Origin of the sequence: Acinetobacter sp. NS-4 (assembly GCF_037402435.1) — a bacterium.
In the GTDB taxonomy this organism is placed as follows: Bacteria; Pseudomonadota; Gammaproteobacteria; order Pseudomonadales; family Moraxellaceae; genus Acinetobacter.
Genome location: NZ_JBBEUE010000004.1, coordinates 115,343 through 173,013, shown reverse-complemented (window position 1 = coordinate 173,013; position 57,671 = coordinate 115,343). Strand labels below are relative to the sequence as shown.

The 57,671-nt window shown below is 40.6% G+C and carries 52 protein-coding genes and 1 other RNA gene (2 of these 53 running past the window's edge); 16 read left to right on the top strand and 37 right to left on the bottom strand.

Translation table 11 applies throughout. The features are described from left to right. The 3 genes in view from WAE57_RS04945 to pilG are tightly spaced (at most 23 nt apart) and all read right to left on the bottom strand, a layout consistent with a single transcriptional unit that may run on beyond the window. Window positions 1-325 carry the 5' portion of a chemotaxis protein CheW gene (locus WAE57_RS04945; protein ID WP_086174805.1) on the bottom strand. The gene continues 212 nt to the left of window position 1, outside the view, so only the first 325 of its 537 coding nucleotides appear in the window; its start codon is at window positions 323-325; the stop codon falls past the left edge of the window. A gap of 5 nt (window positions 326-330) precedes the next feature. Continuing rightward, window positions 331-699 (bottom strand): response regulator, encoded by a 369-nt coding sequence (locus tag WAE57_RS04940; protein ID WP_086174806.1) that lies wholly within the window; start codon window positions 697-699, stop codon window positions 331-333. A 23-nt stretch (window positions 700-722) separates the two neighbouring features. Continuing rightward, window positions 723-1,106 carry a twitching motility response regulator PilG gene (gene pilG, locus WAE57_RS04935; RefSeq protein WP_086174807.1) on the bottom strand — a complete coding sequence of 128 codons (384 nt, stop codon included), beginning with the start codon at window positions 1,104-1,106 and terminating at the stop codon, window positions 723-725. 280 nt (window positions 1,107-1,386) lie between these two features. Here pilG and WAE57_RS04930 point away from each other — a divergent pair, with 280 nt between their 5' ends. The 4 genes from WAE57_RS04930 to WAE57_RS04915 all read left to right on the top strand — a co-directional run bounded on the left by WAE57_RS04930 (window position 1,387) and on the right by WAE57_RS04915 (window position 8,160). Next, complete coding sequence (locus tag WAE57_RS04930; protein ID WP_337708808.1) at window positions 1,387-2,031, top strand: hypothetical protein; 645 nt, start codon at window positions 1,387-1,389, stop codon at window positions 2,029-2,031. A gap of 79 nt (window positions 2,032-2,110) precedes the next feature. Continuing rightward, a complete protein-coding gene (locus WAE57_RS04925) occupies window positions 2,111-3,220 on the top strand; it encodes an efflux RND transporter periplasmic adaptor subunit (RefSeq protein ID WP_337708806.1) in 1,110 nt (369 codons plus the stop codon). 23 nt (window positions 3,221-3,243) lie between these two features. Continuing rightward, window positions 3,244-6,348, top strand: a complete 3,105-nt coding sequence (locus WAE57_RS04920; protein ID WP_337708804.1) for an efflux RND transporter permease subunit — start codon at window positions 3,244-3,246, stop codon at window positions 6,346-6,348. Between the two features lie 96 nt (window positions 6,349-6,444). Next, window positions 6,445-8,160, top strand: coding sequence for a proline--tRNA ligase (locus WAE57_RS04915; RefSeq protein ID WP_337708802.1), 1,716 nt, complete (start codon window positions 6,445-6,447; stop codon window positions 8,158-8,160). 63 nt (window positions 8,161-8,223) lie between these two features. On the opposite strand, the gene WAE57_RS04910 is transcribed toward WAE57_RS04915, so the two are convergent. The 6 genes from WAE57_RS04910 to WAE57_RS04885 form a co-directional block, all read right to left on the bottom strand. Beyond that, window positions 8,224-9,606 carry a hypothetical protein gene (locus WAE57_RS04910; RefSeq protein ID WP_337708800.1) on the bottom strand — a complete coding sequence of 461 codons (1,383 nt, stop codon included), beginning with the start codon at window positions 9,604-9,606 and terminating at the stop codon, window positions 8,224-8,226. 23 nt (window positions 9,607-9,629) lie between these two features. Then, complete coding sequence (locus WAE57_RS04905; protein WP_337708799.1) at window positions 9,630-11,891, bottom strand: DUF6160 family protein; 2,262 nt, start codon at window positions 11,889-11,891, stop codon at window positions 9,630-9,632. A 32-nt stretch (window positions 11,892-11,923) separates the two neighbouring features. Next, complete coding sequence (locus WAE57_RS04900) at window positions 11,924-12,571, bottom strand: hypothetical protein (protein ID WP_337708797.1); 648 nt, start codon at window positions 12,569-12,571, stop codon at window positions 11,924-11,926. A 13-nt stretch (window positions 12,572-12,584) separates the two neighbouring features. Further along, a complete protein-coding gene (locus tag WAE57_RS04895; protein WP_337708795.1) occupies window positions 12,585-14,054 on the bottom strand; it encodes a hypothetical protein in 1,470 nt (489 codons plus the stop codon). A gap of 246 nt (window positions 14,055-14,300) precedes the next feature. Further along, the gene (gene dcd / locus WAE57_RS04890) at window positions 14,301-14,870 is read right to left on the bottom strand and encodes a dCTP deaminase (protein WP_086174816.1); all 570 of its coding nucleotides are present in this window, start codon (window positions 14,868-14,870) and stop codon (window positions 14,301-14,303) included. A gap of 125 nt (window positions 14,871-14,995) precedes the next feature. Beyond that, complete coding sequence (locus WAE57_RS04885) at window positions 14,996-15,589, bottom strand: LysE family transporter (RefSeq protein ID WP_237786167.1); 594 nt, start codon at window positions 15,587-15,589, stop codon at window positions 14,996-14,998. Between the two features lie 271 nt (window positions 15,590-15,860). Between WAE57_RS04885 and WAE57_RS04880 the strand changes: the two genes are divergently transcribed. Further along, window positions 15,861-16,409, top strand: a complete 549-nt coding sequence (locus tag WAE57_RS04880) for a DUF2062 domain-containing protein (RefSeq protein WP_337708901.1) — start codon at window positions 15,861-15,863, stop codon at window positions 16,407-16,409. A gap of 168 nt (window positions 16,410-16,577) precedes the next feature. Here WAE57_RS04880 and apbC read toward each other — a convergent pair whose 3' ends face one another. Beyond that, the gene (gene apbC / locus WAE57_RS04875; RefSeq protein ID WP_337708791.1) at window positions 16,578-17,855 is read right to left on the bottom strand and encodes an iron-sulfur cluster carrier protein ApbC; all 1,278 of its coding nucleotides are present in this window, start codon (window positions 17,853-17,855) and stop codon (window positions 16,578-16,580) included. Between the two features lie 386 nt (window positions 17,856-18,241). Here apbC and WAE57_RS04870 point away from each other — a divergent pair, with 386 nt between their 5' ends. Continuing rightward, window positions 18,242-18,532: a hypothetical protein gene (locus WAE57_RS04870; protein ID WP_337708789.1), complete on the top strand. Its 291-nt coding sequence runs from the start codon at window positions 18,242-18,244 to the stop codon at window positions 18,530-18,532. 284 nt (window positions 18,533-18,816) lie between these two features. Here the strand turns inward: WAE57_RS04870 and WAE57_RS04865 are convergent, their stop codons facing one another. The 7 genes from WAE57_RS04865 to WAE57_RS04835 form a co-directional block, all read right to left on the bottom strand. Then, a complete protein-coding gene (locus tag WAE57_RS04865) occupies window positions 18,817-19,395 on the bottom strand; it encodes a hypothetical protein (RefSeq protein WP_337708787.1) in 579 nt (192 codons plus the stop codon). 496 nt (window positions 19,396-19,891) lie between these two features. Further along, the gene (locus tag WAE57_RS04860; protein ID WP_337708785.1) at window positions 19,892-20,374 is read right to left on the bottom strand and encodes a VOC family protein; all 483 of its coding nucleotides are present in this window, start codon (window positions 20,372-20,374) and stop codon (window positions 19,892-19,894) included. 435 nt (window positions 20,375-20,809) lie between these two features. After that, window positions 20,810-21,043: a hypothetical protein gene (locus WAE57_RS04855; RefSeq protein WP_237786162.1), complete on the bottom strand. Its 234-nt coding sequence runs from the start codon at window positions 21,041-21,043 to the stop codon at window positions 20,810-20,812. A 580-nt stretch (window positions 21,044-21,623) separates the two neighbouring features. Then, on the bottom strand, window positions 21,624-23,072 hold the full coding sequence (locus tag WAE57_RS04850; RefSeq protein ID WP_337708782.1) for an NAD-dependent succinate-semialdehyde dehydrogenase: 1,449 nt from the start codon (window positions 23,070-23,072) through the stop codon (window positions 21,624-21,626). Window positions 23,073-23,091: 19 nt separating this feature from the next. Beyond that, complete coding sequence (gene gabT / locus WAE57_RS04845; RefSeq protein ID WP_337708780.1) at window positions 23,092-24,351, bottom strand: 4-aminobutyrate--2-oxoglutarate transaminase; 1,260 nt, start codon at window positions 24,349-24,351, stop codon at window positions 23,092-23,094. Between the two features lie 281 nt (window positions 24,352-24,632). After that, entirely contained in the window at window positions 24,633-25,814 is a 1,182-nt protein-coding gene (locus WAE57_RS04840) for a hypothetical protein (RefSeq protein WP_337708778.1), read from the bottom strand. Between the two features lie 145 nt (window positions 25,815-25,959). Continuing rightward, entirely contained in the window at window positions 25,960-27,243 is a 1,284-nt protein-coding gene (locus WAE57_RS04835) for a Glu/Leu/Phe/Val dehydrogenase (RefSeq protein WP_237786158.1), read from the bottom strand. Between the two features lie 308 nt (window positions 27,244-27,551). Here WAE57_RS04835 and WAE57_RS04830 point away from each other — a divergent pair, with 308 nt between their 5' ends. Further along, window positions 27,552-29,054: a PLP-dependent aminotransferase family protein gene (locus tag WAE57_RS04830; RefSeq protein ID WP_337708775.1), complete on the top strand. Its 1,503-nt coding sequence runs from the start codon at window positions 27,552-27,554 to the stop codon at window positions 29,052-29,054. A gap of 417 nt (window positions 29,055-29,471) precedes the next feature. Next, the gene (locus WAE57_RS04825) at window positions 29,472-30,917 is read left to right on the top strand and encodes an amino acid permease (RefSeq protein ID WP_237786156.1); all 1,446 of its coding nucleotides are present in this window, start codon (window positions 29,472-29,474) and stop codon (window positions 30,915-30,917) included. Window positions 30,918-31,381: 464 nt separating this feature from the next. Here the strand turns inward: WAE57_RS04825 and WAE57_RS04820 are convergent, their stop codons facing one another. After that, window positions 31,382-31,555: a hypothetical protein gene (locus WAE57_RS04820; protein WP_337708772.1), complete on the bottom strand. Its 174-nt coding sequence runs from the start codon at window positions 31,553-31,555 to the stop codon at window positions 31,382-31,384. Window positions 31,556-31,635: 80 nt separating this feature from the next. Between WAE57_RS04820 and WAE57_RS04815 the strand changes: the two genes are divergently transcribed. Both WAE57_RS04815 and WAE57_RS04810 read left to right on the top strand, forming a co-directional pair. Next, entirely contained in the window at window positions 31,636-31,890 is a 255-nt protein-coding gene (locus tag WAE57_RS04815; protein WP_337708770.1) for a hypothetical protein, read from the top strand. A 691-nt stretch (window positions 31,891-32,581) separates the two neighbouring features. Next, the gene (locus WAE57_RS04810; protein WP_253146848.1) at window positions 32,582-33,313 is read left to right on the top strand and encodes a Fic family protein; all 732 of its coding nucleotides are present in this window, start codon (window positions 32,582-32,584) and stop codon (window positions 33,311-33,313) included. A gap of 76 nt (window positions 33,314-33,389) precedes the next feature. On the opposite strand, the gene WAE57_RS04805 is transcribed toward WAE57_RS04810, so the two are convergent. The 7 genes from WAE57_RS04805 to ssrA form a co-directional block, all read right to left on the bottom strand. Continuing rightward, a complete protein-coding gene (locus tag WAE57_RS04805; protein ID WP_253146846.1) occupies window positions 33,390-33,671 on the bottom strand; it encodes a YkgJ family cysteine cluster protein in 282 nt (93 codons plus the stop codon). 18 nt (window positions 33,672-33,689) lie between these two features. Beyond that, window positions 33,690-34,694, bottom strand: a complete 1,005-nt coding sequence (locus WAE57_RS04800; RefSeq protein ID WP_337708767.1) for a hypothetical protein — start codon at window positions 34,692-34,694, stop codon at window positions 33,690-33,692. 11 nt (window positions 34,695-34,705) lie between these two features. After that, the gene (locus WAE57_RS04795) at window positions 34,706-35,566 is read right to left on the bottom strand and encodes a hypothetical protein (RefSeq protein WP_313564267.1); all 861 of its coding nucleotides are present in this window, start codon (window positions 35,564-35,566) and stop codon (window positions 34,706-34,708) included. A 7-nt stretch (window positions 35,567-35,573) separates the two neighbouring features. Beyond that, window positions 35,574-37,091 carry a hypothetical protein gene (locus WAE57_RS04790; protein WP_337708760.1) on the bottom strand — a complete coding sequence of 506 codons (1,518 nt, stop codon included), beginning with the start codon at window positions 37,089-37,091 and terminating at the stop codon, window positions 35,574-35,576. A gap of 144 nt (window positions 37,092-37,235) precedes the next feature. Beyond that, window positions 37,236-38,462 (bottom strand): hypothetical protein, encoded by a 1,227-nt coding sequence (locus WAE57_RS04785; protein WP_253146834.1) that lies wholly within the window; start codon window positions 38,460-38,462, stop codon window positions 37,236-37,238. 753 nt (window positions 38,463-39,215) lie between these two features. Beyond that, window positions 39,216-40,262 (bottom strand): Arm DNA-binding domain-containing protein, encoded by a 1,047-nt coding sequence (locus tag WAE57_RS04780; protein ID WP_337708754.1) that lies wholly within the window; start codon window positions 40,260-40,262, stop codon window positions 39,216-39,218. 183 nt (window positions 40,263-40,445) lie between these two features. After that, window positions 40,446-40,804: a transfer-messenger RNA gene (gene ssrA / locus WAE57_RS04775) on the bottom strand. Window positions 40,805-40,935: 131 nt separating this feature from the next. On the opposite strand from ssrA, the gene glpK reads away from it, so the two are divergent. Further along, on the top strand, window positions 40,936-42,420 hold the full coding sequence (glpK, locus tag WAE57_RS04770) for a glycerol kinase GlpK (RefSeq protein WP_337708752.1): 1,485 nt from the start codon (window positions 40,936-40,938) through the stop codon (window positions 42,418-42,420). 58 nt (window positions 42,421-42,478) lie between these two features. Here the strand turns inward: glpK and WAE57_RS04765 are convergent, their stop codons facing one another. From WAE57_RS04765 to WAE57_RS04755, 3 genes are all read right to left on the bottom strand, one after another. Continuing rightward, the gene (locus WAE57_RS04765; RefSeq protein WP_337708749.1) at window positions 42,479-44,011 is read right to left on the bottom strand and encodes a DHA2 family efflux MFS transporter permease subunit; all 1,533 of its coding nucleotides are present in this window, start codon (window positions 44,009-44,011) and stop codon (window positions 42,479-42,481) included. A gap of 6 nt (window positions 44,012-44,017) precedes the next feature. After that, entirely contained in the window at window positions 44,018-45,169 is a 1,152-nt protein-coding gene (locus WAE57_RS04760) for an HlyD family efflux transporter periplasmic adaptor subunit (protein ID WP_337708746.1), read from the bottom strand. Window positions 45,170-45,456: 287 nt separating this feature from the next. Next, a complete protein-coding gene (locus WAE57_RS04755; protein ID WP_337708744.1) occupies window positions 45,457-45,954 on the bottom strand; it encodes a thioesterase family protein in 498 nt (165 codons plus the stop codon). Window positions 45,955-46,062: 108 nt separating this feature from the next. Between WAE57_RS04755 and hemB the strand changes: the two genes are divergently transcribed. Both hemB and thiO read left to right on the top strand, forming a co-directional pair. After that, complete coding sequence (gene hemB / locus WAE57_RS04750; RefSeq protein ID WP_337708742.1) at window positions 46,063-47,076, top strand: porphobilinogen synthase; 1,014 nt, start codon at window positions 46,063-46,065, stop codon at window positions 47,074-47,076. An 18-nt stretch (window positions 47,077-47,094) separates the two neighbouring features. Then, window positions 47,095-48,219 carry a glycine oxidase ThiO gene (thiO, locus tag WAE57_RS04745; RefSeq protein WP_337708899.1) on the top strand — a complete coding sequence of 375 codons (1,125 nt, stop codon included), beginning with the start codon at window positions 47,095-47,097 and terminating at the stop codon, window positions 48,217-48,219. Here the strand turns inward: thiO and WAE57_RS04740 are convergent. The 5 genes from WAE57_RS04740 to WAE57_RS04720 all read right to left on the bottom strand — a co-directional run bounded on the left by WAE57_RS04740 (window position 48,205) and on the right by WAE57_RS04720 (window position 51,522). Beyond that, on the bottom strand, window positions 48,205-49,113 hold the full coding sequence (locus WAE57_RS04740; protein ID WP_337708740.1) for a TIGR01777 family oxidoreductase: 909 nt from the start codon (window positions 49,111-49,113) through the stop codon (window positions 48,205-48,207). The genes thiO and WAE57_RS04740 overlap by 15 nt on opposite strands. An 84-nt stretch (window positions 49,114-49,197) precedes the next feature. Further along, window positions 49,198-49,647 (bottom strand): ABZJ_00895 family protein, encoded by a 450-nt coding sequence (locus WAE57_RS04735; RefSeq protein ID WP_337708897.1) that lies wholly within the window; start codon window positions 49,645-49,647, stop codon window positions 49,198-49,200. Between the two features lie 117 nt (window positions 49,648-49,764). Further along, the gene (locus tag WAE57_RS04730; protein ID WP_269091498.1) at window positions 49,765-49,893 is read right to left on the bottom strand and encodes a hypothetical protein; all 129 of its coding nucleotides are present in this window, start codon (window positions 49,891-49,893) and stop codon (window positions 49,765-49,767) included. 392 nt (window positions 49,894-50,285) lie between these two features. Further along, window positions 50,286-50,909: a LysE family translocator gene (locus WAE57_RS04725; protein ID WP_337708738.1), complete on the bottom strand. Its 624-nt coding sequence runs from the start codon at window positions 50,907-50,909 to the stop codon at window positions 50,286-50,288. Window positions 50,910-51,330: 421 nt separating this feature from the next. Then, entirely contained in the window at window positions 51,331-51,522 is a 192-nt protein-coding gene (locus tag WAE57_RS04720) for an NF038215 family lipoprotein (protein WP_086174864.1), read from the bottom strand. 305 nt (window positions 51,523-51,827) lie between these two features. On the opposite strand from WAE57_RS04720, the gene WAE57_RS04715 reads away from it, so the two are divergent. Both WAE57_RS04715 and WAE57_RS04710 read left to right on the top strand, forming a co-directional pair. Beyond that, window positions 51,828-52,709: a pyridoxal-phosphate dependent enzyme gene (locus WAE57_RS04715; RefSeq protein ID WP_337708895.1), complete on the top strand. Its 882-nt coding sequence runs from the start codon at window positions 51,828-51,830 to the stop codon at window positions 52,707-52,709. Between the two features lie 53 nt (window positions 52,710-52,762). Next, a complete protein-coding gene (locus tag WAE57_RS04710) occupies window positions 52,763-53,962 on the top strand; it encodes an NAD(P)/FAD-dependent oxidoreductase (protein WP_337708736.1) in 1,200 nt (399 codons plus the stop codon). A gap of 15 nt (window positions 53,963-53,977) precedes the next feature. On the opposite strand, the gene WAE57_RS04705 is transcribed toward WAE57_RS04710, so the two are convergent. The 4 genes from WAE57_RS04705 to WAE57_RS04690 form a co-directional block, all read right to left on the bottom strand. Beyond that, the gene (locus WAE57_RS04705; RefSeq protein WP_237786146.1) at window positions 53,978-54,130 is read right to left on the bottom strand and encodes a hypothetical protein; all 153 of its coding nucleotides are present in this window, start codon (window positions 54,128-54,130) and stop codon (window positions 53,978-53,980) included. Between the two features lie 162 nt (window positions 54,131-54,292). Beyond that, entirely contained in the window at window positions 54,293-54,439 is a 147-nt protein-coding gene (locus WAE57_RS04700) for a hypothetical protein (RefSeq protein WP_337708734.1), read from the bottom strand. Window positions 54,440-54,660: 221 nt separating this feature from the next. Beyond that, window positions 54,661-56,373, bottom strand: coding sequence for a mechanosensitive ion channel (locus WAE57_RS04695; protein ID WP_337708732.1), 1,713 nt, complete (start codon window positions 56,371-56,373; stop codon window positions 54,661-54,663). 220 nt (window positions 56,374-56,593) lie between these two features. Next, on the bottom strand, window positions 56,594-56,872 hold the full coding sequence (locus WAE57_RS04690) for a hypothetical protein (RefSeq protein ID WP_086174868.1): 279 nt from the start codon (window positions 56,870-56,872) through the stop codon (window positions 56,594-56,596). A gap of 464 nt (window positions 56,873-57,336) precedes the next feature. Between WAE57_RS04690 and WAE57_RS04685 the strand changes: the two genes are divergently transcribed. Further along, window positions 57,337-57,671 carry the 5' portion of a hypothetical protein gene (locus WAE57_RS04685; protein ID WP_086174960.1) on the top strand. The gene runs 88 nt beyond the window's last position, so 335 of the gene's 423 nt are visible here — the first part of the coding sequence; the start codon lies at window positions 57,337-57,339; its stop codon lies beyond the right edge, outside the window.

Below are 57,671 nucleotides of genomic sequence, written 5' to 3'. Positions count from 1 at the left end.
GGTCATTATGACTAATACACAATACTTTTTGAGTCGGTGAAAACTGACTTCGATGCCCCGAAATATAATGCGCCAAATCAGCTACTGAAAGTAAACGTCCCCGAATATTGGCCAAACCCATTACCCAGGATTGAGTATTGGGAACCGGCGTATATTTAGGTGGATAAATCACTTCAGATACTTCACCTAAAGGGGCAACAAAATATTGCCCCATCATCTCAAAAGCAATGCCTGACCATCGGTTTACTTCATTTTCAGTGGTAACGTAGTTTTTGTTGCCACGTTTCGCCAACCGAAGTAATTCGATAAATCCATTAGCTGCCATAGAGCTTATCCTGCATTGAGGTGGTGTTTAATCACATCAATTAATTGTTTTTCGTCTACAGGTTTAGTCAAATAATCACTCGCCCCCTGACGTTTCCCCCAAACTCGGTCGGTTGCCTGATCTTTGGTACTGACAATCACAATCGGAATGTGTTTTGTTGTCGTACCACGTGCAATTTGACGTGTCGCTTGGAAACCATTTACCCCAGGCATTACCACATCCATTAACACTAGATCTGGCAGTTCTGCTTGTGCCATTGTGACACCATCAGCACCATTTGCCGCTTCAATCACCTCAAAGCCATGCTTGGTTAAAATTTCTTTAAAACGAAATGTCTCTGTAGGTGAATCATCAACGATAAGGATACGTGACATGCTTTTCCCCAATAAAAATAAACTTATGCTGTTACGTGATTGCGGATAGCGTTTAACAATTCATCTTTACTAAAGGGTTTAGTTAAATACTCATCCGAACCAACAACACGACCTTTTGCCTGATCAAATAAACCATCTTTACTTGACAGCATAATGACTGGAATATTTTGATAATTTTGTGAATTCTTGATAAGTGCACAAGTTTGATAACCGTCCAAACGTGGCATCATGATATCTACAAAAACAATATCCGGATTGGCTTCAGCAATTTTTGCCAATGCTTCAAAACCATCTACTGCGGTCACGACTTCACAACCTTCACGTTGTAGTAATGTTTCTGCTGTACGACGAATGGTTTTTGAATCATCAATCACCATCACTTTTAGATTGTGGAATTTATCGTCCATTTAATGACCCTTCCGATTTTTAGAATGTACAAACAATTTTAGTCGAAAATTTTATTACAAGTTAAAAACATTTTTAACATATCTTTACTTGCCTTTTCAATGAACATTTTCCGCACAAAGACTCACTTTCGTTTATTTTCAATAACAGCTTCACATTTTCTACCGACCAATGATTTTTTTTTGACAGACAGAGGTTTTTTATTGCTTATTTTAAGTCTAAGATAGCCTATTTATTACTTTTAAAATAAGTAATTTAGTCAACTTTTATTCGGGGGTTACAATGCAAAGTCAGTTTAAATACAAACTTGCTTTCATTGCACAAAAAAAAATGACCTTAAGATTCATTTTTCTTTCTTTTATCATTTTTCAGGCAGTATCGGCATTTGCTGAAAATCTGCCACCTAAAGCCACCTGGTATCGTTATTATGACAGCAGAGGTGTGGCCAATATTAGTAGTAACGTTACCCCCAACCATATTCGCCATGGCTATGAAGCTTTGGATCAGAACATGCAGGTGATCAAACGTAATCGTGCCTTCAATAGCGAACTGGAGATCAAACAGGCTCCCTTACGTGCAGCACATGCCCAGAAACAGGCAGCAGACTTGAAACTTAAAAAAGCTTATGGTAGCAGTCAAGTTGCAATTACAAAACGTAATGACTTATTAGTCAGTATTAAAAAACAAATTACCTTCCAGCAAGACCAGTTAAAACAATTACAGACTGACCGGATCTACTTTAAACGTCAGCAGCTTGAACACTTGCGTAAAGCTGAAGCCCTGCCAAGTAGCTTAAAAAATAATTTAGAAAACAATCAGAAGAACATTGAAGCAAAAAAAGCAATGATTCAATCATTACAAATTAACTATCGAAATACTCAAGCAGAATACGACAATATTATCGCTCGCTTAAAAGCGCTTGAATAAATTGTATTTAGGCTATGAAGCACTTAATTTAAGTCACAATAAATAAAAAGGATGAAGCTACATGCTATCTGGACAGCATATGAAAAAATCTAAATTAAGTGACCATAAGCAATATTTAACCGGCAGCGTTCTGTGTTTAACTTTACTTCTAACAGCTTGCCAAAAAAATGAGATAGAAAAACCTGTAGAAACAACAACAAAAATTGAGTTAATTGAAAAAGATCTAGTTTCCGTGAAGAATGGCACTTCTGTCGCCAAAAGTGCTTTTACCGGTACGCTTCGTGCAGTCAATCAAAGTAGCATACAGGCTCAGGTCACGGCTACTGCAACCCAGGTCTATGTCCAGGTCGGGCAGTCGGTCGCTAAGGGACAGGTCTTGGTTCGCCTGAATAATCAAGATAATGCTGCACGTTTAGCGCAAGCTCAGGCCAATTTGTCAGCAGCACAAGCTCAGGCCAATCTGGCTAAAAATATGATGCAGCGCAAACAGCGCTTACTGGATCAAGGTTTTATCTCCAAAGTTGAATATGAACAGGCTGCTGTCGACTATCAGGCGCAACTGGAAAATGTGCATGCGCAACAGGCCAGTGTCAATATTGCCCAAAAAGCCGAGCGTGAAGGTACCATTTATAGTCCAATTTCTGGGGTGATTACCCAGCGCCAGGTCGATGCCGGCCAAACCGTTGCTGCTGGCCAGACCCTGTTTGAAATCGTGGATCCGAATCAATTGGAAATTCAGGCCAAATTGCCAAGTGACATGCAGGCTGCATTGAAGGTTGGACAACAAATTGAATACACCATTCAAGGTAATCCAGCGCAACTGACTGCGGTTTTAACTCGAGTCTCCCCTATTGCCGATCCTGCCAGTCGCCAGATTGAATTTTTTGCCAGACCGAATGAAACCATTAACTCACTCAGTATCGGTTCTTTCGTAGAAGGCAACATTCTTGCTTCAACCCAGGTTTCAGGTCAGCTCATTCCACTTGATGTGATTCAGGATGTTAAAGCTAAACCCTACGTATGGGTGATTCGACAGAACAAAATTGAAAAAGTAAATCTGGTGATCTTAGAGCAACGTTATCAGGACAATTTGGCTGTTGTTCAAGGACTGCAAAACTCTGACCAAATTAGCCGTATTAAATTTAATGACCAGGACATTCATCAAGCGGTCATCATCAATAAAGAATAAAAAATAAGTACAGGATTGTTCTTATGTGGTTTACCCGAATTAGCGTTAAATATCCTGTTTTCACCATCATGATGATGTTGTGTTTACTGGTACTGGGGCTGGCATCTTGGCAACGCATGGGCGTAGAAGAATTTCCCGATGTCGATTTTCCATTTGTTGTGATCTATACCTCCTATCCGGGTGCCTCCCCTGAAACCATTGAATCTGAAATTACCAAAAAAATGGAAGACCAGATCAATACCATTTCAGGTTTAAAACAGATTATTTCCCAGTCTAGTGAAGGGCTGTCGACCATTATTGTCGAATTCAATCTGGATATGTCTTCTGCAGTAGCCGCCCAGGATATTCGCGATAAAATTGCTCCTGTTACTGCCCAGTTTCGAGATGAAATTCAAGACCCTATCGTTGAACGTTATGACCCTACCGCCAATGCGGTGATGTCGATTGTTTTTGAATCAGACAACATGCCGTTACGCGACCTGAGCTCCTATTTAAGTCAGCGAATTGTCCCGCAACTTAGAACTGTACCGGGCGTTGGTACAGTCAATTTACTGGGCGATGCCCAACGCCAGATTCGTATTGAGGTCGATTCGCAAAAACTGCAAAGCTTTGGCATCGGTGTAGACAAGGTCATCAATACCTTGAAAGGTGAAAATATTGAAGTTCCAGGAGGAACTTTAAAACAGCCGACCTCAGAACTGGTGGTGGAAATCAAGTCTAAAGTGATTCATCCGCAAGCTTTTGGTGATTTGATTATTGCCAATAAAAATGGTGCTCCTATTTACTTAAAACAGGTGGCAAGCATTGAAGATGGTCAAGCCGATTTTGAATCAAGCGCTTATTTAAATGGTAAAGCTGCGGTCGCAATGGATATTTTGCGCAATTCCGATTCCAATGTGATTGATGTGGTCAACGCAAGCTATAAAGCCATAGAAAAAATCGAGAAGCAACTGCCCAAGGGTACCGTGGCTAAAGTTGCAGTGGACAGTTCTCGAGGAATTCGTGGCAGTATTCAAGATGTTGCACGTACCATTATTGAAGGCGCAGTGCTCGCCGTTCTGATTGTTTTACTGTTTTTAGGTTCTTTTCGCTCTACTGCAATTACCGGACTGACCTTACCGATTTCCCTGCTGGGTACATTAACCTTTATTTGGGCTTTTGGCTTTACCATCAACATGATGACCTTGCTGGCATTATCCCTCAGTATTGGTCTGCTGATTGATGATGCCATTGTAGTGCGCGAAAATATTGTCCGCCATGCCGATATGGGTAAGGATGCCGTTACGGCGGCACTGGATGGAACCAAAGAAATTGGGCTGGCGGTTTTAGCTACCACGCTCACCATTGTTGCGGTATTTTTGCCGGTTGCATTTATGGGCGGAATTATTGGTAAATTCTTCTATCAATTTGGGGTAACCGTCAGTGCTGCAGTGCTGATTTCGATGTTTGTCAGTTTTACCCTCGATCCCATGCTTTCTGCGCACTGGGCTGAAAAACATGATCCAAACAAAAAACCCGGCAGAATCAAACGCTTCTTTAACTGGATATCCAAAAAACTTGATCATTTAAGCCATTACTATGAAAAGCTGTTAAAACTGGCATTACGCTTCCGCATTTTAACCCTGATGGTTGCAGTCGCTTCACTTTTTGGTGCATTGGGTTTATCCAAATTGATTGGTACAGAATTTGTTCCTGTTCCAGACAAGAATGAAATTCGGATTAAATTTGAAACGCCTGTAGATGCCTCACTCGAATATTCACAAGCCAAGTTACTGCAAGTGGAAAATATTCTGCGCCAGCATCCAGATGTACGTAATACCTACAGCATTATCAATGGGGTAACGGATCGTGGTAAAAACCATGTCAGCATACGCGTCAGGGTTACCCCTCGTCTGGAACGTGCTAAAACACTGACCCAACTGAATAACGAGTTTCGCCAGCGCCTACAAAGCGTAGCTGGGATTACCATTACTTCTGTGGCTTCTGCAGATGAAACTGTTTCTGGTGGACAAAAGCCGGTTCTTATTTCCATTAAAGGACCCGATCTAAACGAACTGCAAAAAATCTCCGATCGCTTTCTTGCAGAAATTTCTAAAGTAGAAGGTATCGTCGATCTTGAAAGTTCGCTGAAAGAACCTAAGCCGACCCTGGCAGTTCATATCAATCGGGTCTTGGCGAGTGATTTAGGCCTTTCTGTCAATCAAATTGCCAGTGTCATCCGTCCCTTAATTGCAGGCGATAACGTAACCACCTGGCAAGATGAAAAAGGCGAAACCTATGATGTCAATCTTCGCCTGACCGAAAACAGACGCACCCTACCGAGTGATATACAAAATCTTTATTTGAACTCACAGAAAACCGATGCTTCAGGCCAGCCTATTTTAATACCGTTAGCGAGTGTGGCATCCTTTAACGAAACGATGGGTGCATCGCAAATTACCCGTCGTGATTTGGCTCGTGAAGTACTGGTAAAAGCCAATACAGCAGGCCGACCTGCAGGTGATATTGGTGCAGATATCAAAAAAATTGAAGATAACTTTGATTTGCCACCGGATTATAGTTTTGCTACGCAGGGCGCAAATAAAGACATGGCAGAATCGGCAGGCTATGCTTTAACAGCCATTACCCTTTCCATTGTGTTTATCTATATTGTACTGGGTTCACAATTTAACAGCTTCATTCACCCTGCAGCAATTATGGCTTCCCTTCCGCTCTCGCTAATTGGAGTGTTTCTGGCTTTATTCCTGTTTAATTCCACCATGAACCTGTTTTCCATTATTGGCATTATCATGCTGATGGGCTTGGTGACCAAGAATGCCATCCTGTTGATTGACTTCATTAAAAAAGCCATGGATCGTGGGGTTGATCGATATGAGGCGATTATTGAAGCGGGAAAAACCCGACTACGCCCTATTTTAATGACCACCAGCGCCATGGTGATGGGGATGATTCCTCTGGCACTGGGTCTGGGTGAAGGTGGCGAACAAAGTGCCCCTATGGCGCATGCCGTAATTGGCGGCGTCATTACCTCCACATTGTTAACGCTGGTGGTTGTACCCGTTATCTTTACCTATCTGGATGACTTGAAGAATTTTATGACGCGCCAAATCCGAAAAATCATGGCATAATAAAAGCCATAACTTTGAGGTGACATTCTGAAATGTTCACCTCATTTTTTATCATATAATCTTATGCTTTAACGCTTAATTATCAGGACAGTTTCCATGCGCGCGAGTCGCTTTTTATTTGCTACGTTAAGAGAAACCCCAAATGATGCTGAAGTTATTTCACATCAGCTCATGTTACGTGCGGGAATGATTCGTAAATTGGCTTCGGGTTTATACACTTGGTTGCCGATGGGCGTACGTGTGCTAAATAAAGTTGAAGCAATTGTACGTGAAGAAATGAACCGTGCCGGATCGCTTGAAGTCTTCATGCCAGTAACCCAGCCTTCGAGCCTTTGGGAAGAATCAGGCCGCTTTGTGCAATATGGTCCAGAGCTTTTACGTTTTAAAGACCGCCATAACAACGATTTTGTACTTGGCCCAACGCATGAAGAAGTCATCACCGATCTTGCGCGCAATGAACTGAAAAGTTACAAGCAGCTTCCAATCAATTTTTACCAGATTCAAACCAAATTCCGTGATGAAGTGCGTCCTCGTTTTGGCGTAATGCGTTCACGTGAATTCATCATGAAAGATGCTTATTCTTTTCATATCGATCAAGCTTCTCTACAAGAAACTTATGACGTGATGTACGACACTTACTGCCGTATCTTTAGCCGTTTGGGCTTAGACTTCCGCCCGGTACAAGCGGACACTGGCTCAATTGGTGGTTCAGGCTCACATGAATTCCACGTTTTAGCTTCAAGTGGTGAAGATGATATCGCCTTCTCTACCGAATCTGATTATGCAGCGAACGTTGAAATGGCTGAAGCTGTTCTAGTCGGTGAACGTGCAGCTGCAACCCAAGAATTGAAACTGGTTGATACACCAGATCAAAAAACTATTGCTGATGTATCGAACTTCTTAGGTACTGATGCTGCGAAATCTGTAAAAGCATTGCTCGTACAAGGTATCGCGGATGAAAAAGGCAATGTACCTGTGGTGGCATTATTCCTTCGCGGTGACCATGAACTCAATGAAATTAAAGCTGAAAAGCATTCTTTAATTGCAGCACCTTTAACATTTGCAACTGAAGCACAAATTGCTGAACTTGGCTTAACCACTGGTTTCATTGGGCCACAAGGTTTGATTGAAAAAGGCATTACCGTTATTGTTGACCGTGCAGCATCAGTCCTTTCTGATTTTGTTGCCGGTGCAAATGAAGCCGACAAACATGCAACTGGCGTAAACTGGGAACGTGATGCAACCTTTACTGAAGTTTATGACTTGCGTAATGTGGTTGAAGGCGACCCATCTCCAGATGGTAAAGGCACACTACAAATCAAACGCGGTATTGAAGTCGGGCACATTTTCCAGCTTGGTCAAAAATACTCTGAAGCTTTAGGCTGTAAGGTCTTAGGCGAAGATGGTAAGCCACTGGTTGTGACTATGGGTTGTTATGGTATTGGGGTAACGCGCGTGGTAGCCTCTGCCATTGAACAGAACTTTGATGATAAAGGCATTATCTGGCCAGCAGCAATCGCACCTTTTGAAGTTGCCATAGTTCCAATGAATGCACATAAGTCACCACGTGCATTGGCTGCTGCAGAAGAACTCTACACTGAACTTCAAGCAGCCGGTTATGATGTACTTCTTGACGATCGTAACGAACGTCCAGGGGTGAAATTCTCCGACCTTGAATTGACCGGTATTCCACACCGTATTGTGATTGGTGAAAAAGGTCTGGATGCAGGTACTTTCGAATATAAAGGTCGTACCGATGCTGAATCTGTGAATATTTCTAAACAAGAATTATTGGCAAAAATTGCAAAGTAATTGGTCTTTGAAATAAAAAATCCCGCTTCAATGGCGGGATTTTTTATTTTATAAATTTTACAATTAGCAGAATTTTAAAGAGCCAAAGCAGTTCCGATAAGCTGGCGCTAAAGTTGTAATATTACCTGCTGCTGCCTTACCATTTTGCACCATGTTTGACATCAAATTGGTTAATGAGTCATTAATATTCAGGGTAAAAGCATCTTGAAGATACATTGACCAACCCTTCCCTACAGAATCTGCATAACCTGGATATTTAATACTGTCTAAAGCAGTTAAGGCTATACCAAAGAGATTAGAATTGACGTCTAATTGATGAACATTGTTTAAGTTATACGGCAAAATATAATTATTCAGCAAAGTTGTTAATTTTCCACTATAGGTTGAATCAAGCTCTAAAGCTCCTTGAGTTGGAACAGCTAGACCGAGACCAATCAAAGTTTGTTGCTTCATATAAATTTGAATGCCTGTTTTTAGTACAGGCATGAGTGAATTAGCCACTTGAGGCCCAGTGATGATATCACAACCACTACCAATTGCTGGAGTCGCGCAGATTTGATTAATCGTTAAGCCGGCAACGACATCATCCACTGTTTTACCGAGTAATAAATTCGAGATTCCAACCTGTGTTAACCGAGTACCTTTAGCTGTAACATTTGCACTCGATGATGCTGCTTTGGTATCAATTGTCATATCCTGATATCTGACCTTAACAATTAATAGATTTAAAATTTCCTCGTCCTTTACCCCCAAATAGCCAGTAGCTAGTGTTCCACCTGATGGCATGCCATACGCTGTACCAGAATATTTTGCAGCTCCGGAGGTACAACCTGCGGTTCCACCTTGGCATGTTACTCCAATATTAGTTTGTGCTTGAATATTTAAATTTGTCTTACCTGTCAAATAACCACTATAGGATGCCAAATTACCAATACTCATCGGTCCTTCTGCTTTATCCGCTCCTAAACGAATTCCCACTACCTGGCGGGTTGCTGCGTTGCTTCCGCCCTTAATCGCAAACTGAAAAAATGGATTGGTTAATACAAAATCTTTTAAACCAGCTTGGTTAGACTCCGCATTATTAAAATCTGCACCTGTGGGTTGTCCGGCTACACCAGGTAATGTAATGCAAGTTCCAGAGGCATTTGTGACACAACCAAAAGATAAATCTGAAATATCAATATCACATTTTCCTGCACCATTATCGCCACCACAGCCTAACTGTAGTGATTTGATATTGGCATTTAAAGCCAGTTCTGCCTGGAAACCGAGTTTAAAAAAATCCAGGCTTTGGGTTGAATCAGTCTCTTTAGTAAGTGTAAACAAAGCCTGTCCCGTTACATCCGAAAGAGACTGATCATCTAGACTCGTCATTGCATAAGACATTGTGGATGTTACAAATGCTAAGACTAAAGCAACAATGCCTGCAAATATTGTTTTTTTCATTTTCTTTATCCTTGGTATTTGTTTTAACGCGGTGTTATCCCTAACGTACTACGCATAGTCCCACCCGTAATCGCAATATCTGCCATTTTTTGCATTGTTCCTGCTGAAGGCGATAATGCCAATTCCGCTTTTAATACCTTATTGGTAACCGTTGAGTTGACTGTATTTTCATAATTAAATTTAATTTGATTATCCATCACCACGGTATCACTTTTTACTTTGATACGAGACTCAAGACCAATACGCCCTTGCAATTTGTTTAGATTGACACTGGATGACGTTACTGCATTAGTAGTTGTATTGGTATCTTCATTAATAATACTGAAGTAACTACCATTCCCACCTGTTACTCCTGGCGGGTTAAATTCAAAATTCGCTTTTAACGATAAGAAATTCGTATCCGCAGTACCAGTTGGACTTTCCGATCCCGGAATAATTAATAGCTCACCTTTACCATCTATCTTAAATGCAATAGAAGACAATACATCGTCTTTTTGGGCAAAATTATCAATGGGTACAATTTTTTTAGTAGTACAACTTGGGGTTTCAACTGGACAGTTATATAAAGATCCTGGCAGTTGTCCAATCGCAATTTCAGCTTTAGCAGCAAATAATAAATTGTCTGCCTTAATATAAATTCCATCATCTTCAAAGCCAATCAATCCATCTGATTTCATGTAGGAATCAATATTTCTAAGGCCTGCATAATAATTTACTGGTTCATTAAATGAACCAGTTCCACCGTCAACTACAATAATAGACGTTGTTGCAGGCTCACCCGTTTTTTGATCAATACCATAACCATCAGTCGAAAAGACAAGGTTATAGCCCAGCCCTTGGCTGTCAGTCGTTGCAGTCTTATACTTATAACTTTTTGAAAATAATGCCAAGTTTGCATTCAGATTATAAATTGGAATACCAATACCCCAATGGGCAGTTTGGTTGTCAATTTTCGCAATTGAATTATCTGAAATAAAACGTGCTGTACGGGCAATAGACTGAAAATCAAAACCACGCACAGCAATTAATGCCGCATTTTGCTTTGTGCTAGCTGCATTAATGGCATAGGTAATTTGGTTTGAATCTGTCGGGTTTTTACCTAAAACTTTCTCAATGGTATCGTTATAAATAAAATTTAAATTATTAGTACTGACAGTATTAATATAAATATCACCGAAATCAATATAGGCATTTTGGCTATTTAATTGAGTAACATCAGTATTTGAAGTACGTATTTTTAATGGTGCCAGATCTGAGAATTCAATGGCATAACTACCATGTCCAGTATGACCAATTTCCAAAGTTGTAGGCTTATGGCTTGTACCAAGTAAGGTATTGCCTGTACGAGTAAATTCTCCAGACATACCAAAATGCAAACCACCTACACCTAAAGCCTGGTAATCGGTTAGAGTGCCTGTCAGGATACCATTGGTATTGCGATGAAAATTCTGATAACCACTTTGGTCAGAATTTATAAAGATTTTACCATTGGCAATTGCGCCTGATGCCCCCATACGAATAACGTTATTCTGCGTAGTTCCAGTGCCATAACGTATATCAATATTCACCCCAGGATTGGTGGGGTCATCCGCTCCCGTTCGTGCTGAACTAACATCACTCGTATCTTGTACGCGCCCTAAATCAACCAGGTTGTCTGAACCATCTCTAGCTTTAGTAGTTAAGACAATACCCTCGTTACGGTCAATGTACAAATAACCATCTGCTGCAAGATTAAAGTTAAAATCTTTTAAAGTCAGATTATAGTTGTTTAACCCATAACTAATACTGGCATTTTGCAGATTAAGATCAAGATGAGCTTTCGCATCACGGTTAAATAATCCATTTGTTGTTTCAAGATTCATGACAAACGGTGTAGTTGTTTTAATATTTAAAGAACCTAAACTTTGCTGTTGATCTGTGCTACAGGTATCACAAATCAACATGATGTTTTGCACTGCCGCCTGAAAAGGGGACACACTGGCTTTTATTTTTACACCTGTGCCATTCGCAGTTGCACCTACGTCGAAGTCTAATTTACTTAAAATATTTGTTTGGCCATTACCCGTAATTTCCACACCTTGCAAACCAAGTTTCATATTACCTTGATCTGTATAGTCTATCCAATTCGCCTGAGTAATTGTCGCTTTCGACATTTCATGCGTAATAGAAATTCCGTCTTGTCCTGTCACACTACTTAGTGATTGATCACTTAACTCTTGAATAGCATAACCATGCTGAGCAATAAGTACGCAAGCTGTCAGTATATTTAATTTTATTATTTTCATTCTAATATCCCTATTCTTAAATTCTTAGCTGACTAGCAGCGACTAGTTGAAGTCCCAGCACAGTTATAACTAAAAATTTTGAGGTTACCTGAGATATGTAAATTCCCATGTGCATTCAACCCCATGAATCCTTTTTCTAATCCTTTATCGAATGTGCCAGCCTCTGTGCCATAAGTTTCTGAATTTAAGTATCCTTCTGCCCCACTTTCCACAGACAATCCAGCAAAACCTAAATTTCTAATTTTTAAAGGTGCATTATCATAAAAAGTAAGTTGCATTGCCGTTTGTGGATTTCCATCTTTGTTGGTAATGGTCGAGCCATCCATGGAGAAACGGTCAATTTGCAATGTTCCCTGGATTTTTTTAAACACTAACCATTTTTGATTGCCATTTTCCACATGATTGTTGGGTGAAATCGCAAGACGGCATAAAATGTCGTTGGTACAGTTGTAAACATAGTTAATATCGCTTACCGTCAAAGTATTAAAGGCTTTACTTTTATTAGAAATATCTTGTAGTGACATGTCATTGGCATACTTATGGTTTAAAGACAATGTCCAACTTAAATCAGCCCCCCCCTGTCCAGTTACATCGGTCAACTCTATACTGTTCAAGCCTACAAGATCTGCATGAACCAAACTCGAAAAGATAATGAGGGCAGGATAAAAAAATAATTTCATAAGCATTCCACCCCTATAGTCCCGTTGTCTTAAATTTCAAATGTTGAATTAACATGCCATCAATAGCAGCCGAACCTAAATTCACCGCAGAAGCAGTCGGTGTAGAACCTGGACCTCTAAATACCACACCAGTTGTAGTGCCAGTCCTATCGGCATTTAATAAATTTTTTGTTGAATCATAACTAACTCCACCAATAGCAATACTGCTATGAGTGGCATTGTTTCCCTGATAATTAACTGTTGATCCGTTTGCTACAACCTGGCTTGTGTTATAACCGCAAACATAAACATTACAAGTAGAACCTTTGTAATCACTACTAGCACCTACAGAAGAATAAGCGAGTGAATAGTCGGTATAAATTTTCTTATACACATCTGCAACCTTTGGAATTGCCGTCACTTCCAACACAATGTTACGTCCCTCGGAACCAACAATAAAAGGCTGGTACATATTACCCAGCACTAAATTAATATTTGGGCTGTAAAGGTATAAACCTTCATTACTATCAAACACCGGGGCTAAGCGACCTGCAAAAAGAGCTGGAGTAGCCCCAATACCATCATCAGTAGCGGCGGTACTCATACGTAATACATTCACATCAAGCGCAGTTTTACTCGCAGCTGTATTCGCAAAAGTTAAATTTTCAGGGTTTGAATTGGTATTCAACCTTATGATAGATGCCATTCCTAAAGTCTGGTTATATTGTGCAGTCCCCGAAGTCAGCGTCTGGAATAAACGAACTTGTGATCCATTAATACTTAAACCATTGGCGACGACCTGTAAGCGCATACGCTGACTTTTGCTTAACTCCGTATCATCTACATTCGTTGTATCTGTTGAATTGGCTACAGGCGCACCTGTCACAGGATTAATTGCATTACTCGACGCCCATTTTCGTGAAAATGCATCCGTCCAGAAACCGAACTTAATCTTGTCTTCGGTACTATCTGCTGTGACTTTTGCCAATGGGGCTTCAAGCGCAATATAACTAATAGTACCGTTAGTACTAAATTGGGGTACATTTTGTTCAGAACCTGCACGAAGCAACCATGGGTTTGCTGTGCTTCCCCAGTTAAAACCCGTATTACTAAAACGAGCATTGGCATCATTATTAGTTTTAGATAATGCCAAACCATAAATAAAAATATCTGCTTTGGTCTGTTTAGTCGTTAAATCTGTCGCGGTCGTCCCTGTATAGTTCTCGCCTACTGGAATAATACGGATAAAACCAGTGTCGTATTTAGGTTTGTCTGCCGCAACAATAGCAGTATTGTTATAACTTGAAGCAGTAGAAATATCGTTAGGACTCTGAAAAACCATCTTAAAGTTTTCAGGCAATAATGCGATCCCTTCACCGGTAGTTTCAGAAAGATGATCATCTGACAAAGATTCAAGCGCATAAACTGATGGGCTAAGTAAAGCTGCGAGCACACTCGCCAAACAAGATTTTTTAAATCTTGTATTATTCCAACTTTGAGTCATCACGACCTTCCTTTTTATCAGATGCTCCGCATCATTATTTTTTAATTCATCCTATGCTTGGTATGCCGAATTTTTATTTATTTGTCATTACGACAATGTTATTACCAAGTCTGTACAACTTTTTATTATGCTGAATATTATTGCAATTGCAAAAAAAACTGGTCGAATGAACACAGTTTCCGATGAATGAAGGAAACAAAAAATAAGCGGACCAAAATGATCCGCTTATTCAATTATTTATAGTACTTATGCCTTCGGTAATGTCACACCGGTCTGACCCTGGTATTTACCACCACGGTCTTTATAAGAGGTTTCACATACTTCATCAGATTCAAAGAACAACATTTGGGCCACACCTTCACCGGCATAAATACGTGCTGGCAAATTGGTGGTATTTGAAAATTCCAGGGTCACATGACCTTCCCACTCAGGTTCAAGTGGAGTAACGTTTACAATAATACCGCAGCGTGCATAAGTCGATTTACCTAAACATACAGTCAATACGTTACGTGGAATACGGAAATATTCTACTGTGCGGGCCAAGGCAAATGAATTGGGCGGAATAATGCAAACATCCGATTCAATATCAATAAAGCTTTTATCATCAAAGTTTTTTGGATCAACAATTGCTGAATGGACATTGGTAAATACTTTAAATTCACGTGCGCAACGAACATCATAACCATAGCTTGAAACACCATAAGAAATGAGTTTTTCACCAGTTTCGTCATAACGTACCTGGTTTTCTGCATACGGTTCAATCATGCCGTGTTTTTCGCTCATTTCACGAATCCAACGATCAGACTTAATTGCCATTATTTGTATCCAAAAATAGTTAAATCAATTATTGCGCTGTACTTTAACTGAAATCTACCGTAATGGAAATAATGAACGGGTGATGATGACATTTTTTACAAAATGAATATTTTTCTCGTCCATATTTAAAGATTTAAAAGAGCAGAATAGCTAAGAGGGATAGAGAAACTCAGTAAAATCAATGAAGCGGTTTTTTGCAAATTAGATTGATTTAACCACCCCACTTTATTTGACGCTAAAATTGAGCCAATAAATGTCCAAAACAAGGCAATCGGCACAATTAACACCAGAAACATAGCAATATGGAGGAAATAGTTGTGTACTGTGAGCCAAGCTGTGCTTGGAAAAATTGCCGAAGCAAAGAGTAAAGCCTTAGGATTTAACAAAGTTGCACAAAACAATTCGCGCGCACGAATGGTAGGCTGATTATAACTGGCTTCAATATCTGCCGTTTTCCAGAGTTTAATGGCGAGAAAAATAATATAAAGTGCACTGAGAAGCTTTAATAGTGTGGGAAGGATTGGCCATTTAGCAGAAACTGTTCCAATGACCATGCCCCAAACAGTGATGGCAATTAAATAGCCGCAAGATTCGGCAGGAATCAATCGTAATGATTTACGTACCCCAACCTGAATACCGGAAGATGCCAGCAATGTATTTGTTGGACCAGGCGTTAATAAAATGGTAATAACCAAGCCAATGAATAACCACGAAATCATATGCGACCTCTCTATAGAGTGCGCGAAGAGTAAATGAGTTTATTGTACTTAGCAAATCAGAAATTTTATATCTTTTACAAACACAGAGTTTATTTTAAAAATCATTTAAATTTCAATAAATTATAATAAATACTTACAATTTCACTTATGAGTCATTTGTTAGAAAAAGTTTCAACAAATACTATTTTAAGGTTGATGATTTACATTTAGCCGGCTTGAGCTGTCCCTCAAGGATCTATTCAGGCACAATATCCCATCATTTAAACGGCCGATTTTTATGGCAAAAAAGTTCTTTCAGTCATGGCTTCCCTCACCGCAAAAAGTTGCAGAGATGAAAGTAATGAAGATTTTTGGTCAACGCACCTTAAATCCTTTACTTTGGTACGTGAACAGAAAGTCCATTTCAAAAGCTGTTTTTATTGGCACGTTTTGGGGCATGTTGCCCTTACCATTTCACAGTATTTTGATTGTATTGACGGTATTGCTATTTGAAGTCAACCTCCCGGTCAGTTTATGTCTGGCCTGGCTAACCAATCCTTTTACCTTAGTTCCGATTCTGTATCTGGGGTTCTGGTTAGGCAGTAAAATATTCCACGTCAATATGATTAATCAGGATATGATTCTGGGTGTGCTGCATCAGATCAGCCACGTTATCACCCACTTTGGGCATGGACATATCGATTTAAGTTTAGCAAAAATTTTATTATCCGGGTTGTTACTAGAGGCTTTCATTTTTGCAGTTGCATTATTCGTGATTACCCGACTATTGTGGCGATGGAATATTATCCTGCATCATAAACGGCGCCGAGATCCGCAGTAATCATGCCATTTTTAGCTATGACTCACTATTTAATCTATTAGAAGCCTAGCCGGCTTCTTGCTGTCTCATGGCATTGTCTGTTATTGCAAATACAAGCTAAATTCAAGATGTAAAAAGCCCAAACAAGGTTGGGCTTTTCGAAGATATTGCTTTAATCAGACAAAAAATTTAGAAAATCCGGTTTTGTGGTTTTTCTACTTTCGGCAATTGATCGGCAATTTTCTGTGCAATTGCCATATAACTTTCCGCAGCATCATCTCCTACCAGCACAGAAGGTTTTCCGGCATCGGCATTTTCACGGATTTGCACATTTAACGGTAAACGCCCGAGTAAAGGAATATGGTATTGTTCAGCTAATTTGTCACCGCCACCTGTACCAAAAATCTGTTCCTCATAACCACAATTCGAACAGATATGCGTCGACATGTTTTCCACTACACCCATCACCGGAATCTGAACTTTATTAAACAGTTCGATGCCTTTGGTGGCATCCAGTAAGGCAACATTTTGCGGTGTGGTGACAATAACCGCACCTGTCACCGGAATGCGCTGCGCCAAGGTTAATTGAATATCGCCTGTTCCGGGTGGCATATCAATCATCAATACATCCAGGTCTGGCCATAAAGTCTGGTTAAATAATTGCATTAAGGCACCGGTCGCTTTGGGACCACGCCAGGCAACCGGAGTGTTGTTATCTCCAGTTAAATGGCCAATAGAAAGCACGGCCAGACCATACGCATCCAGCGGAACAAAATTTTCTGCTTCAATCATGGGAGTTCGTCCGGCATTGCCTAGCATGGTAGGAATACTTGGTCCGTAGATATCTGCATCCAGAACACCGACTTTTAAACCCAGTTTTTGTAAGGCCAAAGCAAGGTTGACGGTGGTTGTAGATTTACCCACCCCCCCTTTACCCGACGAAACCAGAATCACATTTTGAATACGTGGATGCTTGGGCACATCTCTTTGCTGCGGTGCCGGTTTCTGGATTGGTGGATTATTAGGATCTTCTGCATTCTTGCTTTCAGCTTGGGGCATTTGTCCAGCAGCATCTACAACAGGCGGAAGTTTTTGGCCTGAAGATGTAGTGGAAGTTTGGGCTTTATTGTCACCACAATGTCCATCTTTTTCATGATCATGGTTAGTGCAGCTTTCACCCTGTTTGTGCTTTTGCTGAATGACATGCATATTCAGTTCCTGAATGCCGCATTTTTCCAGTGCATCGGCCAAATCATCATGAATTTTTTGTAGATGATCGGCTTCTTCAGGATAAGTATTAATGGTGATTTGTAATACCTGACCTTCTACATTAATTTGAGTAATTCGGTCTTTCAGGGCATGCTTGGAATTGGGCAGGATATAGCCTTGTAGCACATTCTGGATTTCTTCCTCCTTCACCTCTTGCGCGAGTGAAAACACAGATTTAAGCGAAGAAAGCCACGACATAAGTTTACTCCAAGTACGGACATACAGCTGAATAACATAGTTTAGCTTTAAATGCCTCGAAGGTTAAGCATAGTTCTGTTCTATATAGCTTGATGAATGCGATTGTAAATGCAAATAAATCTATAACTTGCAATATTCAGTATTGGATTTTATCTACACCCACAAGGCGTCTTGCACACCTATGCTATAAAGAACATGTAGATACACACGATAAAACAGCCTTAAGTCAAAATGATCTGTCCGACATCGGGCTTATTTTGTTAATAATTCTGCTACAGACATGCTGCTATTTTGTTCTTTATATTGATAAATTATTTTGATTGTCATTTTATTTTGGGGATAACATGTTATTTAAGCAACTAATTCCACTTATATTTTTGTCAGCGATGACATTTACTCATGCAGCCTCTGAAACATCTTCCATACGTACTCCTGAAGGGCAAACCCTCAGCTTGGGAGATTCTTATATCGACATGCAAAATCGTCTGCATTTGTCTCCGAGTTCCATGATTACTCATGAACTCCAAGAAGGTAAAAAGCATTATCTGGCCATGGACTATACTTATGAAGTGGAAAATATGCTTTATACCATTACCATTGTGAACGATCAGGTGAAGAAAATTGAATGGCTGAATACCGATCAGGACATTCATAAAGATCAAATTACAAAAGAATGATACAAAATCATTTATAAAAAATGGTTAAAGTGGATAGTGTAGAGCTACAAAATAACTTTAAAGCCAAGCAGATCTAAGTCTGATTATTTTTTAATTTGTGCAGGGTATCAGTGGCTGTTTTCTTGAGCCATTCACATTCGCTACTGGCCTGTGCTTTAAGTTCATGAATCTAGTGCAGCGGCATGCACAGCAAACCGCTGCACTACAGGATGTGTTGTTTATCTCTAGAAGGATGATAGCTGCACCTAGAGAATCTTGTCTGTGACGAGCACAGACTAATCCCCTCACTTCACCGGGATCATCAAGTGTTGATAGGGAGTTCCGGGCCACATTATGTAAGGTACAGCAGTATCTGGCTGGGCATTTTTGGGATACATGTCATAGAAGCCAGGTTCAGCACCGACAATCATGACATGGGGACCCGTCTTAATCCAGTGGTTACCCGCGGTAGGTTTTTGGGCATAGGGATCCGTATTACTGGCATCGGTTCCACCCTCTAACATGTACATAAAGCCGATTTTACCTACAGTCGGCGGTTTGTGACCCATCCAGGCTTCCGCCCATTCCAGGGCTGCCTTGTCCATGCACATCGGGTCTGGACCGGGAGTGGTCGGATTATCCGGCATACAGGTAAAACCATTACTACCTTTACGTAAGGTACGCATCTTGCCATCTGTGCCTATGGCTACAATGGTGGCTGCTGCACCCACTTTTTTGGGTGCTGCGCTCATGGCACTGGCGATAGCCTTCTGGTCAGCTGCTGGGGTGCTGCCCGATTTGCCACCCTTAGTCTCCGCTGCCAGAATGGCCGGTACGGATAGGACAACCCATCCGGTAATCATCAATATTTTAAGGAAATTCATAGTCTTGTTCTCCGAACAGGAGGTTATGTTTGTGACCCCTAACTCAAGTTATATGACTCAACTTTGCCCTATAACTAAAACGGAATAAAACATAATTATTTTTTTGTTGATTATTTTTAACCAAATTGAGTTATTCCATCAACGTCATGTACCGCAATACACAAATTTCATAACAAACAAACTCAATGGGACACAATAATTTACGTATTTAGAGAACTGTATAATTTTTTGTCACATACTGATTCGAAAGAATGAGGGGATTTAATTTATTCTTAGCACTTTCCAAATTATGAATACATATAGGGATATAATTTTCAGCGACCGCAGAAAACTTTTCGCTGGAATAAAGGATTAGATATCCTCTCCGAGTAACCAATGAAAGTGCACAAGCTAAATCTCAAAAGTTTTCCTGTTCATCCGATCATAAATTCAATATTTTGAGTTAAGTCACCTCACCACGTAGCCCAACTTTAATGAATTATTAAGCTGCTACATCTCAGCCACGAAATGCCGCCTCTATCGTGGCAATATCAATTTTCTTCATCGTCATCATTGCATCAAACGCCCTTTTGGCGGCTGCACGGTCAGAACTGGTATAAGCCTCGAGTAAAGCTATAGGAGTAATCTGCCAAGAAATCCCCCACTTGTCCTTGCACCATCCACACTCGCTTTCCTGACCACCATTGCCGACGATCGCATTCCAGTAGCAATCCGTTTCCTCCTGGTCTTCGGTTGCAACCTGAAATGAGAATGCTTCATTATGCTGAAATGCTGGCCCACCATTCAGTCCAATACATGGAATACCGAGTACCGTGAACTCGACCGTGATGACATCACCTTCTTTCCCTGATGGATAATCTCCAGGTGCATGATGTATAGCCCCAACAGATGAGTTCGGAAAAATTTCGGCATAAAATCGTGCAGCACCCTCAGCATCGTTATCGTACCAAAGGCATATCGTGTTCTTTGCAATATTCATTATTTCACCTCTTTATTGAGACCAGAGCTTACGCTATTCGACATAACTGCAACGCGTCCCGCATATCAGCCTAATTAAGTTATTCGGCACCTTTTCTATATTTAACTAAAAAATGGAATAGACCTATTTCATAATTGTTTTTTTATTGATCTAAACATATTTTTTAGTGATCAAAATTATTTGTTTTCGTAGGCTTGAATTAATAATTTTATAGTTGAAACAGAGTTCTCTATGGATGCTACTGGTACAGGAGATAATCAATAAGAAAAACTATACCGAGAATAGCAGGGTAAATTTAAGATCCGCTTTTAACCTGCATGCAGTCGGTAATTAAAAACGGTCATTTAACTGAAGAAATTGCACCATTAGCTGTGTACCCGTAAAGGTAAGACAGTGAATTACACAGGATGAAATTCCGATCACAGCAAAAATACATTATTTCTTTTTCCATTCAAATGATGACTCATCATTTGAAGTTACTCCAATTTCACACTCTAGAAATTTCATATCTTCCATGCCCGTATCCATTGGGGTAGTGGTAATAAAATTACTATGTTCCTCAAGTAATGTTTTATAGATATCGGGACTGACTAATAGATAATTTGGTACTCTATAGTTGTGATTTATGTAATCAAAAAATGCTTGTTTTACTTGTTCTGATAATTTCATTTTACAACTCCAGGAATAATCTAGAATTAAATACAAAAAATGATTAGCTTAGTTGTTTTTCAGAATCACCTTATCCGCTTAATTATTATATAGTCAGACTACTCGCCTATCTTTCAAAATCAATATCTGATTTGTTTATTCTAATTCATATAAAATTATGGCTTTGGTTCATCAAGAATCACCTCTCAATACAAGTCTAAGCAAGAGTGACATTTAAAATATTCATAAAGACTTTTTCTAGATTGAAAATTCATTAAATATTGATTCTAAATATTTTTATATGAAATCGAACTCTCTGATTTGGAATTTGAGATGACAGGAGTTGAACTCGTGTCTTATATTTAGTTATACATAATCAATAAAAAAAACCATTAAACAGTGTAACAATAATTTTAGCCAATAAAGATGTTTGGCAGAAAATCAATTCCAGTTATTGATATAGGTAAATGTTGTTGCTTAAAATATTTTTTAACTGCTGTGTGAGTTAAGTTTAAATAGTTTTTATTGTATAAAAAACAGTTAATTAAAAATCAGCCCTGAATGGGCAGGGCTGATTTTTAACTGATTGATGTAGCATTTATTATGAAGATAAATCTACACACAGATATTTCATTTCGAGATATTCATCAATACCGAATTTAGAACCTTCACGCCCTAAACCAGATTGCTTCACACCACCAAATGGCGCAACTTCATTGGAAATGGCACCGGTATTAATTCCGACCATGCCATATTCCAATGCTTCACCCACACGCCATTGACGCGCTGTACTTTGTGTGAATACATAGGTAGCCAAGCCAAACTCGGTATCATTTGCCATCGCCACCGCTTCTTCTTCGGTGTGGAAGCGGAATAACGGAGCCAATGGACCAAAAGTTTCTTCTTTAGCCACTTTCATGTCCTGGGTTACTTCAGTCAGCACGGTAGGCTCAAAGAAAGTGCCACCTAGACTTGAACGCTGGCCACCAATTTTAATCTGCGCACCTTTGCTCGCTGCATCTGCAATATGCGACTGCACTTTGGCAATTGCATCTTCATCAATTAGCGGGCCTTGAGTGGAACCGTCTTGACGGCCATCACCCACTTTTAAATTGGCCACAGCTGCAGTCAATTTCTCAGCCAGCGCATCATAAATACCATCTTGCACATAAATACGGTTGGCACAGACACAGGTTTGACCGCTATTACGGAACTTGCTGACCATAATGCCCTGAACCGCCTGCTCCAGATTGGCATCATCAAAAACCAGTACTGGCGCATTGCCACCCAATTCAAGTGACAGTTTTTTGATGGTTGGTGCACATTGCTGCATCAGAATGCGGCCGACCTGAGTCGAACCGGTAAAGCTCAGCTTTTTCACCGTGTCGCTTTCACACAGGGTTTTGCCCACTTCAATGGCATCGCCACTAATGTGCAGCAATACATCTTGTGGCAACCCTGCCTGCAAAGCCAGCACTTCCAGAGCATAGGCTGTTAATGGCGTTTGCTCAGCCGGCTTAACCAGCATAGAACAGCCGGCAGCAATTGCAGGTGCAGCCTTACGGGTAATCATGGCTGCAGGGAAATTCCACGGCGTAATTGCAGCGGTGACCCCAATCGCCTGTTTGATGACCAGCAAGCGCTGATTCGGCAGCGTTGGTGTCAGCACTTCACCGTCAATACGGCGTGCCTGTTCAGCAAACCAGCGGATAAAGGAGGCAGCATAAGCAATCTCACCGCGCGCTTCAGCTAAAGGTTTACCTTGTTCAGCAGTCAAAATCTGAGCCAATGACTCTTTATTTTCCTGCATCAAATCAAACCAGGCCCACAGCACATCAGCGCGTTGTAATGCTGTTTGTGCTTTCCATGCCGTCTGTGCCGTCTGTGAACGAGCAATTGCTTGTTCTACCGACGCACGGTCATGGGATTTCACCCATGCCAGCGTGTCATGTGTTGCCGCATCTTTAACTTCGATGTAATCGCCACTTAAAGGCTGATCCAAACAAATATCCGGATGCTGTAATAAATATTTCAAATGATCTGGAAGCATTTCAATCCCTCATTCATTCTTATGCAGTTAAAGTTGCAAATCCCTGTTCTAAAATAGCCAGGCCTTCACGGAATTGCGCTGTTGGAATGGTTAAAGGATATAGGAAACGAATCACATTACCAGAACGACCGCAGGTTAAAATCAGCAGGCCATTTGCCATCGCATGGTTTTGCACCACTTTGGCCTGTTCAGCCGTTTCCAGTTCTACTGCAACCATTGAACCCAGCGCGCGAATATCAGTGACTACATTACTGCTGGCTTTAATGCTATTTAATACCGAAACCAGTTCCGCACCCAAGACATTGGCACGATCACACAGACCTTCACCTTCAATCACATCAATAACTGCATGTGCTGCAGCAACTGCAATCGGACTACCCGCATAAGTACCGCCTAAGCCGCCAGGATTCGGTGCATCCATAACTTCAGTACGACCAACCACGCCAGAGATCGGGAAACCACCGCCCAGGCTTTTTGCCATCGTGATCAGGTCTGCTTTGGTTTCGTAGTGATTCATGGCAAACAGTTTACCGGTACGGGCAAAACCTGTTTGTACTTCATCTGCAATCATCAAAATACCATGCTGATCACACAATGCACGTAAACGCTTTAAAAATTCTGCCGGTACAACATTAAAACCGCCTTCACCTTGCACAGGCTCAAGTACAATTGCCGCCACATCATGTGCAGCCACATCTTCAGCAAAAATGTCTTCAATGCTTTGGATGGCATCGTCCACAGTAATGCCTTTTGACTCTACCGGATAACGTGCATGAAAAACACCCGCTGGCATTACCCCAAAGTCACGTTTGTAAGGGGCAGTTTTACCCGTCATGGCCATGGTCATGAATGAACGGCCATGGAAACCATTACCAAAAGTCACAATACCGTGACGGCCAGTATAGGCACGGGCAATTTTAACTGCGTTTTCTACCGCTTCAGCACCGGTAGAAAAGAATGAGGTTTTTGCAGGGCCATCAATCGGTGCGCGCTCATTGATACGCTCAGCAAGAGAGACATAACTTTCGTAAGGTACAACCTGATAGGCTGTATGGGTAAATTTTGTTAATTGTTCAGTAACAGCAGCAATAATTTTAGGGTGACGATGACCGGTATTCAGTACCGCAATACCACCTGCGAAATCGATATATTGATTGCCTTCGGCATCCCAAATTGTCGAGTTCTCTGCTTTCTCCGCGTACCATTGACACATGACACCAACACCACGAGGCGTCGCTTGCTGTTTACGTGCATTCAGTGCAGAGTGTTTACTGTCCATTTTGTATCCTCATTCTTGATTCATACATTGTAAAATTTTGGCATCCATATCATGTGATTGATGATATGCAAATGACTGGTTGATCTTCCTCATTTTGCGCTTTTATCGGCCTGACACGAGAGCCACTTTGAATCAGATAGACAGAGCCAATTCACCCCATCCCGAGGATTTAAAAAATCAAAAAAATAGAATAGTTAGATACAAATCATAAACTTAAAATTACACCATAAAAAAATGGCACCTTTTTACAAGGTGCCATTTTGATAACTGAGAGCAAAAATTTAGAAATTGTACATAAACAGTAAATTCAGCAGTCGGCTATGGCCTGCTGCATCTCCTTGCGCCAAAGAACCGGCATCACCGCCAATGAATACATCATTTTTACCGATGATATATTCGGCTGCCAGCGAAAACTGCTTAACATCCAGCTGAGCACCCAAAATATTGCGTGTAGATGTGGCAAAACCAGACTTGTCTTTATCAAAGACGGTATAGCTGACATAAGGCGTCAGATCGTAATCTTTGTAAAAATCAGTCATTTGATAATCCAGATTCGCCACATAATAATTGGCTTTATTGGCCACATGATATTTCGATTCAAAAGAACCTACCGTCGCATAATCTGGATTCTCTACAGCCTCGGTATCTGCGCGATTCTGTCCGGCAGTCAGGGTCAGGTTTGCATTCTGGTAGTTTAAGCGACCAAACACATTCCAAGCATTGCGATGCCCGGTTTGACCATTGCGGTTATTTTCCAAATCTGAATACCAGTACGAGCCGCCGACATTCAGTTTAACCGGACTGTCCTGCAGCGGAATCTGCTGATTGATGCGTGCAACCCACATGTTTTTTTCTTCAATGTCATCGGTGCTGGCATCTTCCGGCTTGACATAATTGGCCGCATAACGCGCCGCATCGTCACCAGTGCCGGCAAAACTTCCACCATCACGTACAAAATAAGCCACATTCACTTTGGTATTTGTACCTAGCTGCTGCTGCCAGTTAATACCCAGATTATGCACATCTTCCAGGCCGGCATTGTCCATTGAACTGCCGTACCAGCTGCTGCTCCAGAAGCGGCCAATACCAAAAGGCATATCTTGCAGACCCAAGGTGATGCGGCTGTCATCATTCAGCTTATAGCCCAGGTTGGCATTCACCAAAGTTGAAAAATCACACAGGGTATCATTTTGATAGCAACGGTATTCCACATCGCCGAACAATGACTTGGCATCATATTTCAGGCTGAGTTTCGCCGCATTAAACTTTAATTTATGGTCACTGTCCGAATAATCTTTATCCTGATAATTCGCTCGTAGCCACCCCGATACGGTCAGTTTGCCTAAATCGGTATCGGCATCGCCCCAAGAAAGCGTATCTGCCTGCACGGTGGCAGACATCGTCATGGCACTGGCGACAAGCGCACAGAATGAAAATGGTTTCACTAAAAAACGTTGCGACATTATAGAAGCCCCAAAAAAGAAATAATAATCTTCAAAACCAGGTCGCTGGCAAAAGCAAAGTTTCTGACCAAATGGAAGCAGCAAAGGCGTTAAATATCCAAACTTATGCCGGGTCAAATATTGCATCCTGCAAGAGACCCTACCCTTAACCTGGATAGATGCCGCGCTCTTGGCGAGCCATCAGAATCCGTTCACATGCCAAAATATAAGCTGCTGTACGTAAAGAGCATCCGGCCTGCATGGCTTTGAGCCAAACGTCATGTACGGCATTTTTCATGATCACGTCCATGCGCTGATTGATTTCTTCTTCTGTCCAGAAATAGCTGGCAAGGTCTTGTACCCATTCGAAATAGCTGACAGTCACGCCACCAGCATTGCAGATCACGTCCGGTACAACCGTGATTTGACGCTGACTCAGGATTTCATCCGCTTCAGTGAGAGTCGGACCATTGGCCCCTTCCAAAATGATCTTGGCTTGAATGGTTTGGGCAACATGCACATCAATCACCCCTTCCAGCGCCGCAGGAATAAACACTTCCGCGGGAATTTTCCAGAATTTTGCCGCCGCGATTTCGTCGCTTGCAGCAAACCCCTGAATCTTGTGATGGGTGTTTGAATATTCCATTAACTTGGGTATATCAATTCCTTGTTCCTGATATAGGGTTGCCGAGTGATCCTGTACACAAATCACTTTGCTGCCATTTTCATGAAACAGCAAGGCGGCTTCGCTGCCGACATTACCAAACCCCTGCACGCACACCCGGGCATCCTTTAAATCCAGGTCAATTTGCTGAGCCACTTCACGCCCGCTAATATACACGCCACGTCCTGTAGCTTTACTGCGGCCTAAAGAACCGCCAAGATGCACGGGTTTCCCTGTCACCACACCAGTAATGGTAGAACCAGCATTCATGGAAAAGGTGTCCATCATCCAGGCCATAATTTGCGGATTTGTCCCCACATCCGGTGCCGGAATATCTTTTTGCGGCCCAATAACCAAATTGATTTCTGCGGTATAACGTCTTGTTAATCGTTCTAGTTCACGCTTGGATAACTGGCTTGGATCAACCCGTACCCCGCCTTTGGCACCACCAAAAGGTAAATTTAGCGCCGCACACTTAATCGTCATCCATGCCGACAGTGCCATCACCTCATCTAAATTGACATCAGGATGGAAGCGTACACCGCCCTTGCCCGGACCGCGGGTCAAATTATGCTGAACCCGATAACCTTCAAAATGCTGAACGCTGCCATCATCCATAATCACCGGAACATCCACAATCAGGCTTCGCTTCGGGCGTCGCAACATATCCAGTCTTTCGCTGAGTTCACCCAGATAAGGAGCCACTTTATCCAGCTGTTTCAGATAATTGTTCCAGGCCGTCGTACCGTGCTCGGTATAGGTGAGCCCCTTCATCATTGTGTTCATTGCATGATCCTGTTTTTTTGTATGCAGACGCATTTCCTTGCGGCCGCAAAAAGTATAAATTTATCTCTGCTTGTCGGCATTTATTGATCCAGGTCTGTAGCCAGCGTGATCTGGGCTAAAACATTCAGCTTGGATTTTTCGCTTTGGCTTTAACCAAGATATGTGTATATTGCCTGCCGTTTACAGGCCCGTATTTACGTCCACTGCGCAAGAACGGGATACTTTACAATTACTGCCTGACCAGATTATTTTGCACATACCGATATCGCTCTCACGAGAGCCACTTTGAATTTGTAGGAGAGAGCCAATTGCGTAGCTTGCTTGGAGACTATTTGCTGCAGCGATTACAGCAAGATATCGATGGAACATTGCAGCTGCGATTATTTCGCTGCTTGCGCAATGCCATAATTGACGGCGTATTGGCACCCAAGACTCGCCTGCCGGCATCCCGCGATCTGGCCAAAGAGATCAAGGTTTCCCGCAATACGGTATTAAGCGCGTATGAACAATTACAGGCACAAGGGTATATCGATGCCCGCACAGGACAAGGCACCTGGGTCACAGATAAACTGCCCGAATCCTTTTTAGTCAAGGCGGAAAATAGCAACGCCCCTATTCAAGAAAAAAAATCTCAGCAAAGTTACAGCTTGTCTCAGCGCGGTTCTTACTTAATCGGCTATTCAGCAGCTTCGCCTTATCAATGGGGTGCTTTTGTTCCCGGTGCGCCGGATGTGACAGAGTTTCCGCATCACATTTTTAGCAAAATTCAGACCCGTTTAAGCCGTGAACCGGAAATTACCCGCTTGATTTACAGCAATGCCGGCGGCTGTCTGGAACTGCGCCAAGAACTTGCCGAATATCTGAAAATTGCACGTTCGGTGCAATGCGATGCCGATCAAATCATTATTACCGAAGGCACGCATCAGGCGATTGATTTAGTCTCGCGTACCTTGAGCGACATTGGAGATGAAGTCTGGATCGAAGATCCAGCCTACTGGGGCGCCCGCAATATTTTGCGCATTAACGGGGTCAATCTGCGTTCACTACCGGTCGATCAGGAAGGCATTATTCCTGATCTTGATCCCAAAGTACCCCCTAAGCTGATCTTTGTTACACCTTCCCACCAGTATCCCCTAGGTTCACATCTAAGCCTGGAACGGCGCAAACAGCTGATTGCAATTGCCCGGCAGCATAAAAGCTGGATTGTGGAAGATGATTATGACAGTGAATTCAGGTTTTCAGGCCAGCCCTATCCGTCTTTACAAGGATTGGAACCTGATTCCCCGGTCATTTATATGGGCACATTCAGCAAAACCATTTATCCTGCACTGCGTATCGGCTATCTGGTGGTTCCGAAGAAACTGTTTTCCCCGCTGCGTATTGTGGCCTCAGAACTCTATCGCGGTGGACATTTAATTGATCAGAAGGCACTGGCAGAATTTATCCGTGAAGGCCATTATGAGGCGCATATCCGGCGCATGCGCTTACTCTACAGTAAACGCCATGCATTTCTGATTGATTTAATTAACCGCCATTTAGGTGAAGATTTTCTGCACGAATACAACACGGCAGCAGGCCTACACCTGATTTTAAAACTGCCAAGCAGCAGTGATGATGTCCTGATTGCATCGAATGCACTTGATCAAGGTATTAAGGTCAGAGCCCTATCCCAATACTATACCAAGCACTATTCTACCCGGCAGAAAGGATTACTGCTCGGTTTCGCCTGCGTGAACGAACAAGAAATATTGGTGGCTTTCGGCGTACTGTTGAAATGCTTGCGCGACAATGGAATTCATACTTTAAATTAGTAAAATTTCAATTCTAATTAAAATTTTATTTTTAAAATCAATATATTCTCGGCCTGTTTTTAAACAAGGAGTAAAACCTTTTATGGCCACTTCATTTTATTTAGTCTTTATTTTTCTGTAAACATTTCTTTCTGTAATTTTCACCTTTTTAAAGCAATTGGCTCCCTTCAATAGCTAAAAAATGGCTCTCGTCACCTGACAACAAAAAAGAGAAATTAGCAGCATACATAAACAGCATGTAACAGTTTTGTAATCAAAGTATGATTTTTCATGTATTTATAGAAACATCGGCTTTATTAAGTTTAACTTAAAATTAATGAAGTGATTACGAATTCGGTTACAGTTTCAAAGGACAGATAGTGTACACAAGGTAGAGAGCTCTATTGCTGTTGCACTATGGATATTAAGGGAAATTATATGGCAGAACATCAACATGTCTCCACGCCCGATTCATCACACAGCTTAAAAAGTGGACTTAAGTCACGTCATCTTACAATGATCTCGATTGCCGGGGTAATTGGTGGCTCACTGTTCATTGGCTCTGGTAATGTAATCTACTCGGCAGGTCCCGCTGCAATTTTGGCCTATGCTTTTGGTGGATTGCTCATTCTATTAATCATGCGCATGCTCGGTGAGATGGCCGTTCTCAACCCGGATAGCGGTTCATTCTCAACCTATGCTGATCGTGCAATTGGCCGCTGGGCAGGTTTTACCATTGGCTGGCTGTATTGGTGTTCTTGGGCCTTACTGATGGGCTGGGAAGCATATGTCGCAGGTAAAATTCTCAACAGCTGGTTTCCGTTTATCCCTATCTGGGGCTACATGCTCCTAGTTATAGTGTCATTGGTTGTAGTTAACTTACAAAATGTCAAAAACTATGGTGAATTTGAGTTTTGGTTTGCCCTGATCAAAGTGATTGCAATTGTTATTTTCTTAGTCATTGGTAGCTTGGCAGTCATGCACTTATGGCCGTGGAGCCAAGCAGGTGCGACAGGTATTACCCATTTAACCGCTGAAGGTTTCATGCCCAATGGTTTCTCTGCGGTAATCACGGCATTACTCGGGGTTATGTTTGCCTACATTGGCGCTGAAATTGTGACGGTGGCTGCCGCAGAATCGCAAAACCCTTCACATGAAATCCGTAAAGCATCTAACTCAGTGGTATGGCGTATCCTGTTATTCTATGTTGGTTCAATGTTTATTACCGTCTGCCTCATTCCACATAACAATCCACTACTCAAAGACCCAACTTGGGGAACCTATAGTGTGACCTTAACCGCACTCGGTATTCCAGAAGCAAAACACATTGTCAATTTTGTGGTCCTGACTTCAGTGTGTAGCTGTTTTAACTCTGCACTCTATACCTGTTCACGTATGCTGTTTTCATTGTCAAAACGTGGTGATGCACCGAAAAGCTTTGGTTTAATCAACCGTAATGGTAGTCCTTGGATGGGTGTTCTGGTGTCATCATCATTCGCTTTATTCGCAACCTACCTAACTGCCACTGAAAGTATGAATGTCTACGACATCTTTATGTTAGCGACAGGTACAGCAGCACTCTATGTCTATCTCACCATTGCTTTTTCTCAATTACGTATGCGTAAGAAATTAGAAGCGGAAGGACAAGTGATTGACTTTAAAATGTGGTTATTCCCTTGGCTGACTTATCTGGCAATCTTCTTTATTATTGGTGCCCTGATTACCATGCTGGTTGAAGGAACATATTTCAAAGAAGTGACTTATACCAGCTTGCTTGCACTCTTTATTGTCGGATTAGGCATCTGTGCACAAAAATTCAATTGGGGTAAAGATTCACAAAAAAAAATTCCGCAAAATAGAATAAACCTGAGCGACAATATTTAACGCTCAAGCTGATAAAATAAATCTTGGGGACAGAATCAGACCCGGCTGGTAGGTGAATCGTTAATCTAACTTTTCACCTACCAACAGCAATAAAAGATCTTTTATCATTCAAAAACTGCTCTTCTTTTTATCGGATATAAATAGTAACAACGTTTTCAATAGTCGGGCATCATCTGCCTAAAATGCCTTAAATAATCTCCCATTTTATAGATCTTTTTTTCTTGGATAACATGGCGAACAAATCAAGCCACAAGCAGCAAAAATCAGCTGATGAATATAAGCATGCTGTTGTTCATCCAACTTCTTAAACACGTGATCAAGCTAAATACTCCATCAAGTTATATTTGATCCTGTGATTAAAAAACAGACCATCAAAACCTTATGCTAAAAAACCTATTCATGCACAAATTTAAAAATCTCCCTGGATATGATGTTTCTGAAAGATCAGCAGGCTTTCCAAGCCATTAAATTGCTGCATTCTGTTTGGCATACTTTTCCATTAATCTTAACCATTTTTCACGTTTTAGCCCACTTGAACCGCGAACAGCACCAATATAAGCCGTTTTGATCTTTTTTATACCGCAGAACGCTAAGGTGGTTTTTTTCAGCTGCCGAGTACTCGGTTCACCAAAATACAATTTATAAAACCAGCCCGGCTGGTCTAATGTGGTGATGATTCTGGCTGTTTTATTGAATAAATGCCCTTGGATAGGGGGTAATGGTTCAAGTTATACAAATGGTACTGCTGGCCGCAGGTGGTATAAATACAGTTACAGCTGATTCAAGCTTTGAAGTACAAATTAATCAGAATGGTAATGATGCTGTAGTTAATCCAAATAATCGTGGAGAACCACAAAAAGGTGGTGCTGCTATTAATTCTAGCAGTGGGGCTATTAATAGTGGCGGTACTGGTGCCATTGGAATTGGAGATATTGGCTGGTCTTATGGCGGCGGTGGCGGTTCAGGTGGATGATTAAAAGTTAAATTCACTAATACAACTGAAGAAGTAATTACTTTTGATTTAGTAGTTGGTGCTAAAGCTAAAGGCTGTGAAGAATGGAGGTAATTCAGGTCAAGATGGCGGCATTGGATTTGCTATTGTTTCGATGAGTTAATTGACTACCCTGCACTATCTGGCAATTCGTTAGATAATGCAGAATAACTGTAAAATATTAAGTGCAAAATAAAAACCAGATTAGTGCAAAAAAAGCCGAAAACTTACAGTATGGTGGCTTTTCACTAACTCACACTATACACACTACCATACACAGCAACAAGCTATGTGCTCATTCATACAAAGTTATATACAGGCATAAAAAAAGCCCTAAACACTGATGTTTAAGGCTTTTTAATTCATATATCGTAATGTAACAACATATAAATTTAAGAATTTGGTGGGGTGGCGTCAATTGAACTCAAATCCTAACCTATTAATTCTAAAGCTATTTTATTGAATAAAAAAAATCATTGACCCAATTTTGACCCAAATTAGATTTAGTGTATTGAATCACAAAGTAGTTTTGTTCAAATCCCAATTCAGGATTTGAAATGGTGCACCGATTATAGCATCGTTAAATTAACACACAAATGTAACGATATATCATTACATATTATCATCTCTTTTTTAATGTATCATTTATTGAGATGGATTCAGGAATTGGGTAATGTTTAAAGCTATTGATGATCTAAAGAAAAAATTAGATCTGCATCGTCCCTTTTCACCAATAACTATAAAGAATTTATCAGAAGATATTATTCTCCGCTGGACCTACCATTCAAATGCGATAGAAGGTAATAGACTAACACTGCTAGAAACTAAAGTAGTTTTAGAAGGCATCGCTGTAGGCGGTAAAACACTGAAAGATCACTTTGAAGCGATCAATCATAGAAATGCAATTTACTATGTTGAGGATATCATTCGGAAAGAGGAATCATTTTCTGAATGGCAAATTCGTAATATCCATCAACTCATTTTAAAGAATATTGACGATGATAATGCTGGACGTTATCGTCAGCAAAACGTCCTGATATCAGGTGGTAGCACTACCCCACCTGACTATACTTTGTTAAATGATAAGATGGCTCAATTGGTAGCTTGGTATAATAGTGAAGCACATAAGCTTCATCCTATTGAGCGTGCAGCTAAAGTACATGCCGATTTTATTGGTATTCATCCTTTCATTGATGGTAATGGTCGCACGTCACGTCTTTTAATGAATCTAGAATTGCTTAAAGCTGGCTATCCACTTTGTGTCATCACTATTGAAAATCGACTGGCCTACTATGAAGCCTTAGATCAGTGGATGGCTTATGGAAAAACTGAAGCATTTATCCAGTTAGTTTCTGATGCTGTCCTGGAAGGATTTAAACCGTATCAAGTTGTATTAGGTATTTAGATCAGCTTGTACGGTAGCTTGTACGGTAACTTGTACGAGATTACTCAATATATGGATCGATGCCAACCATATCCATTTAGAAAAAATAATCTAAATCACCCAATTGTTTGCAAGCTATTAAATTTAAATCTACAAATTCATTCCATGAAAGTTGTTTTTTTAGATGCTTCTGATAAAAAATATCAATTCGGCATATCTCTGGCCTAGTTTCATAAATCCTACATAACTTTGACTCAAAATCGTAGTGACGGCAAATACCATCACCACGATCAAGATATTCAGTAAGTTCGGAGAAATTTACATGACGACAACATGCACCACATTGGGTACATGGAAATGTTTTCAACTCTAAACTCATTTAACAAACTAACTCTTATTACATCTCTCTAAAATCGGCATCTATATAATTCTGCATTTTAATAATATTACTTGATGCATCACCCAATAAATTACCATCCTGATCTAGTATTGCTGTATCAATAAGAGCTTTCAATACTTGAGTAATTTTTAAGTTTTTCATCACAATGCGCTTATTTTCTAAAGTATAAATTGAATAATCAACACCTTGTGAATCAATGACATTTTTCAATAATTTTAAATTACGTCTAGCGTGCATTCTAAGAGTACTAATAACTTCTGACGCTTTTTTTGCGACATCTCGAATACCATCAGTTAGAAGAATAGCAGAATCAATATCAACCTTAAATCGTTCCGCTTCTGCTAAATTACTCAAAGCATCATTTACTTTACTTTCTGCTTTTGCCCCCATGTACCAGCCTGCAACCAGCAATGCTGGCCCTGCTGCTAACGCACCTAAAGCCAAAGTACCTCCCGCAACTCCCATCCCACCAGATGCTAATGTACCGCCACCTAACCATGCTAAGGTTGCATTTGTCGCAGCAACCCCACTCAAACTACTAATTGCCGTACCTGTACTTGCCGCTGCAAATGCCATTGTTCCATTATATGCACCAAAAGCAGCCAATGCACCACTGAGAGCGCCACCACCTGCCCCTAAACCTGAACTTACCAGAAAAGAAACCTTTTCATCCATTTCCTGTAATGCTTGCTCACTAAACTCCGATAACTTTAAATTTCCTATTTCTGCATCACCAATATCATCTTTATTTTTAATCTTTTTAAATTCTTCTAAAAAGTTATGTATATTCACTTGTACAGCTTCAACTTTAAGCTGACCTAAATCAGTTAATGTCTTTTGACAATCATCACGAGATGCCTCTAATTCAGATTCAGCACGCCTTACAATACTCTGCGCTGAACTGTTAAGATCATTTGCATCCATATTGTCTTTAATAGCCTTACCGCTTTTATAAAGCCCAACAGCCCCAAGGCCCAACCCAATAATTAAAGGAACAGCCATTCCATACACTCCTATTCGTTAATTAATTCTTTAGCTTCTTTATTTAAAGCTAAAATCTTAACAATTACATCTTCAAATTCTTCTATATATTCAGCATCTACTTTAAGATACTTACAAATTTTACTGATTATCGTTTTTTCAATATCACCAAATTTACCATAATCAAAACAACATTTTATTAACTCAAAAATAATAATTTTTTTCTCACTATTACTTATATTTTTTAAATGATCAGATTTCATAATAAATATTAAATCCAATACATTATCAAAAACTTCAGCCTTTATTTCTAATGTTGATAGTTTTTCCTTATAAATAGCCTCATAGCTAGGATCATATGTATTTTCAAGTAATTGCCCGAAAGTAGTCGGATAATTTTCTATATCACCTTTCGTTATTTCATTTAATTTTTTTTGCATGAAATACCCAAAAATACTAAATAGATAAGGGAAACAGCTCTCTTTCGCTGAACCCCTAATACTTTCCTCAAAAGTTATATGGCTATACTCAAAAATATTAGAAGAACTCCCTCCAAAATTATCTATATGAGTATATTTTTCATCAATCTTATAAACACCATCGAAATCTCGCATAATTCCATTTTCTAAAAATTTAGAGTAATTTTTTTCATTCTTTAAATAATAATAATTTTTCTCATTAATATTTTGATCAAATACACTTGCATACTTATTTAAAATTGGGAGAAGGTTATCATCTTTTAAAAATTTAATTTTATATTTATTATCACTCCAAAGATCTTCCCCTATTTCAAAAAAATCATTTGAGCTTCTTGCTACTAAAAGAATGTAAGCACATTCTAAAAATAAGGTTCTGTTATAACCATTATCAGTTAAATCATGTAAGAACATCATTTATCTCCTAAATTTTAAAAGGTTCATCGGATAGCATCATTTGATCAAACTCATCAAAACTATTAATGCTTAATTCTTTACCTAACGATTGAGCAAATTTATTAATACCAACACAAAAGTCATCAGCAGAAATATCTGGATTATCTAGAATGGCAAACATTGCTCGACTGTCTTGATCAAGTTGAGAAAGTTTTTCAGTAAAAATTTTATTAATTCTTTTTTGATAGGCATAAGATAATTCTTTTGCTGCCTTACATTTCATTTCTGTAATTACACGTTGTTCAGCAGATAGCTTCGCCTCTTTTAATACGTCAAAAAAACTTTGATAAAAGGTATTTGTCAGGGCATAACCTATCATGCCACCAATTAATCCACCCAAAACAGGTACTGGTATTGCTAGCTGTCCAATCATTGTAAACATTGATGCAGATAATGTTCCCGATACAGTTAAATGCATTTCTTGTAATAGTTCTGTGCCATCAATTTCACCGTTAGCATACCTATTAACAGATTTCCCTGTCGCCAAACACGTTGTCATTATTGTTGCTGGCAATCCTGTTGCAGATAATGATCGTAAGGTTGAAGAGGTAGATTGTTGCATATATGTCTTCGCTGCTGTTCCAACAAAAGCTGTTCCATAACCAACACCAGCAGCTACTAAAGTATCTTGTGCTACATCTATTGCAGCATCACTAAAATCTTTTTGATTAGAATAGACAGCAATCATATTACTTATAAGCGAAATGCTTCCACCAATGACGGCTCCTAATTTCGCACCTTCACTTCCAGCCTGATGACTGACCTCAGTGATATCTAGAACAGTTTCCCATTCAGGATTTAATCGATACTTAATTGCCTGATCAGTGGTCAAACCAGAATCTGTAATTTTCCCTTCAAGTTTTTTATAATTTTCAATATTTTCACGATATTTTGTAGCTAATTCGCTTTTGCCCTGCTTTTCTAAAGCCATAACTTGCTTATTAAGCTTCTCTACTTGAGTACGACAATAAGTTTTCATTTCCTTAACTTGCTCTGTTGGAACTTCTAACTTATCTACAGCCATATAGCGTGAATAGTCACTTTTTCCACTACCAGAACCAGCAGCAATTTTATCAACCAAACTTTCACTATTGGTAACAAACTTCATTTGTGATGTAATTTCTTGATCATCAAATAATTCTACAATATCAACAACATTATGATTCTTCCCATAATGCGCTAAGTCTTCACTACGATTAAAATGAGAATTACTTTTATTAATTATTGATTTGGCATTTCTACGAGAAACACTGGCAATCTCAGCAGAAAATCCAGCTTGTTGCTTAATATTTTGATTTGCATGGTCTACGTTAATTTTATAGGATTTTATATCCAGTAGGCTTCTATCAAACTCTTGTCCAGTTTGATAATCAATACCTCTTAAACCCTTTAAAAATTCTGATCCAGCAGAGCCATAACGCGAAGTCGTTTCAAACAATGCCCCTGAAATCGCAAACCCTTTCAAATCAATTGTTTTTTCTTGCATGAACACCAGATCCTAAAGTTTATATAGCTAAATAATATTTTGTATTGACTATCAAATCTATTTAAAAGAATATGGGATTGAATTTTTAAAATTATTAAAATAAATAACCTCAATCCCATTACCTTAACTTACTTCAAATCTCTTTTAAATATATATTTTACTTTTAATTAATTCATACACAATCTCAGCCCCCTTATTAGATTGTGTTAATATCATTTCATATTTTTTTTCAGAAGTTTCTAAAATAATTTTTTTATTTACCATTCCAGAAAAATTAATACTTATAATATTTGATATATCTAAATAAAAACTATCCGCACCGAAACCACCAACACAATAAATATATAAATCTGTTACAACTACACCATTATCTCCTTTACCCCAAAGTGTATCATCAAAATAACCTTCAATATCTCCTATTACAAGATTAGGCATATTCCCTATCGCAACAACCGCATTAATAAAATTTTGAACCTTTCCCCTATCTAAATCATCTTTATAATAAAATTTATATTCACTATTTGTTTTAAAGTCATTTTTTGGGTTTCTATTTACGATATTTTTTAGCTCAGATTGATGTGTTTTTTCTTCACTTAATTCTGCCACAATCCCCGAAGCATCCTTTACAAGTGATGATGTCATTGCTCCTGATCCAGCAGTAATTGATGTCGATGTTTGTGCTACTGTTTGAGTAACGTTACGTGTGTAGGCTGATACCTCCACCCCATTAACTCTTGTATAGCCTCCGACTTGCTGTGGTGTTTGTACTTGGATCTTCTGTGTAAGTAAGTTAATGTTGAATAAATTTCTTAATGCAGAAAATATAGATAATACGGACAATATAATTAATGGGATGGATAAAAATAAAATAGAATATCTGAGATAAACAACTTCAGATGAAAATTTATTTTTTTCTATACCATATGCAAAAATACCTACAGAGACCATATAAAGTGCCATTGCTAACTCGGCATCAAAAAAATCCATTTCTACAGAAAACAATATAAAATATATAACTAATGCATTAATTGCATTAGGTAATAAATTTTTAATATTTTCAAAAGATTTACTAATATTATATAAGACAAATAGTATCAATGCTATCCAACCAACAATTGGAACAGCTGCACACAATCCCATTATTAAAAAAGTTATAATTATTCCAGTTAAAATCTGCCCTGCTTGACCTGTTTTAAAAAAGAAATATACAAAATAAATTAATGATGCTAATGATAAAATTAGAACTGAAAAAAGAACCTCCCAGTCTTTAACAAAAAAATTACAATAGCCAACCCCTATTAAAAGCCAAGTACAAATAGTAACTGCCGGAGAAAATTTTAGTCTCTCCAGAAAATTTTCTTGCTTATCCATGTTCCCTCTAATAATTTAAACTTGATTTTTATTTTTTTATTTTAAAGTTTTTTTAATTAAAATCAATATTTTATATTTATTTTATTGATAATTTTTTCTAAAATAACCTAGTCTGTTGTGGTGGTAACTTGTACGACATTATCCAAAACATGGGGAAGAACAGGCCCCTTATCCGCACTTAACTTATATTCTTTATTTCAGGATCTACAACCATCTCTTGGAAACACATTAGCCCAGCAGGTTAATATTGATCCTCTATATTTTATGAGCCCTCCAATGAAGTCAGTTTTGTAGCTCCATATGGCCCATCAGTTTTAAGGTAGTAATTCTGAAGACTTGCCAACCAATCATTAACTTTTAAATTATGGAGTATTGATTCCTCAGTTTTCTGCACAAATATACCTATTTATAAAGACCATTTAGTAAAATAATTTTTTAATTTAATGATCTTAAAGGAAATAAAAAAATATTTAAAACTCTACTTTTATATTAAAACCGATTCACCATACCATCCAAGCGCTTCTTGGTTTTTTCCAAACTGGCATTACCTGAGTCATTGACTGATAAAAGTGCTCACTGTTGTTATTCTCAGCTAAGGGTATTTTACATATATATCTATTACAGAGATGGTGGCAGTTTAACTAAGCACTTAAATATCTGTATTATATTTATTTTTTTAAAAATGATTTACCCCAATTTACCCATTGTAAATAAAAGAGATCATGGCTTCAGCCATGATCTCTTTTATTACTTTTAGCTTATAAGATTTTCTGCTTTTTCCGCAACGACTTGTCCGCTAATCAAATGCTGATACAAATGCGCAACGGCATCAGTACCTTTAATCATTCGATACTCAATATCACTCATACTGGCGTATTCTTTCGCAGCTTTAGCTTTTGCTAATACGGTAGGATCTTCGTACTGATGATCGCCTTTTACCTCTACAATGACATACTGACCATTTTTCAATTGAACTAAAAAATCTGGGTAGTAGTTTCGCAGTGCATATGAATCTGGGTCGATATATTGGAAGTAGAATTCAGTTTTTGACTTATCAGTAAACATACCCGTAAAGTAAATTTTCTCTACGCCATCATCCTTTAATAGATCCCAAAACAATGCATACTCTGGATTTGAGTCAAAGGTATAAGTATCAAGATTGAAGCTTTTATCTCTCAACCCTATTTGCGTATTTGCATATAGAGCTGTTCCACCCTTACCTTCTGCAATTTCATAGAATGATAAGTCGCCAACCGCTGGAGGTATGATCAACTGAACTTCTTTCTCAATAGTTTCTTTTTCAACTTCCTGATCATAGATAGCTTTGAACAATCTTGGAATGACTACGTCATAAAGCAATTCATTAAACTCATTAATACAGTTTAGAATTTGCTTAAGGCCTTCTTTAGTATGCTCAAGCATACTTTCAATACGAATAGGACTGATATTCAGATAGCGAGATATTTCAGCTACCAGTGTTAAGGCTGAATATTCTACTTTCTCTTTTTCATTGGTTCGGTCTGTTGTCTTACTATATTGAGCTGAATTAAAGTCTCTTGCTTGCAGGTTTGTCGTTGTCACTTGAATGATCTTATAGTCTTTAGTAAGTTCATTCCAAGCATCAACGTTCGCTGGATCAAGTTCAAGAGCAGTGCCTTTTACAAACTCTTTTTCTTTTAACTTAGACCAATATTTTTTCCCATTCGGATCTATTCGTAAAGAAAGACCATTAACATCAGAAAGGCGGTACTGTTTTTCCTTCGGTGATGCTTTTTTACACAGCACATCAGTAAGCGACATATCTTTGTCCCACATAATTAAACTTATTTAGTGGGTCAAATTGTCCCAATTTTGACCCCCAGAAAGCAAAAATAGGGTCAAACAGCTTAGGATCGGGTCGGACAATACAGCCAATAAAAAAGCCCTTAAACATTGAGTTTAAAGGCTTTTTTAGATTCCGATGGATTACTTCGGAAAGAATTTTGGTGGAGGTGGCGGGAGTTGAACCCGCGTCCGCCAGCATTACGCTCGAGAATACTACATGCTTAGATATCGTCTATTGTTTTAACTCTTTGTGACCCGACGAACAGGGTACAAATCGCGATCCTCTAAGTTTAGTACAAAGCCCCGAGGCTTGGCTTTATACGGACTTGTGTGCGTGCGCTTCAGTCGGACTCTCTAACCACAAGTATTCGGAGAGGCGGACAAGCTGCCCTTAGGCAGCTAGAGCGTATGATTCGTCGTTTGCGACTAAAAAATGCAAATTTGATTTACGAGAGAAAATGCGCTCTCGACATGCATCTATGAGTTTCATCACCAGCGTCGAAGCCAGAAACACCCCCAAAGTAGATCGCAATCATAACATAAATGTTCAAACCCGCAGTGCGTTTTTTAAACATTTACACAAACAGATGCGATTAATTCAATAATTGCGCTAATATTTTATTTTTCAAGTCCTATAAAAGAAAAATTTATGAGCTATTTACTTGCACTCGATCAGGGAACCACCTCCAGCCGTGCGATTATCTTTAATGAACAAGGAAAAGTTCAGGCAACAGCTCAGCGTGAAACGCATATTTCTACTCCACATTCAGGCTGGGTTGAACAGGATGCACAGGAAATCTGGACCACACAAATTGCAGTGGTACAGCAAGCCCTCGCCTCTGCCCGCATTCTTGCCAAAGATATCAAAGCCATTGGTCTAACCAATCAGCGTGAAACAACGGTAATCTGGGATAAACGCAATGGTAAACCGCTTGCCCCGGCCATTATCTGGCAAGACCGTCGCGCAACTGAATGGTGCAACCAACTCCTGCAACAAAATTTGCAAGCGACTATCCAGCAAAAAACCGGTTTACTGATCGACCCTTATTTTAGTGCCGGTAAATTGGTCTGGTTACTGGAAAATGTAGCGGGCTTACGTGAACTTGCCCAACAGGGTCATGTGGCTTTTGGAACGGTCGATAGCTGGCTGATGTGGAATTTAACGCAAGGTGCAGAACATGTGATTGAAGCCAGCAATGCTTCACGTACCATGCTGATGAATCTGCAAACTCAGACTTGGGATGAAGAGCTTCTCGAGCGGTTTAATATCCCGCATTCGGTTTTGCCGCAAATTATTGCCTCGGATACTTATATTGCCGACACTGCCACAGGTTTGTTGGGGGCAAATATTCCGATTATGGGAATTCTGGGAGATCAGCAATCTGCCCTCTTCGGTCAATCTTGCTTTGAAGTCGGTACGGCAAAAAACACCTATGGGACTGGCTGCTTTATGTTATTTAATACCGGCCATCAAATTCAATTTAGCCAAAATAAATTACTCAGCACTCTGGCATGGCAATGCCACGATCAAACCACTTATGCACTGGAAGGTAGTGTGTTTATGGCGGGTGCGATTGTACAATGGCTACGGGATGGTCTAGGCATTATTCAAAATAGTAGCGAAGTTGAAAAACTGGCCAGACAGGTGAATGATACCGATGGTGTGGTGCTGGTGCCTGCTTTTACCGGACTTGGCGCGCCACATTGGGACAGCGATGCCCGTGCCCTGCTCTGCGGGATGTCTCGCGGAACCAATAAAGCCCATATCGCCCGTGCAGCCTTGGAATCTATTGCTGTTCAGGTTTCCGATGTTTTAACCGCGATGCAATCCGACATTAGCCATCCTTTAAAAGAACTACGTGTAGATGGTGGTGCCAGTCGCAATGATATGCTGATGCAATTTCAGGCCGATATACTTAATGTTCCGGTACTGCGTCCTAAAATGTTGGAATCTACCGCCTGGGGTGCAGCAGCCATGGCCGGGCTCAAATCAGGGGTATTTTCAAACCTGGATGAGATTGCGCAATCCTGGCAACTTGAACGAATATTTGAACCTCAGATGTCTGATGATGAAAGACAAAGCCAGCTCAATAAATGGCAAACAGCACTGAAACGTGCCAAATCAGACTTATAAAATACGCTATAAAAAACCGCTGAATGCAGCGGTTTTTTTATATCTTAGAGGATGAGCATTAATGTGCGTGACCACCGCCACCCACACCCAATTTAGGTCTTGGCGCGAGCCAGACAATCAATGCAGCAAAAACAAAGACCATCGCTAAAATTAAAAACACATGGTTGGCAGAAAGTGTTAAGGCTTCTTTATCCACCAGACTTGAGATATAGCCCAGTGCACCTTCTGAACTCATACCCCTTTGCATCAAGGTATTTTGCACTTCATCTACATGCAAGTTGGAAACCATCTCACTACGAGCAACTTTGGTGTGATCATCCCATAAAGTTACCGCAATGGATGCTCCGATTGCCCCGGCCATGGTACGCAGGAAGTTCATTAAGCCCGCAGCCGATGCCATTTCCTGCGGCTGCACTGAAGCCAATGCCATATTGGACAAAGGAATAAAGAAGAACGGCACCGCAAAGCCTTGCAAAATCTGCGGCCATGCCAGTGCCATAAAATCAGCATCGGTGGTCCAGAAAGCCCGCATTAAGGTCACTGCAGCCAAAAGACTTAAGCCAAAACTGGCTAAAATCCGCTGATCATATTTGGTTGCCATTTTTGCCACAATCGGTGACATCAGCAAACTACCAAAGCCCATGGTCGCCGTGAGATAACCTGCCCAGGTTGCGGTATAGCCCAGGTTAATCTGTACCCATTGTGGAATCAGCACAATACTGGAGAAGAATGCACCGAAGGCAAAGGCCAAAGACAGCACCGAGAAAGTAAAGCCGCGATATCTAAAAATCTGGATATTCACCACTGGATGCCGTTCGGTCAGCTCCCAAATAATAAACAGAATTAACCCGACGACAGTAATCACCGCCAGGACACAAATGAAGGTACTGTTAAACCAGTCATTTTCATGCCCAAGATCAAGCATTAACTGTAATGCACCAATCCATAAAATCAGCAAGAACAGCCCAATGGTATCAATTCTGATTTTTGAAATTAAGGTTTCCGCAGGTTTTAACAAGCGTAATGCAGCTATCGCACAGAAAATTCCCACTGGAATATTAATAAAGAAAATCCAGTGCCAGGACAGGTTATCACTAATCGTACCGCCTAAAATCGGGCCCAGAATCGGTCCGACTACAGTAGTCATCGCCCACATACCCATAGCTTGAGACTGCTTTTCCGGAGGGAAAATACGCATCAACAAGGTTTGACTGAGGGGCATGATCGGTCCACCAAACAGACCTTGTCCAATCCGGCAGAAAACCAGCATTTCCAGACTGGTGGATAATCCACACAGAATGGAAAAAACCGTAAAGCCAATCAGACTGATCACAAACAACCGCACCGCACCAAAACGCCCTGCCAGCCATCCGGTTAATGGAACACAAATCGCTTCTGCAACCGCATACGAAGTAATTACCCAAGTTCCCTGCGAACTGGAAACTGCCAGACTACCCGTGATATGCGGCACGGAAACATTGGCAATAGTCATATCCAGCACCACCATAAAGTTAGCCAAAGCCAACACAAAGGCAGCAAGGATCAGGCGTCCCCCTTTCAGGTCGCCGAATGGTACGTAATTATTATTCATAAGCCGTTACTTCGAAGCGAGGTTGATTTTCGCTTCCATCGACAAGCCTACACGTAATGGATGTTCGGCCAATTCTTTAGGATCAAGTGCAATACGTACCGGTAAACGCTGAACCACTTTAATCCAGTTACCGGTTGCATTTTGTGCAGGAATTAAAGCAAATGCAGAACCCGTTCCGCCTGAAAAGCCAACCACGGTGCCATGAAACTCAACCTTATCTCCATATAAGTCAGAAGTCAGGGTAGCTTTCTGTCCGGCTTTTACTTTTGCCAGCTGGCTTTCTTTAAAGTTGGCATCGACATACAGTTTGGATACCGGAACCACCATCATCACCACGGAACCGGGTGCTACCCGTTGCCCGACCTGTACATTGCGGCGTGTGACCACCCCATCAAACGGTGCCTTGATTTCAGTGCGTTCTAAATCAAGCAGTGCCTGTTTCAGTTTTGCCTGAGCAATCAATACATCCGGAGTTGAGGTTTCATTGCTGCCGCGAATTAGGGCTTCATTGGCTGCCAAGGTACTTTGTGCCGCTTTTTGACTGGATTGCGCCTGAGCCAATCCTGCCTTGGCCAAGTCCAGTCCCGCTTTGGCATTGTTTAAAGTGCTTTGAGCGGTACTGAGTTCTTCTTTGGAAATTGCACCCGATGCACTAAGCTGTGTACGGCGTGCCAAATCTTCCTGTGCTTTATTAAATTCTGCCTGAGCTTTGGCTACCTGGGCTTCGGCACTGTGAATACCATCATCACTGACAAAAACTTGTGAATTTAAGGCACTGCTATTGGCTTGGGTCTGCTTGTATTGGCGCTTGGCTTTCATCAGTTCCGCTTCAGCCTGTGCCACGGCAATTTCTGCATCACGATGATCCACCAGCAGTAGCACGTCATCCTTTTTAACGGCTTGAGTGTCACTGACCAGAACTTGCTCAACCTGACCACTGACCATTGAAGTGACAGAAGCGGTTTCTGCACTGACATAGGCATTATCGGTGCTTACGCTGTGGTTAAAAAACAGTGTCCAAATGGCATAGACAATGGCAATGATCACAAAAATGACTGCAACGATAGCTAATGCCTTTTTGCGTTTGGCTCTTAATGCATCGTCTGTAATTGCTTCATCTTGTTTTGATTCTGGCAGGGTATTTTCAACATCTGTCATCGATTATTCCTAAATCCATCAAACTTGGTCACTACACATCATAGATGCCGTTTTAATTGAGATGAAACGAACAGCTACGTAAGACAACGAATGTCAGGAGATGGTGTCAATGAGAAAGTCATTTTTTCTTTAAATATTGATGCACATTTTAATGACAAAAAATCATGATGCGATAATAAAAATGTAACTCATCAGTCTTTAAAAATGAATTCGGCACTGAATTTTCATTCAATGCCGAATAAATAGGGTCTTTGTACTGGTTTTAGCACCATGGCCTTAAAGCAAACTTAATAGGTATAAGATGCAATTGCAGTCGCAATCGCCTTGTTTTCATCATTGACCAAGGTCATGCGCATGGTGCAGCCTTTACGGCCTAAACGCAAAGTCTCAGCGCGGGCAGTAAATGACTGGCCACGACCGGGTGCCAGATAATCGACCCGCATATCGACCGTTGCTAAACGCGATACTTTTTTAATAGTATCGGGCAAATCGTCAGCATTGGCCTTTTTATACAGCTCTCCCATGGCCACAATACCACCCACACTGTCCAGAATGGTCGCTGCTACACCGCCATGTAAAATCTGGAAGGCTACATTGCCAATCATATAAGGCTGCATTTCGATATAGGCTTCAATCTGGCCATCTACGACTCGCATGGTCATAGCATTATGCTGAAAGAAAGGAGATTTATTAAAAGCTTTGCATAACTGGTTCAGCACCACATCAATATCAACTTTCGAGCCTAAGTGAATGTTACCGGTCCAATTTTTCTCTGCTTGCGTCATAGTCTGCCCGAATTATCTGGATTGAATAAAAAAATGAATACAGTCGCCCTAAACTCAAATTATGAGTCTACAATAGCGACTAGTTTAATACTGATCATTGAGATTGTTATGACTTATACGTTCAATCGTCCAGCATTTCCCGCTACCCGCATGCGCCGTATTCGTAAAAATGACCAATTACGTGCCATGGTTCGTGAAACCCAGCTGACGACCGATCATCTCATTTACCCAGTATTTGTACTTCCGGGGCAAAATCAAACCCAAGATATTCCAAGTATGCCAAATGTTCAGCGTCTTTCGGCTGACCTATTGGTTAAAAAAGCACAACGTTTACTGGAACTTGGGGTTTCTAAACTGGCTTTATTTCCAGTCACACCACAAGAAGATAAAAGCTTAACCGCCGAAGCGGCCTGGCATGAAGATGGCCTGGTACAAAACACGGTTCGGTTACTGAAAAAAGAATTGCCAGAAATGGTACTCATCACTGATGGCGCTTTAGACCCCTATACCACGCATGGTCAGGATGGCATCATTGATGACACCGGCTATGTGCTGAATGATGAAACTGTTGAATGCCTGATTAAACAGGCACTCAGTCATGCCGAAGTCGGTGCAGATGTGGTTGCACCGAGTGACATGATGGATGGCCGTATTGGCGCGATTCGTCAGGCTTTGGAAACTAACGGTCATATCTATACCAACATCATGGCCTACTCGGCTAAATATGCTTCCAGCTTTTACGGTCCTTTCCGTGATGCAGTCGGTTCATCGACTAACCTGAAAGGGGGCAACAAGTACAATTACCAGATGGATATTGGCAACCGTGCCGAAGCGCTGCATGAAATTGCCCTGGATATTCAGGAAGGTGCAGACATGGTGATTGTCAAACCAGGTATGCCTTATCTCGACATCGTTCGTGAAGTAAAAGACAACTTTGGTGTGCCTACTTTCGTGTATCAAGTCAGTGGTGAATATGCCATGCTGGCTGGTGCCATTCAAAATGGCTGGCTGTCCGACAGCGTGATCATTGAATCACTGATGAGCTGCCGCCGTGCCGGTGCAGACGGAATCTGGACTTATTTTGCCGAAGAAGCTGCACTTAAACTCAAAGACATGAAATAAGGATCAATGGCACAAGCGATGAAAATTGCCATCATTGGAGCAGGCATCAGTGGGCTGATGACTGCACTAGAGCTTGTGGAACAAGGATGTTCCGTGACTATTTTCGATCAACAGCAAGCCGGTAAAGCTGCCTCTTGGGCGGGAGGGGGTATCCTTTCGCCCATGTATCCCTGGCGCTATCCGCAAGCAGTCAATGAGTTGGCGCAATATGGCAAGTCGCTCTATTCTGCATGGAATGAAAAATTAAAACCGGTTTCCGGAGTTGATTTTCAAATCCATGAAACCGGGTTGCTGATTTTTGACGAAACTGATTTTGAAATGGGCTTAAATTATGCCCAGCAATTTCAGGAACCGATGCAGCAATGTGAATATCTGCAACACGAACAAATTGAACAGATTAATCCTTTTATCAATTCAAAATTCCAGCAGGCGATTTATTTTCCCCAGATTGCCAATGTCAGAAATCCGCGTTTACTGCAATCCATCACAGCCTATTTAAAACAGCATCCCCAAGTCGAATTGGTTGAACATTGCCCAATTGAGCAGTTCAATATCACCAATGGAAAGGTGCAGTCTGTACGTGCTCAAAATGGTAAGACTTATCAGGCTGACCAGTTTGTGATGAGCACCGGTGCGTGGTCTCGGCACTGGTCTGAACAACTGGAACTGGAAATTCCGGTACACCCGGTTCAGGGCCAAATGGTGTTGTTTAAAACCCCTAAAAACTGGTTGCCGACCATGTGCATGAACGATGTAATGTATCTGATTCCACGTTTAGATGGCCATGTAGTCTGTGGTTCCAGCATGGCCAATTGTGGTTTTGATACCACCCCCACCGCCGCAACCAAAGACAAGATTTTGCAAGCCTGTTTCGAGATGGTGCCTGAACTGGCCAATTTCCCGATCGAAAAACAATGGGCGGGTTTAAGACCGGGTTCCCCCACTGGTATTCCTTATATTGGCAAAATGCCAGAAATTGATAATCTCTGGGCCAACTTCGGGCATTTCCGTAATGGCTTATGTATGGGTCCCGCCTCTGCTCGATTGTTAAGACAGCTGATGCTGCAACAACCCACGCTAGTCAATCCTGAACCTTATAGTGCTACACGACTAAAATCCGAAACTGTTTTAACGGCTGACTAGAATATCCTGCAACGCACTTTTTAAAGTCGGATACTTAAACTCAAAACCGGCCTCTCGCAGGGCTTTGGACGATACATACTGTCCATTCAGCACCAACTGTGACTGTTCACCCAGCATCCATTGCAATACAAAACTGGGCAAACAAAAAAATGGTTTCCGTTTCAGCATCTGTGCAGCGGTTTTGGCAAACAGCCCTTGTGAGACTTTTTCCGGTGCGACCACATTAAAAATCTGCCCCGATGTTTCATGCAGCATCAGAAATTCAATGGCACGCAGCACATCCTGAATATGCACCCAAACCACGGGTTGCCGCCCATGGCCAATTCGCCCGACCAGATTGAATTTAATTGGCAATAACATACGTGGCAGAATTCCACCATTTCGGCCAAGAACAATGCCCAGACGAATAATCCTGGTTTGTTGCTGCGCGAAACTTAAGGCTGCATGTTCCCATAACTGACACAGTTCCGACATAAAAATCGCTTGTGGCATCGACTGTTCAGTACAGATTGTGGACCATTGTTCCGTCGGATCAATGCCGTAATAACCCACTGCAGAACCTGAAATGATCCGTTTTGGAAAAATCTGTCTTTTCTCCAGATAGCGATAAAGCTGATGCGTGGTTTCAACCCGGCTCTCAATCAGTTGTTGCTTGCGGTTGGCTGTCCAGCGTGCCTGGGCAATGCTTTCACCGGCAAAATTGATCACATAGTCGATTCGGTCGGTTTTCAGTTCTTCTAAATGCTGAATCCAGGTGAGATCGGGATGCCGTGAAATCTTATTCTTCTGGCGGGTCAGCCCAATTACCGCATAATCACGCGCCAGTAAATAAGGCAGCAAATGCGAGCCGATAAAACCGCTTCCGCCGGTAATCAAGACACATGCTTTTTGCATTTGATAAGCACTCGTGTTTTTCTTATCTATAGATCAAGCTCAGTACAAATTCAAGCGTACATCGGTTGAGCGCATGTTGATGCTTTATTCGCCAAACATTTTTTTGGCCATACGCTGTGCCTGTTTGCCATAAAACCAATAGGTCAAAAGATAAAGCGGGATGGCAATCAATAAAAGCATAATCAGTACAATACTCATAAATTGCGGATTTTTAAGATATAAAAGAAAATTCTGCCAAATTTCAGGATCATTCTTGGCAAAAAGCCCAATACCCAGCAGTAAAAAGGCCAGGTTATAGCCCCAGAAAATTGCCGTGAATCCCAGAGTGATTTTTTTGCGTTCCTGATCGGTCGGTGCACGTCTCTGTTGCTTTAAAAACTTATACAGCACTAAAATCATTGCAGTTAAATAAGGCACGATGGTCAGCACTCCACCCATGCCGGCTGGCAGTAAAGCAGCCAGTACGCCGCAAATACAGGTAAAAATAAAACAAAAGAAAAAAAACCATAAAAAATATCGATTTAATGACACGATGTACCTGCATAAACAACTTTTAGAGCTTCAGTATAAAAAAAAATGAGTTTTTTTTCATTTTATTGTCAACCAATCTGTAAAAGCCTGCGTTATATAGGGTACGAAGTTCATAAACCGTTAATTTGTACCGGCATCCACAATATTTTCGGTGAACTTTTCTAAAGCAATAAACTTAGTTTCAGGTTTTAGTGCGGAACAGCAGCCCAAGCTAAAACTTGCAACAGATTTTTTGACCGACGATTTCATCATCACTCGAATCGTCGGTCTTTTATTTTCTAAAGTCTATTTTAATCTTAATGATCTGTATGAGCCATACAGGCATCTAAATAATACTGACTTAATCTGTGTTCGAAAGCTTGCAATCAAAATGAGACTCGGAAACGTCATCCACAACCTGCGTGTTCTCTGCATAATATTATTTCTGCGAAACAATGAAAAAAATCCAAGAGGTGAACAGGTTTTGTGGATGACAATGGTTTTGCCTACTTTTGCCAAAACAAAAGTAGGTCGAACCGAAGGTTAATCCTGTAATATCTGTCAATACTGTAAGACACCGACGAAATTATTCATTTATTTTTTAATATTTAGAATAAAAATTTGCACTGCAAACAGGTTAATTTAGACCACGATTAAATAATTTACTTCATCCCAAAAATCAACTTCAAGCCCAGCAAAGTCATGATTCCACCCGCTGCACGGTCAAAACCGGCTTTAAATTTTAAATAAACACGGCGTGGCTTTTCTGCCGACAAAGCAACTGCAACCAGTGAACACCAGCCTGCATCAATAAAGAAGCACAGAATGGGTAACACAAAATAATAATAGGTCGGAATTTCTTTGGGTAAAAGTGCAGTAAAAATACTGGCCAAGACAATCGCAATTTTTGGGTTGGAAAGCTGGGTAATTAAGCCTGTGGTATATGCACGGCGTAGTGACATTTGAGCTGCTGAATCATGGCCAGATTCAATTGGCTCTTTGGCATGTTTAATAATTTTATAAGCCATCCACAATAGATATAAACCACCACAGATTTTTAAAGCCAAATAGGCTGACGGCACTGCCAATAAAAAGGCCTGTAATCCAAGCACGGCCAACAGGCCAAAAATGGCAGCTCCTGTGCCTGTACCTAAAGCGGTAAATAAGCCATGCCGACGTGAAATTGCAATTGAATTTTTAGCGACATAAATTGATGTCGGTCCAGGACTCATTGCGCCTAACATCAAGGCAAATGCAATTGATCCCAAAATCCATAATGATTCCACGAGTACACCTGTTTAAATTAATTTCGCGGCAATTTTACAATTTAAAAAGCTGAATATCTCCCAGTATTTCACCTCTTTTTCACAATTCCACCGAATAATTCACTAGGCATTTACAAAATTACCTATAGAATCACTAACCAAGCGAATTAAATCCCTCATTAATGAGAAAATAGATGAGCATAGCTGCTGTATAGCGAACGACATTTGAGTCTGGAAAAGAGCGTTTAGCTTGAAAAAAAAGATAAGCATAATTCGTCTAAAATTCGCAGCATTGGATCCATTTCAGTGGCAGCCCACAAAACCGGAAAATGAAAATCAGTACATCATTTCGGCACAATAATTTATTGATGCATATAAATTTAGACCTGCCAACGGGCAGGTCTAGCTTGATTTAAAGTTCGGGATTAAAACTCAGCTCAGTTTATTCTTGAGCCACTGGCTGAATTTCACGCGCGCTAAGCTGAGAAAGCCGATAATCTTGCTCATACACAGGCACACCACCAATAATCATGCTGCGCACTTCTGTTTTCGGCTTGTTATAGTCATTTTTGGCATCGCAAGCAGTCATCAACAGCAACATACACAGCGATAAACCTACGGATAGCGTCTTCATCACATATCCTCTTTTTCATAGTTGTTATATTTTTTAGATTAACACTAATGGGTATTTTTCGATCATTTTTTTATGCTTTTAATTCAATTTCTTAAGATATTTTTACAAAATAAATATCGCTATTAAAATTTACACTTCACAGAACTAGCCATTCAAAATTTAAAATCAACTGCCTAATAAAATTTAATCTTCACTCTCGCCTGTCTGTCGCAATCTCCGTAGATACACACGCTTAAGAAATAATATTGCTATAGCTAAAAATATTTTGCGTACAATACGGTTAAATATTTATGGATCATGATGAAATGTTTGACCGTATTGCACAGTCAGTCACTTATCAGCAACTTGAGCTGAATGCACCCATTACAGTGACCGTGAAGCGATTGGATCAAATTCATCCTCAAATTTCCGGCAACAAGTTTTTTAAACTGAAATACAACTTTCTGGAAGCAGAGCAGCAAGGCTTTAAAAAAGTCCTGACTTTTGGCGGTGCTTATTCCAATCATATTGCGGCTACCGCTTATGCAGCACAGCTGTTCGGCTTTGCAAGTGTTGGGATTATTCGCGGTGAAGAACTTAAAGATAAGGCACTCAATCACACCTTGGCCACCGCTCAGCAATTGGGTATGCAATTGCATTTTGTCTCCCGACAACACTATCGTGAGAAAAACAGTCCCGTATTTCTAGAGCAACTGCAACAGCACCATCCAGAGCATTATCTCATTCCCGAAGGTGGAACCAATACACTTGCCATTCAAGGCTGCAAGGAAATTTTAACTGCCGAAGACCGGTACAATTATGATGTGATCTGCTGTGCCGTTGGAACAGGCGGAACGATGACAGGACTGATTGAAGCAAGTTCCAACCATCAGCACATTCTCGGATTTTCTGCACTAAAAGGTGATTTCCTCAAGTTGGATGTGCAGCAATGGACCAGCAAACAAAACTGGCAGATTAGCGATGCCTATTGCTGCGGTGGTTATGCCAAGACCAGTCCTGAACTATTTCAGTTTATGCAGTCCTTTGAATCCCGACATCATCTCCGATTGGAACAGGTCTATACCGCTAAAATGATGTATGGATTGATGGATTTAATTGGCCAAAACCATTTCCCGGCAGGCAGTCGCATTCTGGTAATTCATACTGGCGGCCTACAAGGTCGGCATAGAGATGCAGATCTATCCTGAAATTGAGCGCAAAATTGTCTATAATGCCCTGCTTTTATCTCCGCAGGTTGCTCATGTCTACAAATCAGTATGATGTCATTGTTTTAGGTGCAGGTGCATCAGGTCTGATGTTGGCATTTATGGCAGCACAGCGTGGCCGTAAAGTTTTGGTGCTGGAAAAAGCCAACAAAGTGGGTAAAAAAATCCTGATGTCGGGTGGCGGTAAATGTAATTTTACCAATTTGTATGTCGAGCCTGAAAACTACATTTCACATAATCCACACTTTGTGATCTCGGCCTTAACTCGCTATACCAACTGGGATTTTATTGGCTTGGTATGTGAACACGGTATTGAATATGAAGAACGAAAACACGGACAGCTGTTTACCTTAAATGGTGCCAAAGAAATTTTGGCCATGCTTTTGAAGGAATGCGAGAAAACCAGTTTGGTCGACATTAAAACCAGCTGTGAAGTCAAAGCGGTGACGGTTGTAGATGAACAAGGTTTTCAAGTTGCGACTACGTCTGGTTATTTCCAGGCTGAATCGGTGGTTGTGGCGAGCGGTGGTTTATCTGTACCTACGCTGGGTGGTTCAGGGATCGGTTATGAAATTGCCAAACAGTTTGGCCATCATGTTCATGCTACCCGTGCAGGCTTGGTGCCCTTTACTTTTAGCGACCAGTTCAAAGAAGTCACCACACGTTTAAGTGGTAATGCTGTCGATGCCACCCTATCGAATGATTTAAACAGTTTTACTGAAGCCTTGCTGTTTACCCATCGTGGTTTAAGTGGCCCAAGTTCGCTGCAACTTTCCAACTACTGGAATGTCGGTCAAAGTTTTCATATCAACTTCCTGCCTGATCTCGATCTGGTGAATTTCTTTAAAGCAAAAAAAGCCAGCCAGCCTAAAGTGTTGCTGCGCACCTTGTTAAATGAGCATCTGCCAAAAAGTGTGGTGCTGGAACTGCAAAATTTAATCTGGACAGAGTCTGCCGATACGGCAATTGGTAATTTAAGTGATGAAAAATTAGAACAGATTGCCAAGCGTCTGCATCAGTTTGAAGTGAAACCTTCAGGCACTGAAGGTTACCGTACTGCAGAAGTAACTTTGGGTGGTGTCGATACCACAGAAGTTTCATCCAAAACCATGGAAAGCAAGAAGCAGCCAGGCTTGTACTTTGTTGGTGAAGTGCTGGACGTGTCTGGTCATTTAGGTGGTTTTAATTTTCAATGGGCATGGGCGTCTGCACATGCCGCATCGCAATATGTTTAATTCATTCACACTGAATTATTCTAAATAATCGGTACGTAAAATTTCAACATTCTGTTTCTGCTGCATACGCACAATTGCTTGATTCATCTTTGCAACTGCTTGTGTATGTTGGCAGTCTTGTTGGAATGTTTGACCAAATAAATCAAAAAACTTCTTAACTAACATCATAATTTCCCCTCAATAATTATTTATACGTCCTAGTATAGAATGATGAATATTTCAAGAATATTAAAACTAAGTCTTTATATTCTATAAATATTGCAATTATATTTAGCATAATACATGCCAACAATCGAGCATTTATTGATTATTTTTCATCTGAATTTTCGGCTAAATATTCTTGATATTCTTGACTTCTCTCTTGAGGCTCAGCTTTAAATTGGCAAATACAAATTTATAGGCACTAATAAAGAATCCAGCCGTAATGCCTGCGATCACAATTGGTACAAGAAACTTGTTCGGTTCTCTTTTACTCATTTAAATCTCCTGTTAAGAATTAGGATTTAGTGAAAATTCGTCTATCGTTGCAACGATGTATATTTTTTTTACTGATATCAGGCTCGAAATAGAAAAATTTAGTCATGCTAACTAACTGCTTCATAATGGGGAAGTAACAAAAAAACATGCTCATCCATTGAGCACAAACAAAGCAGCGCTTTGTTTGTGCTCATTTGGCCAATTTTTTCTAAGGCAATCGATTATTGATCATCTTTAGGGTTGGGATTATTTTGTAGCGGCTGATTAGGATTAACATTTAGCGAATCTGGAACACCCTGATCAGAAATTGAAGGTTTATTTGCTGGAGGGTTAGTGCCCTGTCCTGAAGTTTCTGGATCATGTTCAGTAAATTCACGTGCAGCCAGAGCAGAGACTGAATTTGAATCCTGTTCTGAAGTGATTTGGTCCGAATTTTCCTTATGCAAAGGATTAGGCTCCTTCGCATCTTTTTTGCATTTATCAATTAAGTCATTCAGCACCTGTTCGGCAGGCTGACGTCCACCCAGACCAAAGGCCAATGCAAAGGCCACGGCAACCGCGCCCAGTGTGAGACCAAAGGCCAGATTAACAATAGAATCGGCAATACCCATTGCACGCAAGCCCATAGCGATTACCAGCCCCATAATCAAGATACGGACCAGATTGGCCAGCCAGCGTGAACTGTTGTATTCGCCCCGCCCAATCACTTGTGCCACCAGATTGGCCAGCCAGAAACCGATCATCAGAATGACTGCACCCAATAAAATATTGGCACCAAACTGGATAAACATCGAAATCAGTGCACTAATTTGTTCAAAACCTAATCGGTTTGCAGCTTCAGATACTGCAAACAGCATGGTGAAGAACACAATCAGGTAGCCAACGATTGTAGAAACCTTGGTTTCACCCAGGAAGCGCTGTGCATCCATTTTGGCCGGAATTTCATCTACACCGGTTCCAGAAATGACATCGACCACCAGATTGGCAACGAAACGGGACACCACATAAGCCAGAATCAGGATCAAGCCAGCTGCAATAATGTGCGGAATGGCATTCATAATTTCATACAGCATGGCTGTGGCAGGCTGCGAAATTGCCTCAATACCCAAGGCTTCAAATGCAATGATTAAAGCGGTAATGATGATGACTGCAAAGATGAATGAACCGAGTACTTGCGGCAAATTGGAATTTTTAAACATTCCGATTTTTTGTGCCTGCTGTTGCAGGTTCAGACTGCGAACCAGACCTTCAACAATACCGCGTACAATTTTTGCCAGAATATAGCCAACAAATACAATTACACCGGCAATGAAGATATTCGGCAAGAATGAAACAACTTCATTCACCATGTTCTGTACAGGGAACAATAATCCGTTCAGACCCAGAATAGACAGTACAATAGGCAAGAACAGTAATAAAATCAGCCAGTAGACAATATCACTAATATTCTGGCTAATTGGGCTTACCCCCACATCCGCACTGAGTTTTTCATCCAGCTGAGTACGGTCGAGCAGTCTCTGCAAGCCTATCTTGACCAGATTGGCGATAATCCAGCCCACAAAACCTACTGCTATCGCAGCGATCAGTTGAGGGATAAATACCAGGATATTTTGCAGCATATTGCTGAACGGCCCACTCACACCGGTGAGGTTGAGTACATTCAAGGCACCAATGATCGCAATGATCATGACCACCCAAAAGACAATCCGGGAGACAATATTTTCAACATTGGAATGGTGTCCGGTGGCTCCGGAAAGTCGGCGATTGGTTTCCAGTTTTTCTAAAACTTTTTTAATGCCTGCTGCAATAATCAGAGCCAGAAGCCAACCTATCAATAAAATAGCGACGGCAGCTAAAATGGGATGAAATTGATTCCAGTAATACATGGCATCGAATTCACCGCCTCTAGGGCCTCCAGAAAAATATTCATTCATACGGTTATTCCTCTTGTTATTACTTATTGATGTTCTGATGAATCGGGGGTTATGTAGAGTGTGCTCAACCTGAAATGACGACATTAAAAACACATTAAATTTCGATGATTTTTTATTCAACACGAACCAGCATAAATACAACAAAAGCGCACATGAGAATGCACAAAAGCCCTAATCCTTTGCAGATTAGGGCTTTAAAAAATATGACTTAAGTTTCGAGCTATCGATTTGATGCAGTCGCAGTATTGCTGTCTGTGGCTACAGCGTCATCTGTTGCTGTAGCGGTGGTGCTGTTATTTGGTGTTGCAGGTTGGGCAGTAGGTTCAGGATGTCCTGGAGGTGCATCCTCTGCGGTGGGTTTATTATCCGCAAACATGTAAACCAGTACGGCAATGAAGAACACACCCACAAGAACTAAAATATAAACTGGCAAACGTTTCTTTTGAGATCTTTCTTCTGCGCTAGTAACATGAGGTGGTTTGTTAAAATCATGTGTCATGTTTTTCCCCTCTTTTTATCTAGTTTCCGTATTTTTATATTAACAATATTTGCTGATGGGTTATGTATAAAAGCATAGTGACATGGTGAATACATGTAAATTTTACTTAAAAAACAGTGGATGGCGAAAATAGCCTTTTAAATCGTTTTAGCACTAAAAACAGTTTAGCCATTTGATTTTAACTCATGCCAGAGCTCATTTAATTACTGCTATTACTGTTTTAATGACTGTCTAAGGGATTTTCATTACACTTTTTTTATATTGGGCATAATGAATTGTTAGTTTATTTAAGTCCCGGTAAAATTTAAAAAAACCGAAAAAGTAATTTAAGTTACAGTTTTAAAATAAGTAAATTAACGGTCTTTTAATCGTGGTCAGTTTAACAAGATGATATGTGCTTGAGGTGCTGAAAAATCTAAAATGAGCTATAATTATGCACCTTGTTTTTCATGCTGCTTAATTTTATGGCGTATCGTCAGCAATCTGTAACGCTTGATCTGGACACTGATGTCACCCATCAATGTGGCTTGCATTACACACGTGATGAACATCTGATTGGTATTATTGAATTTAATAAACCAAGTTACATACTTAAATGGGGTGATCTGGAATATTTCCGCCGTCGTACCGAAGAATTTTCGGTGATGCCTTTCCCCGAGTGCATCAATGCCATGGTGATCGACATTCGTAATATTGCGCCTTTTTTAGACAATGAAGTGCCGATTATTCCTTGGCGCTTGCTGGAAGAAGAGTGCCCGATTCGATTGGTGGTTCCGCAAGACCGTCTTGAACATTATTC

What these genes read in the sequence shown, in the direction of transcription:
- WAE57_RS04695 (WP_337708732.1), bottom strand. Translation starts at nt 56,373, where the DNA reads ATGAATGAATATTTTTCTGGAGGCCCTAGAGGCGGTGAATTCGATGCC.
- WAE57_RS04765 (WP_337708749.1), bottom strand. Translation starts at nt 44,011, where the DNA reads ATGAATAATAATTACGTACCATTCGGCGACCTGAAAGGGGGACGCCTG.
- WAE57_RS04855 (WP_237786162.1), bottom strand. Translation starts at nt 21,043, where the DNA reads ATGAAATTATCAGAACAAGTAAAACAAGCATTTTTTGATTACATAAAT.
- WAE57_RS04730 (WP_269091498.1), bottom strand. Translation starts at nt 49,893, where the DNA reads ATGAAATCGTCGGTCAAAAAATCTGTTGCAAGTTTTAGCTTGGGCTGC.
- WAE57_RS04920 (WP_337708804.1), top strand. Translation starts at nt 3,244, where the DNA reads ATGTGGTTTACCCGAATTAGCGTTAAATATCCTGTTTTCACCATCATG.
- WAE57_RS04925 (WP_337708806.1), top strand. Translation starts at nt 2,111, where the DNA reads ATGAAAAAATCTAAATTAAGTGACCATAAGCAATATTTAACCGGCAGC.
- WAE57_RS04795 (WP_313564267.1), bottom strand. Translation starts at nt 35,566, where the DNA reads ATGATGTTCTTACATGATTTAACTGATAATGGTTATAACAGAACCTTA.
- WAE57_RS04915 (WP_337708802.1), top strand. Translation starts at nt 6,445, where the DNA reads ATGCGCGCGAGTCGCTTTTTATTTGCTACGTTAAGAGAAACCCCAAAT.
- apbC (WP_337708791.1), bottom strand. Translation starts at nt 17,855, where the DNA reads ATGTCGTGGCTTTCTTCGCTTAAATCTGTGTTTTCACTCGCGCAAGAG.
- WAE57_RS04805 (WP_253146846.1), bottom strand. Translation starts at nt 33,671, where the DNA reads ATGAGTTTAGAGTTGAAAACATTTCCATGTACCCAATGTGGTGCATGT.
- WAE57_RS04710 (WP_337708736.1), top strand. Translation starts at nt 52,763, where the DNA reads ATGTCTACAAATCAGTATGATGTCATTGTTTTAGGTGCAGGTGCATCA.
- WAE57_RS04760 (WP_337708746.1), bottom strand. Translation starts at nt 45,169, where the DNA reads ATGACAGATGTTGAAAATACCCTGCCAGAATCAAAACAAGATGAAGCA.
- WAE57_RS04800 (WP_337708767.1), bottom strand. Translation starts at nt 34,694, where the DNA reads ATGGCTGTTCCTTTAATTATTGGGTTGGGCCTTGGGGCTGTTGGGCTT.
- WAE57_RS04870 (WP_337708789.1), top strand. Translation starts at nt 18,242, where the DNA reads ATGACATTTACTCATGCAGCCTCTGAAACATCTTCCATACGTACTCCT.
- WAE57_RS04755 (WP_337708744.1), bottom strand. Translation starts at nt 45,954, where the DNA reads ATGACGCAAGCAGAGAAAAATTGGACCGGTAACATTCACTTAGGCTCG.
- gabT (WP_337708780.1), bottom strand. Translation starts at nt 24,351, where the DNA reads ATGGACAGTAAACACTCTGCACTGAATGCACGTAAACAGCAAGCGACG.
- WAE57_RS04905 (WP_337708799.1), bottom strand. Translation starts at nt 11,891, where the DNA reads ATGAAAATAATAAAATTAAATATACTGACAGCTTGCGTACTTATTGCT.
- WAE57_RS04940 (WP_086174806.1), bottom strand. Translation starts at nt 699, where the DNA reads ATGTCACGTATCCTTATCGTTGATGATTCACCTACAGAGACATTTCGT.
- WAE57_RS04930 (WP_337708808.1), top strand. Translation starts at nt 1,387, where the DNA reads ATGCAAAGTCAGTTTAAATACAAACTTGCTTTCATTGCACAAAAAAAA.
- WAE57_RS04910 (WP_337708800.1), bottom strand. Translation starts at nt 9,606, where the DNA reads ATGAAAAAAACAATATTTGCAGGCATTGTTGCTTTAGTCTTAGCATTT.
- WAE57_RS04835 (WP_237786158.1), bottom strand. Translation starts at nt 27,243, where the DNA reads ATGAACACAATGATGAAGGGGCTCACCTATACCGAGCACGGTACGACG.
- WAE57_RS04840 (WP_337708778.1), bottom strand. Translation starts at nt 25,814, where the DNA reads ATGTCGCAACGTTTTTTAGTGAAACCATTTTCATTCTGTGCGCTTGTC.
- WAE57_RS04780 (WP_337708754.1), bottom strand. Translation starts at nt 40,262, where the DNA reads ATGTCGCTTACTGATGTGCTGTGTAAAAAAGCATCACCGAAGGAAAAA.
- WAE57_RS04900 (WP_337708797.1), bottom strand. Translation starts at nt 12,571, where the DNA reads ATGAAATTATTTTTTTATCCTGCCCTCATTATCTTTTCGAGTTTGGTT.
- WAE57_RS04700 (WP_337708734.1), bottom strand. Translation starts at nt 54,439, where the DNA reads ATGAGTAAAAGAGAACCGAACAAGTTTCTTGTACCAATTGTGATCGCA.
- glpK (WP_337708752.1), top strand. Translation starts at nt 40,936, where the DNA reads ATGAGCTATTTACTTGCACTCGATCAGGGAACCACCTCCAGCCGTGCG.
- WAE57_RS04715 (WP_337708895.1), top strand. Translation starts at nt 51,828, where the DNA reads ATGTTTGACCGTATTGCACAGTCAGTCACTTATCAGCAACTTGAGCTG.
- WAE57_RS04810 (WP_253146848.1), top strand. Translation starts at nt 32,582, where the DNA reads ATGTTTAAAGCTATTGATGATCTAAAGAAAAAATTAGATCTGCATCGT.
- WAE57_RS04895 (WP_337708795.1), bottom strand. Translation starts at nt 14,054, where the DNA reads ATGACTCAAAGTTGGAATAATACAAGATTTAAAAAATCTTGTTTGGCG.
- WAE57_RS04850 (WP_337708782.1), bottom strand. Translation starts at nt 23,072, where the DNA reads ATGCTTCCAGATCATTTGAAATATTTATTACAGCATCCGGATATTTGT.
- thiO (WP_337708899.1), top strand. Translation starts at nt 47,095, where the DNA reads ATGAAAATTGCCATCATTGGAGCAGGCATCAGTGGGCTGATGACTGCA.
- dcd (WP_086174816.1), bottom strand. Translation starts at nt 14,870, where the DNA reads ATGGCAATTAAGTCTGATCGTTGGATTCGTGAAATGAGCGAAAAACAC.
- WAE57_RS04815 (WP_337708770.1), top strand. Translation starts at nt 31,636, where the DNA reads ATGGTTCAAGTTATACAAATGGTACTGCTGGCCGCAGGTGGTATAAAT.
- WAE57_RS04825 (WP_237786156.1), top strand. Translation starts at nt 29,472, where the DNA reads ATGGCAGAACATCAACATGTCTCCACGCCCGATTCATCACACAGCTTA.
- WAE57_RS04720 (WP_086174864.1), bottom strand. Translation starts at nt 51,522, where the DNA reads ATGAAGACGCTATCCGTAGGTTTATCGCTGTGTATGTTGCTGTTGATG.
- WAE57_RS04885 (WP_237786167.1), bottom strand. Translation starts at nt 15,589, where the DNA reads ATGATTTCGTGGTTATTCATTGGCTTGGTTATTACCATTTTATTAACG.
- WAE57_RS04865 (WP_337708787.1), bottom strand. Translation starts at nt 19,395, where the DNA reads ATGAATTTCCTTAAAATATTGATGATTACCGGATGGGTTGTCCTATCC.
- WAE57_RS04705 (WP_237786146.1), bottom strand. Translation starts at nt 54,130, where the DNA reads ATGATGTTAGTTAAGAAGTTTTTTGATTTATTTGGTCAAACATTCCAA.
- WAE57_RS04785 (WP_253146834.1), bottom strand. Translation starts at nt 38,462, where the DNA reads ATGGATAAGCAAGAAAATTTTCTGGAGAGACTAAAATTTTCTCCGGCA.
- WAE57_RS04690 (WP_086174868.1), bottom strand. Translation starts at nt 56,872, where the DNA reads ATGACACATGATTTTAACAAACCACCTCATGTTACTAGCGCAGAAGAA.
- WAE57_RS04740 (WP_337708740.1), bottom strand. Translation starts at nt 49,113, where the DNA reads ATGCAAAAAGCATGTGTCTTGATTACCGGCGGAAGCGGTTTTATCGGC.
- WAE57_RS04790 (WP_337708760.1), bottom strand. Translation starts at nt 37,091, where the DNA reads ATGCAAGAAAAAACAATTGATTTGAAAGGGTTTGCGATTTCAGGGGCA.
- pilG (WP_086174807.1), bottom strand. Translation starts at nt 1,106, where the DNA reads ATGGACGATAAATTCCACAATCTAAAAGTGATGGTGATTGATGATTCA.
- hemB (WP_337708742.1), top strand. Translation starts at nt 46,063, where the DNA reads ATGACTTATACGTTCAATCGTCCAGCATTTCCCGCTACCCGCATGCGC.
- WAE57_RS04860 (WP_337708785.1), bottom strand. Translation starts at nt 20,374, where the DNA reads ATGAATATTGCAAAGAACACGATATGCCTTTGGTACGATAACGATGCT.